51 protein-coding genes (2 of these 51 only partly in view) are annotated in these 56,624 nt (G+C 64.4%); 37 read left to right on the top strand and 14 right to left on the bottom strand.

The genetic code is table 11. The features are described 5' to 3' along the window. The 20 genes from AC56LY_RS12430 to AC56LY_RS12335 form a co-directional block, all read left to right on the top strand. A protein-coding gene (locus AC56LY_RS12430) for an NADH-quinone oxidoreductase subunit D (protein ID WP_183557677.1) crosses the window boundary here: on the top strand, positions 1 to 709 show its 3' portion. It extends 545 nt beyond the left edge of the window; 709 of the gene's 1,254 nt are visible here — the last part of the coding sequence; its start codon lies off the left edge, out of view; the stop codon is at positions 707 to 709. A 20-nt stretch (positions 710 to 729) separates the two neighbouring features. Beyond that, positions 730 to 1,206 (top strand): NADH-quinone oxidoreductase subunit NuoE, encoded by a 477-nt coding sequence (gene nuoE / locus AC56LY_RS12425; protein WP_258834891.1) that lies wholly within the window; start codon positions 730 to 732, stop codon positions 1,204 to 1,206. Beyond that, positions 1,203 to 2,498, top strand: coding sequence for an NADH-quinone oxidoreductase subunit NuoF (nuoF, locus tag AC56LY_RS12420; protein WP_258834890.1), 1,296 nt, complete (start codon positions 1,203 to 1,205; stop codon positions 2,496 to 2,498). Before nuoE ends, nuoF begins: the two co-directional genes overlap by 4 nt. A 21-nt stretch (positions 2,499 to 2,519) precedes the next feature. Next, positions 2,520 to 4,862: an NADH-quinone oxidoreductase subunit NuoG gene (gene nuoG, locus AC56LY_RS12415; protein WP_499579847.1), complete on the top strand. Its 2,343-nt coding sequence runs from the start codon at positions 2,520 to 2,522 to the stop codon at positions 4,860 to 4,862. Continuing rightward, the gene (gene nuoH / locus AC56LY_RS12410; RefSeq protein WP_499579845.1) at positions 4,862 to 5,953 is read left to right on the top strand and encodes an NADH-quinone oxidoreductase subunit NuoH; all 1,092 of its coding nucleotides are present in this window, start codon (positions 4,862 to 4,864) and stop codon (positions 5,951 to 5,953) included. The genes nuoG and nuoH overlap by 1 nt, the downstream gene beginning before the upstream one ends. Before the next feature lie 10 nt (positions 5,954 to 5,963). Beyond that, positions 5,964 to 6,452: an NADH-quinone oxidoreductase subunit NuoI gene (nuoI, locus tag AC56LY_RS12405; RefSeq protein WP_183557692.1), complete on the top strand. Its 489-nt coding sequence runs from the start codon at positions 5,964 to 5,966 to the stop codon at positions 6,450 to 6,452. A 31-nt stretch (positions 6,453 to 6,483) separates the two neighbouring features. Beyond that, positions 6,484 to 7,167: an NADH-quinone oxidoreductase subunit J gene (locus AC56LY_RS12400; protein ID WP_499579842.1), complete on the top strand. Its 684-nt coding sequence runs from the start codon at positions 6,484 to 6,486 to the stop codon at positions 7,165 to 7,167. After that, complete coding sequence (nuoK, locus tag AC56LY_RS12395; protein WP_183557698.1) at positions 7,164 to 7,472, top strand: NADH-quinone oxidoreductase subunit NuoK; 309 nt, start codon at positions 7,164 to 7,166, stop codon at positions 7,470 to 7,472. Before AC56LY_RS12400 ends, nuoK begins: the two co-directional genes overlap by 4 nt. Before the next feature lie 39 nt (positions 7,473 to 7,511). Then, positions 7,512 to 9,626 (top strand): NADH-quinone oxidoreductase subunit L, encoded by a 2,115-nt coding sequence (nuoL, locus tag AC56LY_RS12390; RefSeq protein ID WP_258834887.1) that lies wholly within the window; start codon positions 7,512 to 7,514, stop codon positions 9,624 to 9,626. 22 nt (positions 9,627 to 9,648) lie between these two features. Beyond that, on the top strand, positions 9,649 to 11,148 hold the full coding sequence (locus tag AC56LY_RS12385; RefSeq protein ID WP_499579840.1) for an NADH-quinone oxidoreductase subunit M: 1,500 nt from the start codon (positions 9,649 to 9,651) through the stop codon (positions 11,146 to 11,148). Between the two features lie 9 nt (positions 11,149 to 11,157). Next, positions 11,158 to 12,672, top strand: coding sequence for an NADH-quinone oxidoreductase subunit NuoN (gene nuoN / locus AC56LY_RS12380; RefSeq protein ID WP_499579838.1), 1,515 nt, complete (start codon positions 11,158 to 11,160; stop codon positions 12,670 to 12,672). Positions 12,673 to 12,675: 3 nt separating this feature from the next. Next, a complete protein-coding gene (locus AC56LY_RS12375; protein WP_499579836.1) occupies positions 12,676 to 13,002 on the top strand; it encodes a DUF2818 family protein in 327 nt (108 codons plus the stop codon). A gap of 56 nt (positions 13,003 to 13,058) precedes the next feature. Next, complete coding sequence (locus AC56LY_RS12370) at positions 13,059 to 13,616, top strand: NUDIX domain-containing protein (RefSeq protein WP_332531169.1); 558 nt, start codon at positions 13,059 to 13,061, stop codon at positions 13,614 to 13,616. Between the two features lie 5 nt (positions 13,617 to 13,621). Further along, positions 13,622 to 14,317: a hypothetical protein gene (locus AC56LY_RS12365; protein ID WP_499579834.1), complete on the top strand. Its 696-nt coding sequence runs from the start codon at positions 13,622 to 13,624 to the stop codon at positions 14,315 to 14,317. Further along, positions 14,310 to 15,059, top strand: coding sequence for a 2-C-methyl-D-erythritol 4-phosphate cytidylyltransferase (gene ispD / locus AC56LY_RS12360; RefSeq protein ID WP_499579831.1), 750 nt, complete (start codon positions 14,310 to 14,312; stop codon positions 15,057 to 15,059). The genes AC56LY_RS12365 and ispD overlap by 8 nt, the downstream gene beginning before the upstream one ends. 21 nt (positions 15,060 to 15,080) lie before the next feature. Continuing rightward, entirely contained in the window at positions 15,081 to 15,596 is a 516-nt protein-coding gene (gene ispF / locus AC56LY_RS12355; RefSeq protein ID WP_499579829.1) for a 2-C-methyl-D-erythritol 2,4-cyclodiphosphate synthase, read from the top strand. Between the two features lie 51 nt (positions 15,597 to 15,647). Further along, entirely contained in the window at positions 15,648 to 16,895 is a 1,248-nt protein-coding gene (locus AC56LY_RS12350) for an MFS transporter (protein ID WP_499579827.1), read from the top strand. Between the two features lie 2 nt (positions 16,896 to 16,897). After that, positions 16,898 to 17,203, top strand: coding sequence for a hypothetical protein (locus AC56LY_RS12345; RefSeq protein WP_499579825.1), 306 nt, complete (start codon positions 16,898 to 16,900; stop codon positions 17,201 to 17,203). Positions 17,204 to 17,275: 72 nt separating this feature from the next. Beyond that, positions 17,276 to 17,830 (top strand): NADPH-dependent FMN reductase, encoded by a 555-nt coding sequence (locus AC56LY_RS12340; RefSeq protein WP_499579823.1) that lies wholly within the window; start codon positions 17,276 to 17,278, stop codon positions 17,828 to 17,830. Next, entirely contained in the window at positions 17,827 to 18,726 is a 900-nt protein-coding gene (locus AC56LY_RS12335; RefSeq protein WP_499579821.1) for an ion transporter, read from the top strand. Before AC56LY_RS12340 ends, AC56LY_RS12335 begins: the two co-directional genes overlap by 4 nt. A 10-nt stretch (positions 18,727 to 18,736) precedes the next feature. Here AC56LY_RS12335 and AC56LY_RS12330 read toward each other — a convergent pair whose 3' ends face one another. Beyond that, complete coding sequence (locus tag AC56LY_RS12330) at positions 18,737 to 19,693, bottom strand: Bug family tripartite tricarboxylate transporter substrate binding protein (protein ID WP_499579819.1); 957 nt, start codon at positions 19,691 to 19,693, stop codon at positions 18,737 to 18,739. Between the two features lie 282 nt (positions 19,694 to 19,975). Here AC56LY_RS12330 and leuC point away from each other — a divergent pair, with 282 nt between their 5' ends. The 4 genes from leuC to AC56LY_RS12310 all read left to right on the top strand — a co-directional run bounded on the left by leuC (position 19,976) and on the right by AC56LY_RS12310 (position 23,666). Further along, entirely contained in the window at positions 19,976 to 21,379 is a 1,404-nt protein-coding gene (leuC, locus tag AC56LY_RS12325) for a 3-isopropylmalate dehydratase large subunit (RefSeq protein ID WP_499579817.1), read from the top strand. Then, positions 21,379 to 22,017 carry a 3-isopropylmalate dehydratase small subunit gene (leuD, locus tag AC56LY_RS12320; protein ID WP_499579815.1) on the top strand — a complete coding sequence of 213 codons (639 nt, stop codon included), beginning with the start codon at positions 21,379 to 21,381 and terminating at the stop codon, positions 22,015 to 22,017. The genes leuC and leuD overlap by 1 nt, the downstream gene beginning before the upstream one ends. 77 nt (positions 22,018 to 22,094) lie before the next feature. Next, positions 22,095 to 23,012, top strand: coding sequence for a LysR substrate-binding domain-containing protein (locus tag AC56LY_RS12315; protein WP_499579812.1), 918 nt, complete (start codon positions 22,095 to 22,097; stop codon positions 23,010 to 23,012). 39 nt (positions 23,013 to 23,051) lie between these two features. Continuing rightward, a complete protein-coding gene (locus AC56LY_RS12310) occupies positions 23,052 to 23,666 on the top strand; it encodes a flavin reductase family protein (protein WP_499579808.1) in 615 nt (204 codons plus the stop codon). 51 nt (positions 23,667 to 23,717) lie between these two features. Here the strand turns inward: AC56LY_RS12310 and AC56LY_RS12305 are convergent, their stop codons facing one another. From AC56LY_RS12305 to AC56LY_RS12290, 4 genes are all read right to left on the bottom strand, one after another. Continuing rightward, positions 23,718 to 24,515 (bottom strand): hypothetical protein, encoded by a 798-nt coding sequence (locus AC56LY_RS12305; RefSeq protein WP_499579805.1) that lies wholly within the window; start codon positions 24,513 to 24,515, stop codon positions 23,718 to 23,720. Positions 24,516 to 24,632: 117 nt separating this feature from the next. Beyond that, complete coding sequence (locus AC56LY_RS12300) at positions 24,633 to 25,850, bottom strand: acyltransferase family protein (RefSeq protein ID WP_499579801.1); 1,218 nt, start codon at positions 25,848 to 25,850, stop codon at positions 24,633 to 24,635. A 79-nt stretch (positions 25,851 to 25,929) separates the two neighbouring features. Beyond that, the gene (locus AC56LY_RS12295; RefSeq protein WP_499579799.1) at positions 25,930 to 26,646 is read right to left on the bottom strand and encodes a LytR/AlgR family response regulator transcription factor; all 717 of its coding nucleotides are present in this window, start codon (positions 26,644 to 26,646) and stop codon (positions 25,930 to 25,932) included. Beyond that, on the bottom strand, positions 26,634 to 27,689 hold the full coding sequence (locus AC56LY_RS12290; RefSeq protein ID WP_499579796.1) for a sensor histidine kinase: 1,056 nt from the start codon (positions 27,687 to 27,689) through the stop codon (positions 26,634 to 26,636). The genes AC56LY_RS12295 and AC56LY_RS12290 overlap by 13 nt, the downstream gene beginning before the upstream one ends. Positions 27,690 to 27,837: 148 nt before the next feature. Here AC56LY_RS12290 and AC56LY_RS12285 point away from each other — a divergent pair, with 148 nt between their 5' ends. Then, complete coding sequence (locus AC56LY_RS12285) at positions 27,838 to 29,502, top strand: hybrid sensor histidine kinase/response regulator (protein WP_499579793.1); 1,665 nt, start codon at positions 27,838 to 27,840, stop codon at positions 29,500 to 29,502. Positions 29,503 to 29,520: 18 nt separating this feature from the next. On the opposite strand, the gene AC56LY_RS12280 is transcribed toward AC56LY_RS12285, so the two are convergent. The 3 genes from AC56LY_RS12280 to ribA form a co-directional block, all read right to left on the bottom strand. Next, entirely contained in the window at positions 29,521 to 30,471 is a 951-nt protein-coding gene (locus AC56LY_RS12280; protein WP_499579791.1) for an FHA domain-containing protein, read from the bottom strand. Next, positions 30,468 to 31,934: a S1 family peptidase gene (locus tag AC56LY_RS12275; RefSeq protein ID WP_499579787.1), complete on the bottom strand. Its 1,467-nt coding sequence runs from the start codon at positions 31,932 to 31,934 to the stop codon at positions 30,468 to 30,470. The genes AC56LY_RS12280 and AC56LY_RS12275 overlap by 4 nt, the downstream gene beginning before the upstream one ends. 78 nt (positions 31,935 to 32,012) lie before the next feature. After that, positions 32,013 to 32,696, bottom strand: coding sequence for a GTP cyclohydrolase II (gene ribA, locus AC56LY_RS12270; RefSeq protein WP_499579785.1), 684 nt, complete (start codon positions 32,694 to 32,696; stop codon positions 32,013 to 32,015). Positions 32,697 to 32,960: 264 nt separating this feature from the next. On the opposite strand from ribA, the gene AC56LY_RS12265 reads away from it, so the two are divergent. Continuing rightward, positions 32,961 to 35,243, top strand: a complete 2,283-nt coding sequence (locus AC56LY_RS12265) for an ATP-binding protein (RefSeq protein ID WP_499579784.1) — start codon at positions 32,961 to 32,963, stop codon at positions 35,241 to 35,243. Positions 35,244 to 35,262: 19 nt separating this feature from the next. On the opposite strand, the gene AC56LY_RS12260 is transcribed toward AC56LY_RS12265, so the two are convergent. The 3 genes from AC56LY_RS12260 to AC56LY_RS12250 form a co-directional block, all read right to left on the bottom strand. After that, entirely contained in the window at positions 35,263 to 36,966 is a 1,704-nt protein-coding gene (locus AC56LY_RS12260) for a hypothetical protein (protein ID WP_499579782.1), read from the bottom strand. A 50-nt stretch (positions 36,967 to 37,016) separates the two neighbouring features. Beyond that, the gene (locus tag AC56LY_RS12255) at positions 37,017 to 37,418 is read right to left on the bottom strand and encodes a response regulator transcription factor (RefSeq protein WP_499579779.1); all 402 of its coding nucleotides are present in this window, start codon (positions 37,416 to 37,418) and stop codon (positions 37,017 to 37,019) included. 77 nt (positions 37,419 to 37,495) lie between these two features. Continuing rightward, positions 37,496 to 37,723 carry a DUF3820 family protein gene (locus AC56LY_RS12250; RefSeq protein ID WP_332531170.1) on the bottom strand — a complete coding sequence of 76 codons (228 nt, stop codon included), beginning with the start codon at positions 37,721 to 37,723 and terminating at the stop codon, positions 37,496 to 37,498. A gap of 61 nt (positions 37,724 to 37,784) precedes the next feature. Here AC56LY_RS12250 and AC56LY_RS12245 point away from each other — a divergent pair, with 61 nt between their 5' ends. After that, positions 37,785 to 38,204, top strand: a complete 420-nt coding sequence (locus tag AC56LY_RS12245) for a DUF1810 domain-containing protein (RefSeq protein WP_499579770.1) — start codon at positions 37,785 to 37,787, stop codon at positions 38,202 to 38,204. A gap of 20 nt (positions 38,205 to 38,224) precedes the next feature. Here the strand turns inward: AC56LY_RS12245 and AC56LY_RS12240 are convergent, their stop codons facing one another. Then, positions 38,225 to 38,683, bottom strand: a complete 459-nt coding sequence (locus tag AC56LY_RS12240; RefSeq protein WP_499579767.1) for a DUF7684 family protein — start codon at positions 38,681 to 38,683, stop codon at positions 38,225 to 38,227. Between the two features lie 263 nt (positions 38,684 to 38,946). Between AC56LY_RS12240 and AC56LY_RS12235 the strand changes: the two genes are divergently transcribed. The 3 genes from AC56LY_RS12235 to AC56LY_RS12225 all read left to right on the top strand — a co-directional run bounded on the left by AC56LY_RS12235 (position 38,947) and on the right by AC56LY_RS12225 (position 41,933). Next, on the top strand, positions 38,947 to 39,471 hold the full coding sequence (locus tag AC56LY_RS12235) for a cold-shock protein (RefSeq protein WP_499579764.1): 525 nt from the start codon (positions 38,947 to 38,949) through the stop codon (positions 39,469 to 39,471). After that, positions 39,383 to 39,901 carry a hypothetical protein gene (locus tag AC56LY_RS12230; protein WP_499582076.1) on the top strand — a complete coding sequence of 173 codons (519 nt, stop codon included), beginning with the start codon at positions 39,383 to 39,385 and terminating at the stop codon, positions 39,899 to 39,901. The genes AC56LY_RS12235 and AC56LY_RS12230 overlap by 89 nt, the downstream gene beginning before the upstream one ends. Before the next feature lie 538 nt (positions 39,902 to 40,439). Beyond that, a complete protein-coding gene (locus AC56LY_RS12225; RefSeq protein ID WP_499579762.1) occupies positions 40,440 to 41,933 on the top strand; it encodes an outer membrane protein assembly factor BamB family protein in 1,494 nt (497 codons plus the stop codon). 218 nt (positions 41,934 to 42,151) lie between these two features. Here the strand turns inward: AC56LY_RS12225 and AC56LY_RS12220 are convergent, their stop codons facing one another. Continuing rightward, positions 42,152 to 44,062: a PAS domain-containing hybrid sensor histidine kinase/response regulator gene (locus AC56LY_RS12220; protein WP_499579759.1), complete on the bottom strand. Its 1,911-nt coding sequence runs from the start codon at positions 44,060 to 44,062 to the stop codon at positions 42,152 to 42,154. 131 nt (positions 44,063 to 44,193) lie between these two features. Then, positions 44,194 to 45,204, bottom strand: a complete 1,011-nt coding sequence (gene curA / locus AC56LY_RS12215; RefSeq protein WP_499579757.1) for an NADPH-dependent curcumin/dihydrocurcumin reductase — start codon at positions 45,202 to 45,204, stop codon at positions 44,194 to 44,196. A gap of 177 nt (positions 45,205 to 45,381) precedes the next feature. Here curA and AC56LY_RS12210 point away from each other — a divergent pair, with 177 nt between their 5' ends. From AC56LY_RS12210 to AC56LY_RS12180, 7 genes are all read left to right on the top strand, one after another. Further along, positions 45,382 to 46,992, top strand: coding sequence for an NYN domain-containing protein (locus AC56LY_RS12210; RefSeq protein ID WP_499579755.1), 1,611 nt, complete (start codon positions 45,382 to 45,384; stop codon positions 46,990 to 46,992). A 103-nt stretch (positions 46,993 to 47,095) separates the two neighbouring features. Then, the gene (locus AC56LY_RS12205) at positions 47,096 to 47,527 is read left to right on the top strand and encodes a hypothetical protein (protein ID WP_499579751.1); all 432 of its coding nucleotides are present in this window, start codon (positions 47,096 to 47,098) and stop codon (positions 47,525 to 47,527) included. Positions 47,528 to 47,583: 56 nt separating this feature from the next. Next, a complete protein-coding gene (locus AC56LY_RS12200; protein WP_499579750.1) occupies positions 47,584 to 49,053 on the top strand; it encodes a sodium:solute symporter in 1,470 nt (489 codons plus the stop codon). A 29-nt stretch (positions 49,054 to 49,082) separates the two neighbouring features. Beyond that, positions 49,083 to 50,939: a signal peptide peptidase SppA gene (gene sppA, locus AC56LY_RS12195; RefSeq protein ID WP_499579748.1), complete on the top strand. Its 1,857-nt coding sequence runs from the start codon at positions 49,083 to 49,085 to the stop codon at positions 50,937 to 50,939. A 299-nt stretch (positions 50,940 to 51,238) separates the two neighbouring features. Beyond that, a complete protein-coding gene (locus tag AC56LY_RS12190; RefSeq protein WP_499579746.1) occupies positions 51,239 to 52,558 on the top strand; it encodes an efflux RND transporter periplasmic adaptor subunit in 1,320 nt (439 codons plus the stop codon). Between the two features lie 31 nt (positions 52,559 to 52,589). Continuing rightward, complete coding sequence (locus AC56LY_RS12185) at positions 52,590 to 55,697, top strand: efflux RND transporter permease subunit (RefSeq protein ID WP_499579743.1); 3,108 nt, start codon at positions 52,590 to 52,592, stop codon at positions 55,695 to 55,697. After that, a protein-coding gene (locus AC56LY_RS12180) for an efflux RND transporter permease subunit (protein WP_499579740.1) crosses the window boundary here: on the top strand, positions 55,694 to 56,624 show its start. 2,351 nt of this gene lie beyond the right edge of the window; 931 of the gene's 3,282 nt are visible here — the first part of the coding sequence; the start codon lies at positions 55,694 to 55,696; its stop codon lies beyond the right edge, outside the window. The genes AC56LY_RS12185 and AC56LY_RS12180 overlap by 4 nt, the downstream gene beginning before the upstream one ends.

The raw sequence follows: 56,624 nt of genomic DNA, 5'->3' as shown, positions 1-56,624 counted from the left end.
CGCACTGAACGAACACCGTCAGGGCTCCGTGCTCGACTTCCTCGACGCGTTCACGAAGCGCTTCGATGGTTACGTCGACGAATACGAAACCCTGCTGACCGATAACCGTATCTGGAAACAGCGTACGGTCGGCATCGGTGTCGTGACGCCGGAAGATGCTAAAGCGATGGGCTTCACCGGCGCCATGCTGCGCGGTTCGGGCATCGCCTGGGACCTGCGCAAGACGCAGCCGTATGCAGCGTACGACAAGGTCGAGTTCGATATTCCGGTGGGTACCAACGGCGACTCGTACGACCGCTACCTGGTGCGCGTGGAAGAGATGCGCCAGTCGAACCGCATCATCAAGCAATGCATCACCTGGCTGCGCGCGAATCCGGGCCCGGTCATGATCGACAATAACAAGATTGCGCCGCCGAACCGGATGGACATGAAGTCCAATATGGAATCGCTGATTCACCACTTCAAGCTGTTCACCGAAGGCTTCCACGTCCCAGAGGGCGAGGCGTATGCTGCGGTCGAACATCCGAAGGGCGAGTTCGGCATCTATATCGTCTCCGACGGCGCCAACAAGCCATACCGCCTGAAAATCCGCACGCCGGACTATGTCCACCTGCAGAGCCTCGACGAAATGGCACGCGGACACATGATCGCCGATGCCGTCGCCATCATCGGTACGCAAGACATCGTGTTCGGCAGTATTGATCGCTAGTCCGAAAGGCAGAGAAGAATATGTTATCCCCGCAGTGCTATCAAAAAATCGATCGGGAGCTGGCCAAGTACCCAGCCGATCAACGCCAGTCGGCCGTGATGGCCTCGCTCGCCCACGCCCAGGTCGAACTGGGCTGGCTGTCGCCAGAGACGATGCAGGAAATCGCCGACTACATCGAGATGCCGGCGATTGCCGTGCAAGAGGTGGCGACTTTCTACAATATGTTCAACGTCAAGCCGGTTGGCCAGCACAAGATCACCGTGTGCACCAATCTGCCATGCGCCCTGTCGGGCGGCGAACGCGCGGCCCAGCGCATCAAGGACGCCCTGAACATCGACTTCCGTGACACCACGGCGGACGGCAAGTTCACGCTGATGGAAGGCGAGTGCATGGGCGCGTGCGGCGATGCGCCCGTCATGCTGGTGAACAACCACCGCATGTGTTCGTTCATGAGCGACGCCAAGATCGACGCCCTGCTTGAGGAACTGAACAAATGACCAGCCTGCACGATCGTCACATCAAGCCGCTGATCCTGAAGGATCTGAACGGCACCAACTGGCACCTGTCCGACTACGTCAATCGTGGCGGCTACTCGGCGCTGCGCCGCATCATCGAAGAAAAGATCACGCCTGAGCAGATCATTGCCGACATGAAGGCGTCGGGCCTGCGCGGCCGTGGCGGCGCCGGTTTCCCGACCGGCCTGAAGTGGAGCTTCATGCCGCGCCAGTTCCCGGGCCAGAAATACCTCGTCTGCAATACCGACGAAGGCGAGCCGGGCACGTTCAAGGACCGCGACATCATTCGCTACAACCCGCATGCGCTGATCGAAGGCATGGCCATCGGCGCCTACGCGATGGGCATCACCGTGGGTTACAACTACATCCACGGCGAGATCTTCGAAGACTACCTGCGCTTTGAAGAAGCGCTGGAAGAAGCGCGCGCCGCGGGCTTTTTGGGTGACAACATCCTGGGCAGCACGTTCTCGTTCCAGCTGCACGCGCACCACGGTTACGGCGCCTACATCTGCGGCGAAGAAACCGCGCTGCTCGAGTCGCTCGAAGGCAAGAAGGGCCAGCCGCGCTTCAAGCCGCCGTTCCCAGCCTCGTTCGGCCTGTACGGCAAGCCGACAACGATCAACAACACCGAGACCTTCGCTGCGGTCCCGTTCATCCTGAACATCGGCGCCGAGAACTACATGGCGCTGGGCAAGCCGAACAACGGCGGCACCAAGATCTTCTCGATCTCGGGCGACGTCGAGCGGCCAGGCAACTACGAAGTTCCGCTGGGTACGCCATTTGCGACCCTGATGGAACTGGCCGGTGGCATGCGCGGTGGCAAGAAGATCAAGGCCGTGATTCCTGGCGGTTCGTCGGCGCCAGTCGTGCCGGGCGAGCAGATGATGCAAACCGATCTCGACTACGATTCGATCGCCAAGGCCGGCTCGATGCTGGGTTCGGGCGCCGTGATCGTCATGGACGAGACGCGCTGCATGGTCAAGTCGCTGCTGCGCCTGTCGTACTTCTATTACGAAGAATCGTGCGGCCAGTGCACGCCATGCCGCGAAGGCACGGGCTGGATGTACCGCATGGTTCACCGCATCGAGCATGGCCAGGGCCGACCGGACGACATGGATCTGCTGAACAACATCGCTGACAACATCAAGGGCCGCACGATTTGCGCGCTCGGGGATGCGGCCGCGATGCCAGTGCAGGCCATGATCAAGCACTTCCGCGAAGAATTTGAATATCACATTGAGCACAAGCACTGCCTCGTGCCCTCATACCTTTAAACCAGGTCAGGTAACGATCCCATGGTTGAAATTGAATTAGACGGCAAGAAAGTTGAAGTCCCACCGGGTTCGATGGTGATGGACGCCGCAAACAAGCTCGGAACGTACATTCCGCACTTCTGCTATCACAAGAAATTGTCGATCGCTGCGAACTGCCGCATGTGCCTCGTCGAAGTGGAAAAGGCGCCGAAGCCTTTGCCAGCGTGCGCGACTCCGGTCTCGCCGGGCATGATCGTGCGCAGCCACAGCGACAAGGCCGTGCAGGCCCAGAAGTCGGTGATGGAATTTTTGCTCATTAACCACCCGCTCGACTGCCCGATCTGCGATCAGGGCGGCGAATGCCAGTTGCAGGATCTGGCAGTCGGCTACGGCAAGAGCGGTTCGCGCTACGAAGAAGAAAAGCGCGTGGTGGCCCCGAAAGAAGCAGGTCCGCTGATCTCGATGGAAGAGATGGCGCGTTGCATCCAGTGCACCCGTTGCGTGCGTTTCGGCCAGGAAGTGGCCGGCGTCATGGAATTCGGCATGCTGGGCCGCGGCGAGCATTCCGAGATCACGACGTTCGTCGGCAAGACCGTCGACTCGGAAGTCTCGGGCAACATGATCGACCTGTGCCCGGTCGGCGCGCTCACCAGCAAGCCATTCCGTTATTCGGCACGTCCATGGGAACTGCAGCGCCGCAAGTCGGTCTCGCCGCACGATTCGCTGGGCGCGAACCTGATCGTCCAGGTCAAGGGTGGCCGTGTCATGCGCGTGCTGCCGCTCGAAAACGAAGCGGTCAACGAGTGCTGGCTGTCGGACAAAGAGCGTTTCTCGTACGAAGCGCTGAACAACACCGACCGCCTGACCAAGCCAATGATCAAGCAGGGCGGCATGTGGCAGGAAGCCGAGTGGCAGACCGCCCTCGAATACGTCGCCCACGGCCTGCGCAATATCCGTCACGAACACGGCGCCGATGCGATCGCCGCCGTCGCGACTGCGCACTCGACCGTCGAAGAACTGCACCTGCTGAACAAGGCCATGCGTGGCATGGGTTCGGACAACGTCGAGTTCCGCCTGCGCCAGAGCGACTTTTCGCTCGACGGCCAGGTCACGCCATGGCTCGGCATGCCGATCGCCCAGCTGAGCACGCTCAAGCGCGCACTGGTCATCGGCTCGTTCCTGCGCAAGGATCATCCGCTGGTCGCGACCCGCCTGCGCGCCGCCACCAAGTCGGGCCTGCGCCTGTCGCTGGTGGCTGGCGCGGACGACGAACTCTTGATGAAGGTCGCGCATAAACTGATCGCCGCACCAAGCGACTGGCTGGTCGCGCTGTCGGAAATCGTCGTTGCCATCGCTGCCGACAAGGGCATCGCGGCGCCAGCCGGTTTCGAACAGATCGAAGCGTCGGACATCGCCAAAGCCATTGCCGCCTCGCTGGTCGTCGTCGGCGACGTTGAACTGCCAGGCGCGATCCTGCTGGGCAACGCTGCTGCGCAACATCCGCAAGCGTCGAAAATCCATGCCGCCGCGCAGTGGATCGCCGAGCAGACCGGTTGCTCGTTCGGTTATCTGGTCGAATCGGCCAACACGATCGGCGGCCACCTGGTGGGCGCCACGTCGGGCAAGAACGAAGCACCGTTCGCCACGCCGAAAAAAGCCTATGTGCTGCTGAACGCCGAGCCGCAACTGGACGCTGCCAATCCGCAGCAAGCCACGGCTGCGCTGGCTGCTGCCGAGATGGTCGTCGTCATGTCGGCCTTCAAGCATGGCCTGGACTACGCCGACGTGCTGCTGCCGATCGCACCGTTCTCGGAAACCTCGGGCACGTTCGTCAATTGCGAAGGCCGCGCACAAAGCTTCAACGGCACCGTGCGTCCGCTGGGCGACACCCGTCCAGCCTGGAAAGTGCTGCGCGTGCTGGGTAACCTGCTGGGCCTGCAAGGCTTCGACTACGACACGTCCGAATCGATCCGCGACGAGCTGTTCGGCAAGGGTGTCACCGATCTGTCGGGCAAGCTGAACAACAAAGCCACGCTGGCACCGACCGTCGGCGCCTATGCGCCAGCCGGTCAGCTCGAGCGCGTGACCGACGTGCCGGTGTACTTCACCGATGCGCTGGCACGCCGCGCCGAGCCGCTGCAGCGCACCGCCGACGCGAACGCGCCGCTGGTCACACTGTCGAAAGCGGTGGCTGAATCGATCGGCGTCAAGGCCGGCGACAGCGTCACCGTCACGCAAGGCAGTGGTTCGGCCGTGCTGGTCGCCGATGTCGACGCCACGCTGCCATCGAACGCAGTGCGTGTCGCCGCCGGCCATCCGGCCGTGGCTGGCCTGGGCGCCATGTTCGGTTCCATCCAAGTTGCAAAAGCAGGGGAGAGCAAGTAATGGCCGCGCCCGGTTACATTGATTCATTCAACGCCGGCGGTGCAGACCTGCTCGGCCCGGTCTGGCCGATCGCCTGGACCCTGATCAAGATCATCGCGGTGCTGGCACCGTTGATGATCGCGATCGCCTACGCCACGCTGTGGGAACGCAAGTTCATCGGCTGGATCCAGATCCGCGTCGGTCCGAACCGCGTCGGTCCTGGTGGCCTGCTGCAGCCAATGGCCGACGGCCTGAAGCTCCTGATCAAAGAGATCGTGATCCCGGCCAAGGCCAGCAAGAGCCTGTTCGTGATCGGTCCGGTCATGACGATCATGCCGGCACTGGCTGCCTGGTCGGTCATTCCGTTCGGTCCGCAGTTTGCGCTGGCCAACGTGAACGCCGGCGTGCTGCTGCTGATGGCGATCACCTCGGTCGAGGTGTACGGTATCATCATCGCCGGCTGGGCGTCGAACTCGAAGTACTCGTTCATGGGCGCCATGCGCGCATCGGCCCAGATGATCTCGTACGAAATCCCGATGGGCTTCGTGCTGGTGGTCGTGCTGATGGTGACGGGCAGCCTGAACCTGTCGGACATCGTCGCCGGTCAGCAGATGGGCACGTTCGCCGGCTGGGGCGTGAACTTCCTGTCGTGGAACTGGCTGCCGCTGTTCCCGCTGTTCATCATCTACCTGATTTCGGGTCTGGCCGAGTGCGGCCGTCACCCGTTCGACGTGATCGAAGGTGAATCCGAGATCGTTGCCGGTCACATGGTCGAGTACTCGGGCATGTCGTACGCGATGTTCATGCTGGCCGAGTACGGCAACATGATCCTGATCGCCTGCCTGGCTTCGCTGTTCTTCCTCGGCGGCTGGTCGGCACCATTCAGCTTCCTCGAAGTGGGCGGCACCCTGGGTGGCTTCATCGGCTTCTTCTGGCTGTTCCTGAAAACGTTCTGCCTGGTTACGTTCTTCATCTGGGTGCGCGGTACGTTCCCACGTTACCGTTACGACCAGATCATGCGTCTGGGCTGGAAAGTGTTCATTCCGATCACGCTGATCTGGCTAGTGTTCATCGCCGCCTGGATGCAGACGTCGTGGAATATTTGGAAGTAAGGGGACGCACATGTCACGTATGAAAGAAATCCTCGGCAGCCTGATGCTGACCGAGTTGATCAAGGGCCTGGCCCTGACCGGCCGCTACGCTTTGTCGCGCTCGATCACGGTCCAGTACCCGGAAGAAAAGACCCCGATGTCGAACCGCTTCCGCGGTCTGCATGCGCTGCGTCGCTACCCCAACGGGGAAGAGCGCTGCATCGCCTGCAAACTGTGCGAAGCAGTCTGCCCGGCCATGGCGATCACGATCGAGTCGACCCAGCGCGAAGACGGCACCCGCCGCACCTCGCGCTACGACATCGACCTGACCAAGTGCATCTTCTGCGGCTTCTGCGAAGAATCGTGCCCGGTCGATTCGATCGTCGAGACGCACGTGCTGGAATACCACGGCGAAAAACGCGGCGACCTCTATTACACCAAAGAGATGCTGCTGGCCGTGGGTGACCGCTACGAAACCGAGATTGCCGCTGCCCGCGAGGCGGACGCCAAGTTCCGCTAAGTGTTAATTACAAGAGGCTCCTGGGTTAGTCATGACATTTACTGATATTTTGTTCTACGTGTTCGCGGCCGTGATGGTGCTGGCCGGCCTGCGCGTCATCACCGCCAAGAACCCGGTTCACGCCGCGCTGTTCCTGGTGCTGGCTTTCTTCAATGCCGCCGGTATCTGGCTGCTGCTGAAGGCCGAATTCCTCGCCATCGTGCTGGTGCTGGTCTATGTCGGCGCCGTCATGGTGCTATTCCTGTTCGTCGTCATGATGCTCGATATTAATATCGACCGCATGCGTGAAGGTTTCTGGGGCTTCCTGCCACTGGCAGCCGGCGTCGGCGCCCTGATCGTGCTCGAGATGGGCGCAGTGCTGTGGCACGGGTACAGCAACTTCCAGCAAACGCCGGAAGCGGCTGCCCTGAACATCGGCGGCACAAAGGAATTGGGCATGCAGATCTATACCCGCTACATCTACGGCTTTGAAATTGCCGCCGTGGTGCTGCTGGTGGCCATCATCGCTGCTGTCGCCCTGACGCTGCGCCGCCGCAAGGACAGCAAGGCCATCGATCCGGCCGACGCCGTGCGTGTGAAACGCAACGACCGCCTGAAGATCATCAAGGTCGCCACCGTGAACCAGCCGGCCATCGACGCCGCGAACGTGGCCAAGGCCGCTGCAGCCGCTGCTGCTGCCGCGCCAGCTGCTGCCGAACCGAAGGAAAGCAAATGACCGTCTCCCTCGCACACTATCTGATCCTGGGCGCGATCCTGTTCGCGATCTCGGTGGTCGGTATCTTCCTGAACCGGAAGAACATCATCATCTTGCTGATGGCCATCGAATTGATGCTGCTGGCGGTGAACCTGAACTTCATCGCGTTTTCCCACTACCTGGGCGACGCGGCGGGGCAGATCTTCGTGTTCTTCATTTTGACCGTCGCGGCCGCCGAAAGCGCAATCGGCCTGGCGATCCTGGTGGTCCTGTTCCGCAATCTGGACACGATCAACGTGGAAGACCTCGACAGCCTCAAGGGCTGATCGGTCTCGCTCGATAACTTATAACGAATAAGGTTCAACATGGCGGGGCAAATTTCAACCTCACTCTTACTGGCAGTGCCACTGGCACCGCTCGCAGGCTCGGCAATTGCCGGTCTGCTGGGTACCAAGTTCCTGGGCAATGTCGTCGGCCGCAAGGTGTCGCATACCGCGACCATCCTCGGCGTGGCGATCGCGCTGGTCATCTCGGTCATGACCCTGATGGCCGCGCTCGACGGCTTCACGCTCAATCAGGACCTGTACACCTGGATGACCGTCGGCACGCTCAAGCTGGCCGTCGGCTTCCAGATCGACACCCTGACCGCGATGATGATGTGCGTCGTCACGTCGGTGTCGCTGATGGTCCACATCTACACGATCGGCTACATGGCCGAGGATGACGGCTACAACCGCTTCTTCTCGTACATCTCGCTGTTCACGTTCGCCATGCTGATGCTGGTCATGTCCAACAACTTCCTGCAGCTGTTCTTCGGCTGGGAAGCAGTGGGCCTGGTCTCGTATCTCCTGATCGGCTTCTGGTACACGCGTCCAACGGCGATCTTCGCCAACATGAAGGCGTTCCTGGTCAACCGCGTCGGCGACTTCGGCTTCATCCTCGGTATCGGCCTGATCCTGGCCGCCGCCGGCACGATGAACTACGCTGAAGTCTTCGCACAGGCCGACCAGCTGGCCCTAATGACGGTGCCGGGCACCGACTGGCCGCTGCTGACCGCCGCCTGCATCTGCCTGTTCATCGGCGCGATGGGCAAGTCGGCGCAGTTCCCGCTGCACGTCTGGCTGCCTGACTCGATGGAAGGCCCGACCCCGATCTCGGCACTGATCCACGCCGCAACGATGGTTACCGCCGGTATCTTCATGGTGTCGCGCATGTCGCCGTTGTTCGAGCTGTCCGATGGCGCGCTGTCGTTCATCATCGTCATCGGTTCGATCACCGCGCTGTTCATGGGCTTCCTGGGCATCATTCAAAATGACATCAAGCGCGTGGTCGCGTACTCGACGCTGTCGCAGCTGGGCTACATGACCGTCGCACTGGGTGTGTCGGCCTACTCGGTCGCCGCATTCCACCTGATGACGCACGCGTTCTTCAAGGCACTGCTGTTCCTTGGCGCCGGCTCGGTCATCATGGGCATGCACCACGACCAGGACATGCGCAACATGGGCGGCCTGCGCAAGTACATGCCGATCACCTGGATCACTTCGCTGATCGGTTCGCTGGCCCTGATCGGTACGCCGTTCTTCTCGGGCTTCTACTCGAAGGATTCGATCATCGAGGCAGTGCACGCAAGTAATCTGCCAGGCACCGGCTTTGCCAACTTCGCAGTGCTGGCCGGTGTGTTCGTCACGGCGTTCTACTCGTTCCGCATGTACTTCCTCGTGTTCCACGGCGAAGAGCGTTTCGGCAAAGCCCACGCGCATGATCATCATGACGATCACGCGCATCACAAGGCAGCCGCTAACGATCATTCGGATCCGCACGCACTGCACGATTCGGGTTCGCACCACGAAGAAGACGCGCACGACGACCACGGCCACCACGGCCTGGCCCCGGGCCAGAAGCCGCACGAGTCCCCATGGGTCGTGACGGTGCCGCTGGTCCTGCTGGCGATTCCATCGATGCTGATCGGTTTCTTCACGATCCAGCCAATGCTGCATGGCACGTTCTTCGATGGCGTCATCACCGTGAACCCGAACCACCCGGCCATGGCCGAACTGGGCGAGATGTTCCACGGCGCTGCCGCGATGGCCCTGCACGGTCTGCAGACTGCACCGTTCTGGCTGGCACTGGCTGGCGTTGTTGCTGCCTACTACTGCTACATGATCAACCCACGCGTGCCGGCCTGGTTCTATGCCAAGTTCAAGCCGCTGCACACCCTGCTGGACAACAAGTACTACATGGATGCGTTCAACCAGAAAGTCTTCGCCGGCGGCTCGCTCCTGCTGGGCGGCGGTCTGTGGAAAGTGGGCGATCGCGGCCTGATCGACGGCCTGGTCGTCAACGGCAGCGCCAAGGCAGTCGGCTGGTTCTCGACCATCACCCGTAAAGCACAGACCGGTTACATCTACCACTATGCGTTCGTGATGATCGTTGGCGTGCTGGCGGCCATGCTGTACTTCTTCCCGTTCTGGCGCGGTTAATCACAGGCAGAGATAACGAAAAATGATGCAGTCTACAATTTCAACATTTCCACCGTACCTGAGCCTCGCCATCTGGCTCCCGATCCTGTTCGGCGTGCTGGTCCTGGCCGTCGGCCGCGACAAGAACGCCGGCATGGTACGCATGCTCTCGCTCGTGGGCGCCATCGTCAGCCTGTTGCCGACGATTCCCCTGATCACGAACTTCGACAACGCTGCCCACGGCATGCAGTTCTTTGAAGAAGCGGCCTGGATCGATCGCTTCAACATCTTCTACCGCCTGGGTGTGGATGGCCTGTCGCTGTGGTTCGTGCCGCTGACCGCCTTCATCACGATCATCGTCGTGCTGGCGGCCTGGGAAGTGATCCAGGAACGTGTCGCCCAGTACATGGGTTCGTTCCTGATCCTGTCGGGCCTGATGATCGGCGTGTTCTGCGCGCTGGACGGCCTGCTGTTCTACTTCTTCTTCGAAGCGACGCTGATCCCGATGTTCATCATCATCGGCGTGTTCGGCGGCCCGAATCGCGTGTATGCAGCGTTCAAGTTCTTCCTGTACACGTTCTTTGGTTCGCTGCTGACGCTGGTCGCGATCATCTACCTGTACAACGCGTCGGGCTCGTTCAACATCCTCGACTGGCACCTGCTGCCACTGACGATGAAAGAGCAGATCCTGATCTTCTGCGCGTTCTTCATGGCATTTGCCGTCAAGGTGCCAATGTGGCCGGTGCACACGTGGCTGCCGGATGCCCACGTCGAAGCGCCAACCGGTGGTTCGGTCGTGCTGGCTGCGATCATGCTCAAGCTGGGCGCCTACGGTTTCCTGCGCTTCTCGCTGCCGATCACCCCGGACGCAAGCCAGTACCTGGCGCCGGTCGTCATCGTGCTGTCGCTGATCGCCGTGATCTACATCGGCCTGGTCGCACTGGTCCAGAAGGACATGAAGAAACTGGTGGCGTACTCGTCGATTGCCCACATGGGCTTCGTCACGCTGGGCTTCTTCATGTTCAACGACCTGGGCGTGCAGGGCGGCCTGATGCAGGCAATCTCGCACGGCTTCGTGTCGGGCGCGATGTTCCTGTGTATCGGCGTGCTGTACGACCGTGTCCACTCGCGTGAAATCGCTGCCTACGGCGGTGTCGTCAACACGATGCCGAAGTTCGCTGCCTTCGCCGTGCTGTTCTCGATGGCCAATGCCGGCCTGCCGGCCACGTCGGGCTTCATCGGCGAATTCATGGTCATCCTGGGCGCGGTCGAGTTCAACTTCTGGACGGGCCTTGCTTCGGGTACCGCGCTGATCCTGGGCGCTGCCTATTCGCTGTGGATGGTCAAGCGCGTCATCTTCGGCCCGGTCGCCAACAAGCATGTGGCCGAACTGGTCGACCTGAACGGCCGCGAGTTCGCCATCCTGTCGGTGCTGGCCATTGCCACCCTGGCCATGGGCCTGTACCCGGCGCCGATCGCCGAGACCTTGCAGGTGTCGGTCACCGATCTCCTGCAACATGTCGCAGTCAGCAAAGTGCCTTAATAAAACGCCATGAATGAGATGACCCCAACCCTGTTATCGGCAGCCGACACCAATCTGGTGCCGGTGTATGCCGAGATATTCCTCCTGATCGCGACATCGGCGATCCTGCTGATCGATATGTACCTGAAGGCCGGCAAGCGCAATCTGACGTATGCGCTGTCGCTGCTGGCAATCGCCGGTTGCGCCGTGTTCTCGTTCGTCGATTTCAATGCCGGCACGACCGTCTTCACGTTCAGCAATATGTACGTGTCCGATCCGATGTCGAACCTGCTCAAGCTGTTCACTTACCTGGCCACGGCCATGACCCTGGTCTATTCGCGCCAGTATGTCGGTGCGCGCGACATGATGTCGGGCAACCTGGGCGGCGAGTTCTATGTGCTCGCGCTGTTCTCGATGCTGGGCCAGATGATCATGATCTCCGGTAACAGCATGCTGTCGATCTACCTCGGTCTGGAACTGATGTCGCTGTCGCTGTACGCGCTGGTGGCACTGCGCCGCGATCATGCAATCTCGACCGAAGCGGCGATGAAGTACTTCGTCCTTGGCGCACTGGCATCGGGCTTCCTGCTGTACGGCATGTCGATGATCTATGGCGCGACCGGTTCGATCGACATCGACACCATCGGTCGTGTCACGAGCGCCGGCGAAGCCGACCGCATGATCCTGGTCTTCGGCCTGGTGTTCCTGGTAGCTGGCCTGGCGTTCAAGCTCGGCGTTGTGCCATTCCACATGTGGGTGCCGGACGTGGTGCAGGGCGCCCCGACGGCCGTCACGCTGCTGCTGGGTGGCGCGCCGAAGCTGGCAACGTTCGCGATCGTCATTCGCCTGCTGGTCGAAGCATTGCCATCGATGGCGTTCGACTGGCAGCAGATGCTGATGGTCGTGGCCGTGCTGTCGCTGGCGTTCGGTAACATCACCGCGATCGCGCAGACCAACATCAAGCGCATGCTGGCTTACTCGACCATTGCCCAGATGGGCTTTGTCGTGCTCGCGCTTGTGGTGGGCAATACGGGTAGCAGCCTGACCGATTCGGCCGCCGCCTACAGCGCCGGTATGTACTACACGATCATCTACGTGTTGACGACGGTCGGTACCTTCGGCCTGATCATGATGCTGGCACGCGCCGGCCATGAAGCTGAACTGATCAGCGACTTCAAGGGTCTCGGCAAGCGCAGCCCATGGTTTGCGATTGTCATGACCATCCTGATGTTCTCGCTGGCCGGTGTGCCGCCGATGGTGGGCTTCATCGCCAAGTACGCCGTGCTGCAGGCCGTTGCCAATACCGGCATGGTGTGGCTGGCGGTCGTGGCTGTCATGTTCTCGCTGATCGGTGCGTTCTACTACCTGCGCATCGTCAAGACCATCTGGTTCGATGAAGCCGCCGACACCTCGGCCATTTCGACCCCGCTGGATATGCGCATCGTCATGTCGCTCAACGGCGTGGCAATCGTGGTGATGGGTGTGATCCCGGGCAGCCTGCTGGCTGTCTGCTACACCGCCATGCAGGCCACGCTGGCCAAGTAAGGCGTGGATCTGAATCTGGCCACCTGGCTGGTGGTGCTGCTCGCACTGGCCGCTGCCAACCTGCCGTTCATCAACGAGCGCCTGTTCGGGCTCGTGGTGCTCCCCAGCCGCAAGCCGGCCGGGGAGCGGCGCATCAAGCCGTTCCCGGTACGGCTGCTCGAGCTGATCGTCCTGTACTTCGTGGTGGGCTTCATTGCCCGCCTGCTTGAATCGCGCATCGGGTCGGTGGCCGTGCAGACCTGGGAGTTTCACGCTGTGACCGGGTGCCTGTTCCTGGTGCTGGCATTTCCCGGCTTCGTCATGCGGTATCTGCACAAACCACGCAGGTAGAGATCGAGCGGTTCGCTTATGATGCTCCGTATCGCAGCCTCAACGATAAGGAGCACATAGTGTCGGAACTGAAAGAAACCCGCCTCGACGGCGGCGTCGTCTACGATGGTCACTTCCTGAAGGTCGAACGTGACCGCATCCGCCTGCCGGATGGCAAGGAAAGCCACCGCGAATTCATCCGCCATCCTGGCGCCGTTGTCATCCTGCCGTTGTTGCCCGATGGGCGCATCCTGCTGGAACGCCAGTTCCGCTACCCGAATGGCAAGGTCTTCATCGAATTCCCGGCCGGTAAAATCGACCCGGGCGAAGATCATCTCGACTGCGCCAAGCGCGAGCTGGTCGAGGAAACCGGCTACACGGCGGCCAAATGGCGCTTCGTCTGCACCATCCACAATGCCATCGCCTACTCGGACGAACACCTCGAGATCTTCCTGGCCGAAGACCTGACGCACGGCGAGCAACAGCTCGATGCCGGCGAATTCCTCGAACTGTTCAGTGTCACGCTGCCCGAACTGCTGGAGCTCGTCCGCCGTGGCGAGATCACCGACGTCAAGACGATCATCGGCACGTTCTGGCTCGAGAAGATCCTGGCTGGCGACTGGACGCCTGCCTGATCACGATGCAGCACCTGTTGTTGGCAGCACTGCTGTCGTTAGTGATCTCGGCGGCGTCGGCCCAGACCCGCACGCCGCTGCAGGCGCGCTGCGAAGACACGATCGGCGAAAGCATCTCGGTGCTGTCGACGCGCGAGCAGGGCTACCGCATCGACAACACGCGCTCGTATTACGACCTCACGCGCCTGATGCCCAGTGTGCGGCGCGGCTCGTGGGTGCTGGGCCTGACCCACACCGAAGCACGGGTGCGCATCAATGTCGGCGGCCGCATGCTGGCTGACCCGGCCACCGGCTACGAATGCGTGGCGCCGCGCATCGACGTCAGTCTCGATTACGCGCCCATCGTCGTGTATGTCAGCCGCGAGTTCCCGCCCGCGTCGTGCGCCTACCGCGAAGTGCTGGCCCACGAAATGCGTCACCTGACCACGTACCAGACCTTCATGCCGAAGGCCGAAGCGGCCGTGCGCGCACGGCTGGCGGGGCGCTTTGCCGGCAAGCCGCTGTACGCGCCCATCGGCCAGGCGCAGGCGTTGCTGCAGCGCGAGATCGACCGCAGCTGGATGCCTTATATCAAGGGCGAGATGGCCAGGGTCGAAGGGCTGCAGGCGGCCATCGACACGCCGCAGGAGTACGCCCGCCTGGGCAAGGTTTGTGCAGGTGAGGTACAGTCATTGCTGAGAACTGCACGCCGCAATGGATGACAACCAGCTGTTGATGACAATGAACGAACAACCCGACGCAAGCCGTCGCCACGTAGCCCTGATTCCGGCCGCCGGCGTCGGCGCACGCATGGCTGCCGGCAGCCCCAAGCAGTACCTCGCGATCGGCGCCAAGCCGATGCTGCGCCACACGGTCGACGCCTTTCTGTCCAGTCCGCTGATCGCCCACACCTACGTCGTTGTCAGTGCGGACGACCCGTTCATCGACGCCGTCCTGCCCGACGCCAACGATGACATGAGCCGCGTCACCGTGTTGCGCTGTGGCGGCGCGACGCGCATGGAATCGATCCGCAACGGCCTGCACGCCGTACGCGCCACGCTTGCCGATACCGACCACGTGCTGGTGCATGACGCCGCGCGCCCCGGCCTGAACGCGGCGCTGATCGAACGCCTGATCACCGGGACGGGCGACTATCCGGCCGGCGGCCTGCTGGCCCTGCCGGTGGTCGACACCGTCAAGCGGCGTAGCGATGGCGGCATCGCCACCGTGGACCGCGCCAACCTGTGGCTGGCCCAGACGCCGCAGATGTTCACCTACGCGCTGCTGTGCCGCGCGCTCGACGCGGCGACCGATCCTGCCGCCATCACCGACGACGCCAGCGCGGTCGAAGCCCTCGGCCTGGCTCCCAGGCTGGTGGAAGGGCACCCGCGCAACCTCAAAGTCACGCTGCCATCGGACATCCGCATCGCCGAGATGTACCTGGCCGCCGACGCCTCCATCTGACCAAGACAAGAACCCATCATCATGGCACTCGCATCCTACAATCCCACTCCACCGTTTCGTATCGGCACCGGCTACGACAACCATGCGCTCGTCGAAGGGCGCAAGCTCATCGTCGGCGGCGTGACGATCCCGCACCGCCTTGGTCTGCAAGGCCATTCGGATGCCGACGTGCTGCTGCATGCGATCATCGATTCGCTGCTGGGCGCGGCCGCGCTGGGTGACATCGGCAAGCACTTCCCGGACACCGACCCGATGTTCGCCGGCGCCGACTCGCGCACGCTGCTGCGCGAAGTGGCGAACCGCGTGCTGCACGCCGGCTACACGATCGGCAACATCGACGCGACCATCATCGCGCAGCAGCCGAAGATGGCGCCGCACATCCCGCTGATGGTCACCCGTATTGCCGAAGACCTGGGTGTGTCGCCGCAGCAGGTCAATATCAAGGCCAAGACCAACGAGAAGCTCGGCTACCTCGGGCGCGAAGAGGGCATGGCCGCGCAATCGACCGCATTGCTGATTCGCATGCCAGCCGACTAATCTGTCGACTGATCGTCGCCCAGGGCGGGGCGGCGGCTCTATAATTGCCAAATGACAAACTCCCCCGCCCACCTGTCGCCCCGCGCGGCCTGGACCCTGATCCTGGTTGCGAGCGCCGTCATGATGATCACGACGGGGACGCGCCTGACCAGCGGCCTGTTCCTGTCACCGCTCAACACGGCCACCGGCCTGGGTGTCGCCACGATCAGCTTCGTGATGGCGGTGGCGCAGCTGATGTGGGGCGTGGCGCAGCCGGTCTTTGGCGCTGTGGCCGACAAGTACGGCCCAGGCCGCGTCATCGCCCTGGGCGGCGTGATGCTGGCGGTCGGCACGGCGGCGACGCCGTTCGTCGGCTCCGAATGGGCGCTGTTGCTGACGATGGGCTTCCTGTCAGCGGCCGGGGCAGGGGCGGGCAGCTTCTCGATCCTGATCGGCGCCACGGCGCAGCGCCTGCCGCCCGAGCGCCGCGCGTTCGCGTCCGGTTTCATCAATGCCGGTGGCTCGTTCGGCCAGTTCGCGCTGGCGCCGCTGATGGGCGCGATCATCGCCGGCGCCGGCTGGATCGTCGCTATGCTGACGCTGGCGGGGACTGCTCTGCTTACCATTCCGCTGGCCTGGCCGCTGAGGCGCAAGCGCGCTGCTGTCACACCCGCATTGACGGCGGCCGCACCGGCAGCACCCACCATCGCCCTCGGCCAGCAACTGCGCCAGGCACTGCGCGACCGCAGCTACCTGTGCCTGCATGCGGGCTTCTTTACCTGCGGCTTTCACATCGCCTTTCTCGTCACGCACTTGCCGGGCGAAGTCGCCATGTGCGGTTTGCCGACGACGGTGTCGGCCACGGCGCTCGCGCTGATCGGCCTGTTCAACATCGCGGGCAGCCTGTCGGCCGGGATGCTGGCCTCGCGTTACCGCATGAAGTCGCTGCTGTTCTGGATCTACGCGAGCCGCGTCGTCATCGTCGCCGTGTATCTGCTGGCGCCCAAGACGGCGTGGACCTTTTATATGTTTGCCGGCGCGCTGGGCTTTACCTGGCTGGCGACGGTGCCGCCAACGGCAGGCCTGGTAGGCAAGCTGTTCGGCGTGCGCTACCTGGCCACGCTGTTCGGCATGACCCTGCTGTCGCACCAGATCGGCGGCTTCTTCGGCGCCTGGCTGGGCGGGCTGGCCGTCGTCCACACGGGTGACTACAGCTGGATGTGGTATGCCGACATGGCCCTGGCTGCAGCCGCCGCGCTGATCAATCTGCCGATCCGCGAGGCGCACGTGGTTCGCGCACCCGCGCTGGCGAAGGCGTAACGATGGCGCGCGATGCCTGGGCATACCGCGAGGTTGCGGTGGAATCCAGCCTGGACTGGCGTGGCCGGCCGTGCATTTCGCCCGTCTCGGGGCAGGCATTTTCGACGGGCATGCGCGTGCAGTGTTCGCGTCGCCTGCTCGATCTGGCGCAGTACCCGCTGGGCACGTGCTTTCTGCTGTCGGTGCGCATCAGCGACCGCCAGGGTGGCGCCCCGTTCCTGTATGCGTGGCATGGCGATCCGGTCGTGGTCTTGAGCAAGGCAGGGCGCAAGCGCTTCCTGCAGATGTACCGGCGGCTGCGCCTGTAGCTGCCCAGCATCGGGGTGAAACTGGTTATCATGAGAGATCGATAACGCATCAAGAACACTCAAAGGATCCCCATGACCACCAAGAAAATCGCCGTCCTCGTCGGCAGCCTGCGGAAGGAATCGTTCACCCGCCGCGTTGCCAACAGCCTCATCGACGTGGCACCGGACGGCTTTGAGCTGACGATTGTCGAACTGCGCGACCTGCCGCTGTACAACGAGGACGATGAAACCGCCACGCCACCGCCCGCGTTCACGGTGTTTCGCGAGGCGATTGGCGCTGCCGACGCCATCCTGTTCTGCACGCCCGAATACAATCGCTCGGTACCGGGTTCGCTCAAGAATGCCATCGACGTCGGCTCGCGCCCCTATGGCAAGGCGGCATTCGTCGACAAGCCATGCGCCGTGGTCAGCGTCTCGCCCGGCGTCCTGGGCGGCTTCGGCGCCAACCACCACCTGCGCCAGATGCTGCCGTTCCTGAACATGCCAACGATGCCGGCGCCGGAAGCGTATATCGGAGGCGTCGCTGCCAAATACGAAGGCGACCGGCTGATCGATGACAGCACGCGTGCCTTCTTCGAAAAATTCATGGCCGCCTTTGGCGCCTGGGTCACGCAGCACGCCCGATGAGCCGGGCGACCGACAACCAACCTGTCCCGACTGCGCCGCGCGATATGCCAACCCTGCTGGGGCGCCCGGCGGACGGCTGGCGTGCGCGCATGTTCGATGTCATCTTCGGCACCGACACGCCGGCCGGGCGCCGTTTCGACCTCGCGCTGGTGGCGATCATCCTGCTCAGCATCCTCACCGTGGTGCTCGACAGTGTGCCGGCCATCGGCCGGCGTTATGCGGCGCAGATGTCGGTGCTCGAATGGACGTTCACGATCTTCTTCACGCTCGAGTACATCGCGCGCCTGGTCTGCGTCCAGCGCCCGGTGCGCTATGCACGCAGCTTCTATGGCGTGATCGATCTGGTGTCGGTGCTGCCGACCTGGATTTCGCTGCTGGTGCCGGGCAGCCAGGTGTTTCTCGACGTGCGCATCCTGCGCCTGCTGCGCATCTTCCGCATCCTCAAGCTCACGCGTTATGTCGACGAGTACACGCGCCTCGGTGAGGCGCTGGTGGCCAGCAAGCGCAAGATCATGGTGTTCCTGTCGGTCGTGCTGATGCTGATCCTGATTCTCGGCACCGTGATGTACGTGGTCGAGGGCCCCGAGAGCGGCTTTACCAGCATCCCGATGGCGATGTACTGGGCCACGGTGACGATCACCACGGTCGGCTATGGCGACATCACGCCGCACACACATCTGGGCAAGGCAATCGCGTCGTTCATGATGCTGCTCGGCTGGGGCATCCTGGCGGTGCCGACGGGGATCGTCAGCGCCGAGATGACGTCGCAAAAGCTGGCGCGCCATGCGCCGCGCGGCGAACCACGCAGCTGCAGCAACTGCGGCAGCACGGGCCACGATCCGCGCGCGCAGTTCTGCAAGGATTGCGGCGCCGGCCTGGCCGCAGACCAGGCCTGACGACAGTGCCTCAGTCGAGCGTGATGTTCGCCTTCTTGATGACCTTGTTCCAGTAATCAAGCTCGCCCGTCACGAGGCTGGCGACGGCAGGGGGATTCAGGTAGTGGATCTCGACGCCCTGCGCATCGGCCTGTTTTTTCGCTTCCGGCGTGTCCAGCGCGCCCTTCACGCCATTGGTCAGTTGCGTGACGAGGGCAGGCGGCGTGCCCGCCGGCGCGAACAACCCCACCCAGGCTTCGAGCGTGAAGTCGGGGAAGCCCGCTTCGGCCGTCGTCGGTACCTGCGGCAGCATCGGATGACGCGTCTTGCCGGCGATGGCCAGCGCCTTCAGCTTGCCGGACTGGACATGCTGCATCACCGACGGCGGCGTCGTGATGAACACGTGCACGCGTCCCGACAGCACGTCCGCGACCGCTTGGCCGGAACCCTTGTACGGAACGTGCAGCATATTGGTGCCGGTCTGCTGCTTGAACAGCTCGGTCCCGATATGCGACAGCGAACCGTTGCCCTGCGATGCGTAACTGAATTTGCCGGGATTCTTTTTCAGGTAGGCCACCAGTTCGCCGAGCGTGCCCACCGGCAGGGACGGGTGCACGGCCACGACATTGGTCGCAGTGACCAGCAGCGCGACGGGCGTGAAATCCTTCGGCGCCCACGGCAGCTTTTTCATCAAGGATGGATTGGCTGTGTGATACGCCGAATACGACACCAGCAGCGTGGCGCCGTCCGGTGCCGAACGCGCCACCGTCTGGTAGGCAATATTCCCGCTGCCACCGGGCCGGTTGTCGACGACGACCGTGTGCTTGAGCAACTGCCCGAGCGGTTGCGCGACCACGCGCGCGGCCGTGTCGACGACGCCGCCGGGTGGATTGGGAACGATCAGCGTGATCGGCTTGGATGGCAGCGTCTGGGCAAGGGCTGCAGCTGAGGCAAGCAGCAGCATGCTGCCGGCAAGGGTGCGAAGCATCGTACGTCTCCTGTGAATGTGTATGTCATGACCCGCTCTCTGGGGCGGGCTTTGGGTGCAGCAAGGTACAAGCCAATGTACTGATTTCTCGCGCGCCCGGCATTCGTATTATCGGTCGTGCAGGTTTCGCATTCCGCGAAGCCTTCGCCATCCGCGAAACGGGAATTGCCGATTCAGGGATTCCCCGGTCACGCCTTTTCGGGCCACACTCGGTCCACCGGCAACGCCGCCGCAGAGCGCGCAGTGCCGGCAATCGAACGATCGCGATGGAGACGACAGATCATGGCAGATACGCTATACGATAAGTTGTGGTCACGGCACGAAGTGCACGTCGAGGACGACGGCACGACGCTGCTGTACGTCGACCGCCACTTGCTCAATGAAGTCATGAGCCCGCAGGCCTTCGAAGGCTTGCGCACGCACCGGCGCAAGGTATGGCGCATCGCGTCGAACCTGGCCGTGGCCGACCACAATATTCCCACCACCGACCGCGCGGCCGGCATCGACGATCCCGTCTCGCGCCTGCAGGTGGAAACGCTGACGAAAAATTGCGGCGAGTTCGGAATCGACGAAATCGGCATGACAGACCGGCGGCAAGGCATCGTGCACGTGATCGGTCCGGAGCAGGGCGTGACGTTGCCGGGCCTCTCCGTCGTCTGCGGCGACAGCCACACGAGCACCCACGGCGCGTTTGCCTGCCTGGCATTTGGCATCGGCACGTCCGAGGTCGAACATGTGCTGGCGACCCAGTGCCTGCTCGGCAAAAAGTCGAAGAACCTGTTGGTGCGCTACGACGGCGTGCTGCCGCCTGGCGTGACGGCCAAGGACATGGCGCTGGCGATGATCGGCAAGATCGGCACCGCAGGTGCGACAGGCTATGCGATCGAGTATGCCGGCGCGGCGGTCACCGCCTTGTCGATGGAAGGCCGCATGACCTTGTGCAATATGACCGTGGAGGCCGGCGCGCGCTGCGGCATGATCGCGGTGGACGAAAAAACCATCGCCTATCTGGATGGGCGCCCGGAAGCGCCGCGCGGCGCGCAATGGGAGCGGGCCGTCGCGTACTGGCGCACCCTCGCGAGCGACCCTGGCGCCGTGTTCGACGCGCTGGTGACGATCGACGTGGCCACGATCAAGCCGCAGGTAACGTGGGGCACATCGCCAGAGATGGTCACGACCGTCGACGGCATGGTGCCCGATCCCGCGCACGAGCCGGACCCGACCCGGCGCGCCGGCATTGTGCACGCGTTGTCGTATATGGGCCTGGCGCCCGGCACGCGCATCACCGACATCCATGTCGACGTCGTCTTCATCGGGTCGTGCACCAACTCGCGGATCGAGGATTTGCGCGCCGCAGCCGCCATCGTGCGCGGTCGGCAGGTCGCGCACAACGTGCAACTGGCCATGGTGGTGCCGGGCTCGGGGCTGGTCAAGCAGCAGGCCGAGGCCGAAGGGCTCGACGCGGTCTTCCGGCAAGCGGGCTTCGAATGGCGCGAGCCGGGCTGCTCGATGTGCCTGGGGATGAACGCCGACCAGCTGCGGCCAGGCCAGCGCGCGGCCTCGACCTCGAACCGCAATTTCGAAGGGCGCCAGGGCGCGGGCGGACGCACGCATCTGGTCAGTCCGGAAATGGCAGCGGCCGCTGCCGTCATGGGGCATTTCGTCGATATCCGGGAGTGGTGCTGATGGAGCAATTTACCGTACACGAAGGACTGGTCGTGCCGCTCGATCGCGGCAACGTCGATACCGATGCCATCGTCCCCAAGCAGTTTCTCAAATCGATCCGCCGCGCCGGCTTTGGCGTGAACCTGTTCGATGCCTGGCGCTATCTCGATACCGGCGAACCCGACCAGGACTGCAGCGGCCGGCCGCTGAACCCGGATTTCGTGCTGAACCAGCCGCGCTACCAGGGCGCCAGCATCCTGCTCGCGCGCGACAACTTCGGCTGCGGCAGTTCGCGCGAACATGCGCCGTGGGCGCTGGCCGACTTTGGCATTCGCGTCCTCATCGCGCCATCGTTTGCCGAGATTTTTTATAACAACTGCTTCAAGAACGGATTGCTGCCGATCGTGCTGGCGGACCACGAGGTCGATGCGCTGTTCACGGCATGCGACGCCGCGCCCGGGTTTTCGTTGAAGGTCGATCTGCCGGCGCAGGCCGTTACCTGGCCCGGCGCTGAACGCGTCAGCCGGTTCGAGGTGGACCCGGCCCGCAAGGATCGGCTGCTGCACGGCCTCGACGATATCGCGCTGACGATCGGCCACGCGGACAAGATCCGGGCCTATGAAGCATGGCGCAGGAAGGAAGAAGACTGGGTATTCTGAAGCTGCGCGCAACGCCGCCACGTGCTTGTGGCAAGATGCACGCTGTCTACCCTGTCGCCCATCCGAGGAGAGTGCTGTTGAACTACGCGCGTTTTGATCTGGTCACGCTCAACTTGTTCATCGAGATTGCGCGCACCGGCAGCATCACGCGCGGCGCCCAGCAATCCAATCTCGCCGTCGCTGCGGCGAGCAAGCGCGTATCGGACCTCGAAGCGCATCTGGGCACCCGGCTGCTGTACCGCCACGCCAATGGCGTCACGCTGACCGAGGCGGGCCGCTCGTGTTTCCAGCACGCGCTCGGCATCCTGCAGGATGTCGACAGGATGTCCGGCGACCTGTCCGACTTCGCTGCCGGTGGCCGGGGCCAGGTGCGCATCTGGGCCAACACCTCGGCAGTGACGCAGTTTCTGCCGGACGACCTGACGCGCTTTCGGCGCGAGCATCCGGGCATCCGCGTCAGCCTGGAAGAGCGCAACAGCGGCGACGTCGTGGCGGCGGTGCGCGAGAACCGCGCCGACATTGGCCTGTTTGCCGACCGCACCGCCGTGGGCGACATCGATGTCTTCGATTACCGCCAGGACCGGCTGGTATTGATCGTGTCGCTCGATCATCCGCTGGCCACGCACGACAGCGTGCGGCTGGCCGATGCGCTCGACTATGAATTCGTCAGCCTGTCCGAAGCGACGTCGCTGGCCGAACGCTTGCGCACCGAATGCAGCCGCCTTGAAAAGCCACTGAAGCTCAGTATCCAGGTGCGCAGCTTCGACGCCGTCTGCCGCATGGTGATGGTGGGCCTGGGCATCGGCGTGCTGCCGCGCCTGGCCGCCGAACCGCACGTGCGCTCGATGGGCCTGAAGCTGATCACGCTGACCGACGACTGGGCCGAGCGCACGCTGCTGCTCGCGCTGCGCAGTACGCTGGCGCTGCCGGCCCCGGTCAGGTTGCTGGCCAGTTGCCTGAGCGCCGATGCGGCCCGCGCGATCAACGGGCCCTGAGCGCACACCATTCCAACCCATTCAAGAAAAAACCAATCCATGTCGATCCATTTCTACGAACCCCGTCAAGGCCACGGGCTGCCCCATGATCCCTTCAATGCCATCGTCGGCCCACGGCCCATCGGCTGGATCTCGTCGCTGAGCGCATCCGGCGTGCGCAACCTGGCCCCGTACAGCTTCTTCAACGCCTTCAATTACGTGCCGCCGATCGTCGGGTTTGCCAGCATCGGCGCCAAGGACACGCTGCGCAATGTGCAGGAGACGGGCGAATTCGTGTGGAATCTTGCGACCCGCCCGCTGGCCGAGGCGATGAACGCGTCATGCGCCGCCGTCGGCCCCGAGGTCGACGAATTCGCGCTGGCCGGGCTGACGCCGGTATCGTCGCGCCTGGTGGCGGCGCCGCGCGTGGCCGAAAGCCCGGTGGCGTTCGAATGCAAGGTCACGCAGATCATCCAGCTGCAGCAGGCCAGCGGCGAGACGGTGCCGACCTGGCTCGTATTGGGCGAAGTGGTGGGCGTGCACATCGCCGCAGCGTCGCTCAAGGACGGCGTCTACGACACCGCCAACGCCGGCCATATCCTGCGCGCGGGCGGGCCAGCCGATTACTTTTCGGTCGGGCCCGAACAGCTGTTCCAGATGCACCGGCCGCGCTAGACGATCATCCGGTGCGCACCACGGTGGCGTGCAGCGCACCGGATTGGTGGGTTACGGCATGGCCGCGTGGTGGGCAAAGCGTGGTGCAGCGCGGCCCGGCAATGGTGCAGACGGGCGCGTCAGCGTGACCGCTGGCGGGGCAGCAGCGTCGCGTTCGAGCCAGTAGTTGAACTGGCCGAAGCTCGGCAAACCACCTGCATCCTGGCCCTGGAAGAAGTCGCCCAGCATCTGGCGGTACGCCGCGCGGCGCGAAAAGTCGTCGTGGCTGGCAGCGTAGCGCGCTGCAGCGGCGCGGAAGATCGCGCGCATCCGTTCGTCGGCATTGGTGCCGGTGGCCTCGCCCTTGCGCGGCCGGCCGCGCTTGATGCCGGCAGTGACGGCGCGCGTGCGCCCCGGTGCGCCCGAGTTGCCGTAGTCCGGCAGCAGCGCGTCCGGCGTCTGGCCCCGTTCCCAGTAGCGGCGCAGGTAGCGCAGGATGCTGGACTTCGAGATGCCATGGGTCGCAGCGTAGCCAGCGATCAGGATGGCGCGCTCGCGCGGCTGGTACAGCGCCTGGCGGTCGGTGTGCAGGGTGCGCACGGCCGACCAGGCCTTGGCCTGCAGGGCCAGGTAGCCTTGCGGTACCGGCTCTTGTGGCGGCGCGGCCGCGAACGGATCGACCAGCAGCCGGCGCGCTCCGCCACCGCGCAGCAGGTCCTCGAGGTCGTGCAAGGGTGTCGGCTCGGGCAGGGCCGAAGGGCTTGCCAGCCGGTAGGTCCAGGCCAGCGCCTGGGCGCGGTCGATCCACAGCACGCGGATCATATGGCCATGCATGCCCGTGTATTCGAGCACATCGTTTTGGGTCAACATCGACTTCTCCCGCAGTTCAGTGTGATTATGTATATGCAAGGATCGGGCCAGCGCGGTTGACCGCTGGCGCTCACCAAGGCGTACTCATATGGTGCACCCCGAACGTGCGGATGACGCTTACTGCCGCAACGCTGTGGCAGTCAGGGATTCGGTCGTCCGTGGCATGCGCGCTTGCCACGCCAGACCGAACAACGGCCGCATGAGCGGCACGCGCCGCACCATCTCGTACAGCGCGAAGCTGCCGCAGGCGGTCAGGATCATCAACAGCACCGCTTCGAGACCGGGCGCCAGTTGCAGCGGCTTGAAGGCGTGCGCCATCGTGACGATCAGCGTCTGGTGCGCGATGTAGACGGGGAACACGGCGTCGGTCAGGTAGCGCCGGGCCGGCCCGTCGCAGTTCAGGTGACAGCGGGCGAAACCGCAGGCCGCGATGATGGCGCTCCAGGCGCACAGCGCGTACACGAACCGCATGCCGGTGCGCCAGCGTTCGATGTCGTGCGGCGCCATGGTCTCATGCGACCCCAGCAGCCACAGCACGATTCCCGCCCAGGCCGCCAGGGCAAGACACAGCGCAGGCCAGCGCTGCGCCATCATCGTGGCCCAGATCCGTGGCGTGCGCGCCAGCAGTGCACCGAGCACGAAGACGGGCAGGTAGGTGGCATGGTTGTACCAGTCGTTTGTCAGCGAATGGTCTTGCGGAAAACGGTCGAGCAACAGGATGCGCACCAGGCCCAGAAACACGACCGGCAACACGATCAGGCGCCACCCGTCCAGCAGGGCGCCAACCCGGCGCGCAAGCGCGGCAACGCGCGGTTCGCCCAGCAGCGCCGCGCCGGCGGCAAGCACCATCGTGTAGCACCACAGGTACAGCACGAACCACAGGTGGTTCCAGGTGGGCAGCGACAGGCAATCTTCGCGGCAGAAGCCGTCGTAGCCGGCCAGGTACAGCCGCATGAACGCCAGGTAATCGCCCGTGTAGCCGAGTTTTTCAACCACTTCGAGATAGGGTTGCGGCGGCACGATCACGAGCATCCCGAACAGCATCGGCACCAGAAGGCGCAGGCTGCGCCGGCGCACGAAGATCTGCGGGCCCAGGCGCGCCAGCAGGAAATGCGAGGCAACCCCAGCCACGAAGAACAGCAGCGTCAGGCGCCAGGGCGACGACAGCAGCATGAAGGGTTCGGCCGCTTCGCTGGCGTGCGGACTCTTCACGTGCCAGTCCCAGCTCACGTAATACATACCCACGTGATAGGCGATCAGCACGAAAAACGCCAGGATGCGTACCCAGTCGAGAAAGTACAGGCGCTCGCTGGTGGCAGGAACAGATGGCTGCATGGTGTGTCCTCGGAGTTTGAAGACCCCAGCATCGCGCAGCCTCGCGTGGCGGCGCCAGCGCCATGGGGCGAACCGGACCTCAGGCGGGGCGAAGCGGATCGAGCAGGGCCGCCCGGTATTGCCGGCTGCATGGAACGACGGCGCCGCTATGCAGCACCAGCGTGCAATCGCCCCTGCTGTGCGGGACGATGCGGTTGACAGCGGTCAGCCGCACTGCCGCGCAACGATGGCAGCGCACGAACGCGGGGCCGAGCTGCCGGAGCAGCGTGCCGAGGGACTGGCGCAGCAGCGGCGCGCCGTCGCGGGTGTGCAGCGCGACGTAGTTGTCGGCCGTTTCGAGCCACTCGATATCGGCCACCTGCACGACGCGGGTGGCGCCACGCTCGGTTACCAGCAACTGGCGCGGTGGTGCTCCGGTGCTTGCCGGCGCGCGTGCCACTGTGGTCAGCCGGCTCTGCAGGCGATCCAGTGTGCGCCGCAGCCGCGCGCCATCGAACGGCTTGAGCAGATAATCGACCGCCTCGGCATCGAACGCGCGCAGTGCGTAGTCGTCATACGCCGTCACGAACACGACCAGTGGGGCCGGCGCCGGCAGCGAAGCGGCCACGTCGATGCCCGACAGTTCTGGCATCTCGATATCGAGCAGCAGTGCGTCGGGTGCGTCGCGCGCGACCAGCGTCAGTGCTTCGACGCCATCGGCTGCTTCCATCACCGACGTGACATCTGGTTCATGCGCGAGCATGCGGCGCAGGCGCTCGCGCGCCGGCCGTTCGTCGTCGACGATCAGGAGGCGCATGGCACCCTCAGTTCGGCGCGCACGCCGGCCGGCAGCAGCGCATGCAGGGCCAAGTTCGCGCGCTCGCCGTGCAACGCGGCCAGGCGGGTGCGCAGGTTGATTACCGTGATGCCCGGCGTGCCTGACGGTGCCAGCACGCCGCCATCGTCTTCGATGCACAAGCGCAGCGCGCCGTCCACAAGCCTGGCTTCGACCCGGATCGCCGTCGGTGCGCGCCGGTGCGCCACCGTGTGCTTGAACACGTTCTCGAGCAGTGGCTGCAGGCTGATCGCGGGCAGCAGCACTGGCAGGGCTGCCGGCTCGATGTCCCAGGCCAGCGTCACGCGCCCGTCGAAACGTTCCTGCATCACGGCGGCGTAGCCCTGGGCCAGACGCAATTCGTCACCCAGACTCGCCTGCGGTTTTTCACCCAGCGCCAGCGTCGCACGCAGTACGTCGGCCAGCCGCACCAGGGTCGCATCGGCGCGTGCCACATCGGTGTGCATCAGCGAGGAAATCGTATTGAGCGCATTGAACAGGAAGTGCGGCTGCATCTGGCGCGTCAGGCGCTCGAGCTGGGCTTCGCGCAGCAGGGCGCCGGCCTGCTCGGCGCGCACGCGCTCCTTCATCATTTCACGGTACGACAGCAGGCCGAAGCCGATCGTCGTGAACAGGCCGAAGAACAGCGAAATCTTGAGCGCCTCGTAGACGAACACCCCGGCCCAGGCCTCGTGTTCGTAACGCGTGCCGGCCAATGCATAGACGGCGTGGCGCAGCGCGAACACGACCGGCGTGAAGCCGAACCAGTACAGCGGCAGCCAGCGTGCCTGCTGGCCGAACCAGCGCCGGGGCGTGGCAACCAGCACGTCGTGCTGCGCGCTGAAGCGGCGCTGGATCACGAACAGACAGGTGGCCACCAGTGCCGATGACGTTTCCCACAAAACTGGCTGCCAGAGCGCGGCGCCCCCGTCGCGCCGGTAGTCTTCGACGGCGACGAGCACCATCAGCGTCCAGAACAGGAGCCAGGCGATACCGGCGACGAGCAGGGTGCGGCGTGAGGGCATGGGGCAGGCTGGAAGGAAGACGGTCGATCTTCCAGCATTCCCGGGCGCGTGTCAAAGCGGCATGCATGGTGACTGCCGCTGCGACGACATCGCATCACCCGAGGGCCAATTGCCGACCGTCAATTGGAGTTCATGCGACAATTCGGCCATGAGCGATCCAGTCCGACCTTCTTCCATTTCCTCCGACGATGGCGGCATGCGCGCGCTGGTGCGCCACCACGATTGGGCAGCCACCGCACTGGGTGACGTGGCCAGTTGGCCACCCGAATTGCGGGTCGCCGTCGACCTGATGCTCGACGCGCGGCACCTGGCGCTGGTCGGTTGGGGCACATCTGCATCGCCCGCCATGCCGGTGCTGTTCAATGATGCCTATGCCAGGCTGCTGGGGGCAGAGTACCGACAAGCGTTGGGCCAGCCGCTGTCCGGTATGCTCCCCGCGGCCTGGCCGCGCCTGGCGCCGCTGGTCGACAGTGCGCTTGCCGGCGCGCCGGCCTGGCTCGACGACGTGCTGCTGCTGCCCGCATCGACGCACACCCCTGGCACGCGCCACTTCAGCGCCGCCTTCTCGCCACTGCGCGAGGCCGCCGGCACCGTGCACGGTTTCTTCCATACGGCCTTCGAGATCGACGCTGGCGAGCACCACCGTGTCGAGGCGGCGCTGCAACGCCAGGCGCACGAGTCGGCCGAGGCCACCCGCCACCGCAGCGAATTCCTGGCCGTGCTGGCGCATGAGCTGCGCAACCCGATGGCGCCGATCCGCACTGGCCTGGAAATCATGCGCCTGCGCGCCGACAGTCCCGAAACGATCGAGCGCGTACGCGAAATGCTCGAGCGTCAGACGCGCCAGATGACGCACCTGATCGACGACCTGCTCGACGTCGCCCGCGTCACCAGCGGCAAGATCGATATCCGCAAGCAGCTGGTCGACCTGAACCGCGTGGTGGCAAGCGCGGTCGAGACCAGCACCCCGATGATCCAGGGCGCGCGGCACGTGCTCGATGTCGCCATGTGGGGCGAGCCGCTGCTGCTCGACATCGACCCGACCCGCGTCGCGCAGGTGATCAACAACCTGTTGACCAACGCGGCCAAGTACACGCCGCCCGGCGGCAGCATCCGCCTCACGGTGCACAAGGAACGCAGCGACGGCAGCCGCGGCGGGCAGGCCGTGGTATCGGTGACCGACAGCGGCGTGGGCATCCCGCCCGAGCACCAGGACACGATCTTCGAGATGTTCAACCAGGTCGGCCGCAACATGGGCCTGGCGCAGGGCGGGCTGGGCATTGGCCTGTCGCTGGTGCGCCAGCTGGTGGCGCTGCATGGCGGCAGCGTCAGCGCCGAGAGTCCCGGCGCCGGCCTTGGCAGCACGTTCACCGTGCGCCTGCCACTGGGCGCGCGCATGGCGGTGCCGGGCGAGGACACCGCGCGCCAGGACCGCCGCACGGCGCAGCGCCGCACTTACCGCATCCTGGTGGTGGACGACAATATCGACGCGGCCGAAAGCCTGTCGCTGCTGCTGCAACTGAACTCGCACGAGATCCGCACCGCGACCAACGGGCGCGATGCGTTGACCCTGGCCCGGGAGTTCGTGCCGGACGTCGCGTTCCTGGATATCGGCATGCCCGGCATGACGGGCTTCGAGCTGGCCACGCGCCTGCGGGCCATGCCAGAACTGGCACGGATGACCATCGTCGCCGTGACCGGCTGGGGTTCGGAAGAAGACCAGGCACGCTCGCGCGAGGCCGGGTTCGACCAGCACTTCACCAAGCCGATCGCGGCCGAGACGGTGAGCCGCCTGCTGGCGGCGCTGGACTGAGCGTCCTGAGCGCCCGCCTTATTCGGCGCCGTTGCCGCGGCGCTCGGCGTCGATCTCGCGCTTCATCGCGCCCACGCTGCCCATGTACTCGGCCACCGGCACATCGGGACTGGCGCGCAGCTCGGGCGGCAGCAGCACCGGCATGTACAGCTCGTCGGCGGTGCGGCCATTGCGCTGCATGTTCCCGGCCAGGATCAGCAGCGACACCAGGACCGCGATCCCGGCGCACGAAATGCGCAGACGCCGCCGGAACTGCGGCGTGACGGTGGCCAGGTGGAAGTAGATCATCAATGCCACCGTCACCACGACCGCGTGCGAGCCGTAGCCGGTCAGCCATTCGAGCGACCACGCATAGGCCACCACGCTGGCCAGCAGGCGCACGCCGACCAGCGCGGCCAGCCCGAAGCCGACAATGAACAGGTGCCGCCCGAGGCGCGCGCGGCGACCGAACAAGCGGTTGGAAAACGCCCACATGCCGCTCCAGGCCAGGCCCGCGCCCACGGCCAGCGCCGGGTACAGCGCGTAGCGTTCGGGGTCGGCGCCGGCGTCGAGCAGCCAGGCGACCAGCAGCGCAGTCAGCACGCACAGCACGATGCCGGCGCCGCCCGGCAGCATGCCTTCCCAGCCGTGCATCGTGCGGTCGACCAGTTCGGGCGGCACCGGGTGCGCGGCCGGGCGGATGCGCAGCGACGTGTGCCCCATGCGCACGACGGTGTCGCCGCCCAGCGTCAGTTCCTTGACGCGCCGGCCCTTGTGGTTGATGCCGTTCCTCGTATCGAGGTCGCGCATCAGCAATCCGTCGTCGGGACCCAACTCGACCAGCGCGTGGTGCGCCGCGGCGTAGTCGTCGTCGACGATGAAGTCGTTGTCATAGGCGCGGCCAAGGCGGATCGGCAGCGTGGTCACGCGGTGCCGGTGCAGCACCTCGCCATTGCGCGCCAGCGTCTCGATGGTCCAGGGGCCGCTCATTTGCGCACCGTGCGTCCGAATGCGCCGAGATAGGCGCGCGTGACGCGCATGCCGTTTTCGTACGACACACCCGAGACATCGAGCCGGCTTTGCAGGCTGGCCTGCGAGGCGTCGGTACTGGCCGTGAGCAGCGTGAAGTTGTACAGCCCTTCGAACTTGCGGTAGGCGCGCACGCAGGTCACGGCGCGCAGCGGCAGCGTGCGGGTGTGCACGAAGCGCTCGGTGCAGAATGGCTTGGTCAGGCGCGGATCGCCCGTGCTGCCCAGGTTATCGACCTGGAAGATATCGCTGGCCAGCGCGGCAAAGCGCATCGGGTCCATCGTCCCCGAACGGATGTAGCGGTGCGTCATCGACACGTTGCCGGTCTGCTGGACGTCCGAGACGAATACCGCCGACTGCATCACGCAGCTCATGGCGTCGACCGCGTACGCGGCGCCGCGCGAATTGGAGCGGCCCCAGCAACGTACCTGGCCGGACTCGCGCACCGGCACCAGATACGGTCCCATGCCCTTGAGCGTCAACGGTTCTTCAAGCAGGCGGTCGACCATGCCGCCCTGGTGCGCCAGCAGCTGCTTGCCGATGAGCGGATTGAAGTCGGGCGGCGGCGCGGCCTGCTCGGCCACCTTGCGCAGCAGCTCCTGCGCGTACATCACGGGCACCAGGAAGCTGACCGATTCGCCGTCGCGCCGGCGCGAGACGTTGATGCCGGCCACGGTGCCGCTGGCGGTCACGCTCGGGCCGCCGCTCATGCCCGAGTTGATCGGGCCGCTGAAGATCAGGCGGTCATAGAAGCTGCGCTTGAGCACGCCGTTGTAGGCGCCCTCGGAAATCGCGAACCCCAGGTCGAGCGGATTGCCCAGCGAGTACAGCGGCTGGCCCTGGCGCAGCTTCACTTTTTGCTCGGGCACCTTGAAGAAGCCGCTGCCATTGCGGTTGATGCGCACCACCGCCAGATCGTGCAGCACGTCCACCGCCAGCAGTTCGACCGGGCCGGTATTGCCATCGGTGTCGATGTATTCTGCCGTGTAGATGGCCGGGTCGAGCGCCATCTGCGAGACCACATGGTAATTGGTCAGCGCCAGATTGCTGGTGCCGACCAAAAAGCCCGAACCCACGGTGGACTGGGTGCGCCCGTTCTTGAGCAGCATGCGGATCTGCAGCAGGTCGCTGCGCGCCGATTCGTACAGGTCCTGCGCCGCCGACGATGGCTGGGGCAGGGCATCCTGCGTATCGACTTCGCCGGGAATCAGCTCGGTGGGCGTGGCGGCCGGCGGCGTGTCGACCGCGATCTGCGGGACTGGCGCGGCGACATGCGCGGCTGCCGGTGCAGCCAGTGAGGCGCGCGCGACGGCGCCGGCACCCGTCTGTGCAACCGCCGGCGGCGTGAAGATGGCGGGCGCTGCGACCAGCGCCAGGCCGGTCAGCAGGAGTGCGAACGAACGTGCAAGGGTGACCCGGTTCATGCGGTTGCCAGGGAACAGGTAGAAACCGCTATCTTGCCATCGCAGCGGCCGGACTTGCGCGCGTTAGCGCGCCATTGGCTAGGCAAACGGCGTGACCGCTGCCGGGGCTACCGGCTCGCCCTGCTCGACGGACGTCAGGGGCGCCATCATGTGGCCCAGCTTGGCCTCTTTGGTATTGAGGTAGCTGTTGTTGTGGGCGTTGCGGTTGACCAGCAGCGGCACGCGCTCGGTGACCGTGATCCCCAGGCGGGTGAGGGCGTCGATCTTGCGCGGGTTGTTGGTCATCAGGCGCACCGCCTTGATGCCGAACTGCGCCAGCATCGGCCGGCACAGTTCATAGTTGCGGGCGTCGGCGTGAAAGCCCAGTTGAAGATTGGCTTCGACGGTGTCGGCACCGGCTTCCTGCAGGCGGTAGGCGCGGATCTTGTTGAGCAGGCCAATGCCGCGGCCTTCCTGGCGCAGGTACAGCACGACGCCGCGGCCTTCTTCGGCGATGCGGCGCAGCGCCCCTTCGAGCTGGGCGCCGCAGTCGCAGCGCTGCGAGAACATCACGTCGCCGGTGAGGCATTCGGAATGCACGCGCGTCAGCACCGGTTCGCCGTTGCCCAGGTCGCCAAGTGCCATCGCCAGGTGCTCCTTGCCGGTGGCTGCCTCGACCCAGGCATGCAGCGTGAACTCGGCCCACGGCGTCGGCAGCGCGCACGAGGTCGCGTAGTCGAGCAGGGCTGGCGGAAGGTTGGCGGGAATGGCGGCGGCTTGCATGACGGTATTTCCAATCGATGACGATAGACTTGTAGGGCGCAAGTTTATCGGAAATCCGGCGTGGCCGTGCGGAATCACCCCGATGGCTGCTGCAACGCCACGACCTGCAGGGTTGTTCTGACAAGGCGCTCTCGCAACACATTTAAGCAACTTGGGTAAATCTCCCGGCTTTTCCTGTAATTATCGGTCGATTACCAAGTGTAGTATTGCCCTGAGCCATCATCTGCATGCTACGCTGGAACCATCGACACTCTGATGTTTTCCATGCCGAATTCCCCATCGTTCTGGCAGCGCCTGATCCCTCGCGGACTGGGCGCACGGCTTGCTCTCGCGTTTACGCTGATGAGCGGCGTTCTCACGCTGTTGCTGGTCGAAGTGGTCGAACGCTCGGCGACGGCGCAGGTCAAGAGCAGCATCGGCGGGGGGCTGGGCGAGATGGCGATGCAGACCGCCGACAAGCTCGATCGCGGCATGTATGAACGGTTCCGCGAAGTGCGCCTGATGGCGCGCCGCAACGATCTGATCTCGCCGGCGACCAGCCAGGCCGAGCGGCGCCGCATCCTGGCCGACATGCAGTCGACCTATGGCTATTACGAATGGATTGGCCTGGCTGACCTCGACGGCACCGTGCTGGTGGAGGCGCGCGGCCTGCTCGAAGGCAAGAACGTGTCCAAGCGGCCCTGGTTCAGCAACGCGCTGGCAGGCAAGTATGTCGGCGACGTGCACGAGGCGGTCCTGCTGGCCAAGCTGCTGCCGGTGCAGGAAGGCGAGCCGCGCCGTTTCGTCGACGTTGCTTTTCCTTACCTGGGCGCCGACGGCCAGCCGGCTGGCGTGATGGGCACGCACCTGTCATGGGAGTGGGCGCGTGAGGTCGAACGCTCGATCATCGCGCCGGTCCAGACCCGCAACAAGGTGCAGGCGCTGATCGTCAGTGCCGAAGGGGTCGTGCTGCTCGGGCCGCAGGACCTGCTCGACACCAACATCAAACTCGGCAGCCTGAGCGCGGCGCGCGAAGGCCATACCGGGTACGCGGTCGAGCACTGGCCGGATGGGCGCGACTACCTGGTCGGCTATGCGTCGACCAAGGCCGTGGGCGACTACACTGGCCTGGGCTGGCACGTGCTGGTACGTCAGGATCTCGACGATGCCTATGCGCCGGTGCGGCAGTTGCGCGCACGCGCCCTGTGGAGCGGTGGCGTGCTGGCGCTGCTGTTCTCGCTGGGTGGCTGGCTGCTGGCACGCCGCATCACGCGCCCGCTCGCGGCGCTGGCCAGTTCGGCCGACGGCCTGCGCCGCGGCGACACGCATGAACTGGTGCCGACCGGGAGCAGCTATACCGAAGTGCATCAGCTGTCGGGCGCGCTCAATGCGCTGGTGACGGCGCTGGTACAGCGCCGCGCCGACCTGCAGACCCTGAACGACACGCTGGAACAGCGGGTCGATCGCCGCACCCAGGAGCTGGAACGTGCGCTGGTTGCAGTGCGCGCCAGCGAGGGCCGCATCATCGCCATCGTCGAAGCGGCGCAGGATGCGTTCATCGCGGTCGACCTGCGCGGCATGATCGTGGACTGGAACCCGGCCGCCGAGCGCATGTTCGGCTGGACCCGCCACGAGGCCGTCAGTTGGCCGCTGGCGGAAATGATCCTGCCCGAACGCTACCGTGACAGCATCGGCAAGGCCTTGCAGTCGTTCCGCCACAACGGCCAGTTCATGCTCGCCCGCCGTATGGAGCGCACCGTGATCAACCGCCAGGGCTTCGAGTTCACGGTCGAGAGCACGGTGACGCTGGCCGGCGAGGGCGAAGACGCGTTCTTCTCGATCTTCCTGCACGATATTTCCGAGCGCAAGAAGGTCGAGCGCATGAAGAACGAATTCGTCTCGACCGTCTCGCACGAGCTGCGCACGCCGCTCACGTCGATCCACGCGTCGTTGTCGATGCTCGACGGTGGCATGGCGGGCAACCTGCCGCCAGACGTCGCCAGGCTGATTGCGATTGCCAGCCAGAGCTGCGATCGCCTGATGCGGATGGTGAACGACCTGCTCGACATCCAGAAGATCGAAGCGGGTCACATGGAATACCAGCGCACCGCCCAGTTGCTCGCGCCGCTGATCCGGCATGTGGCCGATGCGATGGAGGGGCAGGCGCGTCAGGCGGACGTCACGCTGCGCCTCGATATGCCGCAGGGCGCCGAGTGGGTCCAGTCCGAGATCGACCATGACCGCATGGTGCAGGTGCTGACCAACCTGGTGTCGAACGCAATCAAGTTTACGCCAGCCGGCAAGGCCATCACGCTGGGCCTGGCGCAGCGCCCGGGTTGGGCGCGCCTGAGCGTGACCGATGAAGGGCCCGGCATCCCGCCGCAATTCCAGAGCCGCGTGTTCGAACGGTTCGCGCAGGCCGACGCGGCCGACTCGCGCCAGCGCAGCGGCTCGGGCCTGGGCCTCTCCATCAGCAAGGCGATCGTCGAAGAGCACGGCGGCTCGATCGGGTTCGAGACCCGGGCCGGCGCAGGGACGCGGTTTACGGTGGAGTTGCCGTTGGCGTGACCCTGGTCAGCGCAAGTGGTCAGCGCAGGTCGTGCAGCGCCATCCCGCCGAAGCTTTCCCAGGCCCCGAACGTGCTTTCGAGCTGCGGCAGCACGCGCATGAGTGCGTCCTTGTCGGCATGGAAGCTGGCGTCGGCGGCATCGATCTCCTGGCTGGCGGCCAGCGCGTAGGCCTGCGCCTTGTCGTGCGCTGCCGGCACCTGCTGCAGCAGCAGGATCTTCTGGCCACCCAGTGTGAACACGAGCAGGTCGCCGCGCGCACCGGGTGGACGGCGCTCGTAGCGGCGCTGCACGCCGGCGCCGATCGGGCCAGCGTCGAGCGCTACGCGCACCGTCTTGCCATGCTCGACGCCCCAGTCCAGGAACGGCACGGCCAGGCGGTAGATCTGCGCCGGATCGGTGCGCGGACTCTTGACCGTCAGGATGTCGGCGTGTTTCGCCATGCCGCTCAGCAGCGCGTTCTTGTCGGCCCACCAGTGCGGCACCACGAAGTCCAGCGTCAGCGGGCCGGCCGCCTGGCGCAGCCTGGCCGCCAGTTCAAGATAACGCCGGTCGCGCTGTGCCTGCGGCAGCACATGGGCCGGCAGCAGATACGGTTCGATGTGGTACTGCACACCCTTCAGGCGCGCTCCGTCGGCGGCGGCCGCATTGTAGGCGGCGTAGGCGCGCAGGCGTGCGATGGCCGCGCCTTGCGCAGCAGGCAGGACCATCTCGGGCGTGCCTTCCATGGCGCTGACCGAGATGCCCCGGCTGCCGGCCTGGCGCACGAACGCACCCAGTTGCGCCGCGTCGTCGACACTGCCATCCTTGATCGGGACCGTGATGAAGACCGCACCGATCTTTTGTTGAAACGCCCAGTCCAGCAGCGCTGCGCCGCGTTCGCGCCATTCGTTGGGGCTCCAGGTCCAGGTCGCGCGGGAGGCAGCGGCCGGATCGGCCTCAGCGGCGCCCTGAAGCGTCAGTGCGTCGAGCCGCAAGGTTGCCGCGCCTTGCGGACAGGCCACCGACAGCTCGCGCCAATGCGCACGGTCGAGCTTTTCGGGCAGGTCGAAGCGCGCCGTCTGCACGCGCTGCTCGCCGCTCAATGTGCCGAGATCGAACGACTGCTCGGGCTTGCCCGATGCGCCGCTTGTGACTTGCAGCGCAAAGCGGCCTTCGCCTGCGAACGCCGCCTGCATGACGGCGCGTGCGCGCGGCAGGAACCACGGACCAAGCAACGTGACGCCGGCCGGTTTGGCGCCGGCGCGGCAGGTCAGGTACAGGCGCCCGTCCTTGATGTCGGCACCCACGCGCGTCGTATCGCCATGAGTGCGCGCCTGCATCGCGCCCAGCAGGCTGGCGCCGAACGGCATCGGGGCCTGGGGCCGTGGCGCTGGCTGGTCGCTGACCAGCGTGTGTTCGCTGACGCTGAACGACTTGCCCTTGTCGGCCTCGATCCCGCGCAGCAGGATGGTCTTGCCAGGACTGGCGTCCGGCGGCAGAAAGTGCAGCGCCTGCACACCCATCACTGCCGTCGGCAACGGCAGCACGCTGCAATTGGCCTGCTGTTTGCCGGGTTCTTCCGTGACGATGGCATGCAGGATCGTGCCATCGCGCGCGGTGGTCTGCGCGGTGATGGCGCCGGGGGACACGACCAGCGGACCCGGACACAGCTGCAGACTGGCAGCAAGCGCGGGTGTGGTCGACAGCGAAAGAACAAACAGGAGTGGAAGAGAGCGTGACATGACTTGATTTTAAGTCAAGAGCCCGAATCGGCGCGTACGGTTCGGCCCCGTCAGGCGCTCTGGGTCTGGATCAGGCGCCGCACACGCGCCAGCAATGCGTTGGGCTCGAACGGCTTGCTGACGAAATCGTTGGCACCGGCATCGAGCGCGCGCACCGTATCGCGTTCGGTATTTTTTGCCGTGAGCATCAGGATGGGTACCGCGTGCCAGTCAGGCCGTGCACGCACCAGCGCAACCAGTTCGAAGCCGTCGAGGTAGGGCAGCATGACGTCCATCAGGATCAGGGCCGGCATGTCGGCGGCGGCGGCGATATGCGCGCTCGCGGCGCGGCCGTCGGCCAGATGGGTGACACGGTAGCCCTGGCGCTCGAGCATGAAGCGCAGTACCTGTGCGATGTGATCGTCGTCTTCGACAACCAGGACCAGTGGCGATGATGCTTGTTCGTTCGGCATGATGAACTCGTCAATGAATGTCCGATTATACCGATGCGCATCGCCGGTATGTGGCTTTAATTGCCAGAAAGTATCAATTACCGGCGCCGGCCTGGCGGGCCGCGCAGTGGATCGAGCAAGCCGCGCAGATCGTTGTGATCGAGCTCGTACATCAGGGCCAGCAACTGGCCCAGCTCGCCGCGTGGAAAGCCCTCGCGCGCAAGCCAGCCGAGATAGTGGCCGGGCATATCGGCAATCTTGCGGCCCTTGTATTTGCCGTAGGGCATTTCTCGAACCAGCAGGAGGGCTAAATGGTCAGCATTCATTGTGCGGCACTTTAGCAAACAACGGCGACGTTGTAGGATTCCGGAGACAAGGGAGGCCACCATGGACAATCAATTCGATCTCGACCGCTTCGTGCAGGCACAGGACCCGGTGTACGCCGCCGTGTTGACCGAGCTGCGCGCCGGCCACAAGCGCACGCACTGGATGTGGTTCGTGTTTCCGCAGATCGCCGGCCTGGGCACCAGCGCCATGGCGCAGCGGTACGCGATTGCGTCCGGCGACGAGGCGGCCGCGTATCTGGCGCATCCGGTGCTGGGAACACGTCTGCGCGAGTGCGCCGGCATTGTCGCCGCGCTCGATGCCGGGTCGGCCGGCGCCATCTTCAGCCATCCGGACGAGCTGAAATTTCACTCGTCGATGACGCTGTTTGCCGACGTCGCGCCCGATGAAGCCGTGTTCCAGGCCTGCATCGACAAATACTTCGACGGTCAGGCCGACCCGGAGACGCTGGCCCGGCTCTGATGGTGGTACTGCAAATGCGCTCAGGCCTCGGCCAGCTGCGCCAGCAGTTCGTCCGGCCGCCCGCGCACAGCCACGTGCAGGATGACCGCCGTACTCAGGCGCAGTGCCGGATGGCTGGCGCGGTGGCGCGCGAACCAGAACACCTCGTCGAGGTCTTCGTCGGCATGCTGCGACACCGTCACGATCTGTTCGGGCGGAATGTCGTCGTAGTCGAACGCTTCGAGCGCAGCGTCTTCGACGGCGTCGTGCCAGCTTTCGCACTCCTTGCCCCACGCCAGCATGCTGCGGCAGCCGGACGCGACCAGCCAGCGCGCCACGTCCCAGCGCCACATCTCGTCGCTGTCGTCGTCGATGACGACGATGGCCATGAACGGCGCCAGGTGGGTCAGGTCGGGCAGGGCGTCGTGTGGGCGTAGTTGCAGGTAATGGGCTTTGGCTTGCATGGTGTCGGTGCCGGATCGGTGGTTCAAAGGCGTCATTATCGCAGGCTCCAGGCCGCAACATGCGGCAGCCTTCAGCTGATGCGGACAAACAATAAAGTCGGACACAAAACGATCGAGTTCGACACTGGATGATAATGTTTGACACAAGAGGCCGAGACGGACATGCTCCGGGGAACTTGTGCATTTAAGCAAGAGCAGCCGTCTGGATCTGGTGGAGTAACGCGCGAGGTCGATCCGGATCTGTTACTGGGACCACCGAGATCGGGATGGCCCTGTTTATTCAATCTGGCTCATAAAATATGCGACTTCAAGGAAGAATCATCGAGTGGAATGATGAACGCGGCTTTGGTTTCGTAGTCCAGAACGGGGCAAGCGCGCGGATGTTCCTGCACGTATCTGCATTTCGCAAGGGGGGAAGTCGTCCACTTTTGGGGAGCTTGATCACCTATGAAATTCGGCGAGATGAGAAAGGTCGATTCCGGGCCGCAAGTGCTGAGCTCGTCGGCACCAGGTTATCCACGCAAAGTTCTGCCGAAGCATTTTTATCTGCAATAGCTGGCCTGGCACTTCTGCTTATGCTTGGTTATGTAGGCTATGTTCGACTCTCTCATCCGAATAGCACAATCTCCGCGAGCGTATACAAGATCGTTTCGGCGAGGGATGCACTCAAGTCGCAACCGGAGTTTCAGTGCAAGCCAGAGAAGAACTCGTGTTCGAAAATGGCATCTTGTACCGATGCGCTATTTCACCAGGAAAAATGCAACGTTCCTGATATGGACGGTGATCGCGATGGAATTCCGTGCGAGCAGCAATGGTGCAACTGAGCTTCAAACGGCAACGTTCATATCGACCATTTATCTGCCCGTAAGCCAGCTCCGGGGGCGACATCGGCATCTCAAGACAGCCGGTGACTTTTCAGCTCGACAAGTTGCCAAGCTGAAGCCAACGGCCGCGTTCGGCCAAGAGCGGTCGTTCGTGCGAACAGCGGACCCGAGGAGGTTAGGGCCTATTGGCCCGCTGGGGTTCCCAGTAAAGGTGTGCATTAGTTCAGAGGTAAAGATGGAAAATGAAAAACTCCGGGAATATCAAGTGATCTGGTGGACAGAGGATTGTGCGCGCCCTCGTGAGCGTCGTGAGCGTCTTACAGTCCAGGCCTGCAGCCTTGACGATGCTAGCAAGCAGATCAAGGAAATGTACGGATCGAATATCAAAACAAATATTTGGAATGAAGAGGACGCTGCAAAGCCCCGCTGACTGTCGCCATTTCAATGCCGACCACAGCTGCATGAACGGCTGCAATGGGTCGGAAACAGCCGGTCCCGACCCCTGCCTCTGTGGGTGGCGTTACGACGTTGTCAGGTCAGGGACGAAGTGTGTCGCAGCTATTTCGATATCCCTACAGGTCAGTCGCAGTTATTCAGCGAAAATTCGTCGCAGCTATTGGCAAAATCTGTTGGACGCAGCCCTGTGCCGCAATACCTTTCGTCACATCTATTCTAGAAAGTCACAGAACGCGCTGAAAAAAACCACAACGTACATATCGAACGGCATTATTACTTGTAGTTATGATCGCCTCCTCCGTATAATTTTCTTTTTAACAACGGTGGAGCACGGGATGAAGAGGAATAATTTGCCGAGCCTGCTGCTCGTTGCCATGGCGATGGCTGGATGCGGGGGTGGTGGCAGTGATGGCGGTGGCGCCAGTACGACGCAGCCGGCGCCTGTCGCTGTGCCGTCCCCGGTTCCCACGCCCTTACCGACCCCTGTCCCGGAACCCATTCCTGTCGCCACAATGACCGTGCAGTCAGGCGCCATTGCCCGGGTAATTGCCAGGGACACCGGCATTCAGATCGACGTGACGGCGCAAGCTGCGAACTTTACGCCAGCCGGCACGCTGTTTGCGAGCGCCAGCGACAGCGCCGGCCTGGTGCAGCCTGCCGTCACGGTGACAGCCAACGGCGCCGGCAGCTACACCTTTACGCTCACGACCCTCGCATCCCAACCGGCCAGCCGTTACACCGGCAATGTGACCATCAAACTGTGCAGCGACGCGCCTTGTACCGTTGCGCAGGCTGTTCCATCGATCACCGTCCCTTACGATGTGACCGTGCAGTCGAACCTCAGCGCCTGGCCTGGCGACAAGCTCACTGCCTTGTCCGCATTGAGCGGCGTGGCCGACTGGGCGACGTTTCAGGGGAACAATGCCCACACTGGCTATGTGCCAATCGAAGTCAACGCCGACAAGATGGTGCTGCGCTGGAAGCGCGGCGCAGTCAATAACAGCGGAAGCAACTACAGCGCCATCTCCCCACTGGTGACGTCAAATGGACGCTTCTTTGCCAGCGGGGATAAAAAACTCACGGCCTACCAGGAAAGCGATGGCGCGCCGCTCTGGAGTTACGATACCACCGGCTTGACGTACGCCTCGGTCAATCCGCCAGCGGTCAATGGTGGCGTGGTCTACATGGCAGCCGGCCAGCAACAATCGACCTACATGATGGCGTTCGATGCCGCCGACGGCAGCTTGCGCATGAAGTCGGCGATGACCTCGCAGTGGGAGAACTACCTGTCGCCAATCGTGCAGAACGGCGCGGTGTATACCAACGCCGGGACGTATGGCGGCATCTACGGCTTCGCCACGGCCGGCGAGCAATTGTTCTTTAGCAGATTGTCCCAAACTGCGGGGTGGTCGCCAGCGGGGGATGCACGCGCCATCTATGCCTATACTGGCGATGCACTGACATTGTTTGAACCGAAAACGGGTACCGTGCTGTCCTCGATCAAGGACACCGGTTTTTCCAACTACGTCTATGAGGTCGGCGGTTCCGCCGTCATCGGCGCCAACGGCGGCGTGTATGCGGCTGCCTATGCCAACGGCTACCTTAACGGCGGCAACATCGGCAATGCACTGACCCGCTTCGATACGCTCAAGGGTTTCGTGGACTGGCGCGTGCCTGGCGTGTACCGGGTCACGCCGGCCTACGCTGACGGCGTGCTGTATGCGCCCAACGCCAATCCGTACCGCATCGAAGCGCGCGCCGAGGCCACTGGTGCGCTGCTGTGGTCGTGGATTCCACCGCTGAGCGGCGAGACATCGTTTTTTGCGTCGCCTGTCGTGACAAAAAACCTGCTGATCACCAGCACCAACCTGAACACCTATGCGATCGACCTGAAAAGCCATAAAGTCGTCTGGAGCTACCCGGCGCCCGGCTACCTGGCCATCAGCCAGAACGGCATCCTGTACATTCAAAGTACCGATGGGCTGGTTGCGGTCAACCTGAAATAATCAGCAGCATGCAAATAAAAACCCCGCAGCGTTGACGCGCTGCGGGGGTTTTTATTTGTGCAAATTGTAAATATGACTGGTTTACCTCTGCTGAGCTTAGCTTTGGGGGGCACTTTCCGAAATAGATGCGACATTTTTGAAATTACGGTCACGGCAGGGTGTGAAGTAGCGAAGTCCACCGCTTCTTGCTCAGCTAGACAGCCGATCGCGGCAGTGCGCTAGCCGGCGCCGTCCAGCAGCGTGTACAGCTGCGCGATATCGATCGGTTTGACCAGGTGATGGTCAAACCCGGCCTGCAGGATTTGCTGGCGGTCGCTGTCCTGGCCGTAGCCGGTGATGGCGATCAGCAGCGCGTTCGCGGTGCCGGGGCGGGCGCGCAGGCGGCGTGCCAGTTCCAGGCCGTCGATCCCGGGCAGGCCGATATCGAGCAGGCATACCTGCGGCGGCGTGTCCAGCGTGGCGGCGAGTGCCACAAGCGGATCGTGTTCGACCTGCACCTCGTGGCCGTTCGCTTCCAGCAGCATCGCCAGCGTGACGGCCGCGTCCACATTGTCATCGACGACCAGCACGCGCAGCGACGCCGCACCGGCGTGCGGCTGCTCCTGCGCATCCGGCATCGGCGCAGCCGCCGCAGGCAGCAGCGGCAGGCAGACCGAGAAGCGGCTGCCCTGGCCTGGCCCCGCGCTGTCGCAGGCGACCTCGCCGCCGTGCAGCTCGATCAGGCTTTTCACCAGCGACAGGCCCAGTCCGAGGCCGCCCGATGACCGGTCCGAACTGCGCTCGGCCTGCGTGAACAGGTCGAAGGCGCGCGCCACCAGCTCGTGCGCCATGCCGATCCCGTTGTCGAGGACATCGATGCACAGCCTGCCGTCGCGCTCGAAGGCGCTCACGGCGAGGCGACCGCCTTCGGGTGTGTACTTGGCGGCGTTGCCCAGCAGGTTCGCCACCACCTGGACCAGGCGCTTGCGGTCGCCCAGCACTTGCGTGCCGGGCGGGGGCAGCGTCAGCGTCAGCACATGGCCGCGCGACGCGATCAGCGGCGTGACCTGTTCGACTGCTTCGTGCAGCACGGCGCCCACGTCCAGCACGGTCTGGTCCAGCTCCACCAGGCCGCGCGTGACGCGCGAGACGTCGAGCAGGTCGTCGATCAGCGCCGTCATGTGTTTGACCTGGCGCCCGATGATCTGGCTGGTGCGCTTGAGCATGCCATCGTCGAGCTTCGCGCGCTGCAGCAGTTCGGCCGCGGCGCCGATCGGCGCCAGCGGGTTGCGCAGCTCGTGCGAGAGCATCGCGAGAAATTCATCCTTGCGGCGGTCGGCTTCGCGCAGCTTGTCTTCCCACGCTTTGCGCTCGCTGATATCGCTGGCCGCGCCGATCCATTCATACAGCTTGCCGACCGCGTCGAACATCGGCACGGCGCGCGACAGCGTCCAGCCGCAACTGCCGTCGCTGCGCCAGACCCGGTGCTCCAGTTCGAGCACCGCGCTGTCCTGCATCGCGCGCGCGATCCCGGCCCGGACCAGCGCATGGTCGCCCGGCGGAATGTAGTCGTCGAGCCAGTTGCCGGTGGGGGAGTCCGTGTCCTTCATGAAACCGCGTCCTTCGAGGCGGCGCATCTCGGACCAGTCGGCGCTCATGCGGTAGATGACGTCGGCCGTTGCATTGGTCAGCGCCCGGAAGCGCTTTTCGCTTTCGCGTACGGCGGCTTCGGAGTTGATCTGGTCGGTGACGTCGATATTGCTGTGCGAGATGCACAAGAGTTGACCATCGGTGCCGAAGATCGGCGTGCTGGTCGCGGTCCAGAAGCGTTCTTCGAACCCCGTCTCGCCATTGGGCAACACGACCGGAATCGGATAGCGGATGGCGGGCAGGGTGTCGGGGCGGCTGCTGGCGCGCACCCGCGCCAGCGAGTCGCGCAGAAGCACCTCGCCGGAATCGTTGGGGTCGGCCGGATTGCCGGGAAATGCCGTGAACAGACTAAGGCCCACCAATTCTGTTCGCGTACGCGCCGACGCTTTCAGGAACGCATCGTTGACGGCAAGGATGGTTGCTTCCGGGGTCGGCGACAGCAGGTAATGCCCAAAGGGCGATCGGTTGAAGACAGACTCGAACAGGTTGTTGGGCAGCATCGATGTTCGACTAACGGTTGCAAAGGTTAAATAATTATAGGCCACATTTGACGGATGACGGGTGAACACCGGACGGCGCAGTCTTGTTGGACGTCCACTGCGCCTTGCCAAAAGTCACTTGTGGCGTGTAATTATTTTGCGACGCGCACCACCAGCTTGCCGAAATTCTTACCGTCGAGCAGGCCGATGAAGGCTTCCGGCGCTTTATCCAGTCCCTCGACGATGTCTTCGCGGTAGCGCAGCGACCCATCCTTGATCCAGCCTGCGGCTTCTTTCAGGAAGGTTGGCTCGAGCCGCTCGACAAATTCGTTCTGCAGGAAGCCGCGCACGGTCAGGCTCTTGAACAGCGTGAGGCTCAGGTCGATCGCGGCGCCTGCGCCGGCATCGTTGTAATGCGAGACCAGGCCGCACACGGGAATGCGCGCGAAGTTGTTGAGCAGTGGCTTGACCGCTTCGAGTACCTGGCCGCCGACGTTCTCGAAATACACGTCGATGCCATCCGGGCACGCCTTGGCCAGTTGCTCGGCAAAGTCCGGTGCGCGGTGGTCAACCACGGCGTCGAATTTCAGCTCATCCCTGATGAACGCGCATTTCTCCGGCCCGCCAGCGATGCCAACGGCGCGCGCACCCTTGATACGGGCGATCTGGCCGACGACCGAGCCGACGGCGCCACTGGCTGCGGCCACGACGACGGTTTCGCCTGCCTTCGGCTGGCCGATTTCCAGCAGGCCGGCATACGCGGTGAAGCCCGGCATGCCGAGCACGCCGACGGCGGTGGACACGGGCGCGCTGTCCGGATCGACGCGGCGCAGGTTGCTGCCGTCCGAGATGGCAAACGATTGCCAGCCGGAGTAGGCCACGACGACGTCGCCTTCTTTCCAGTCCGGGTGGTTCGATTGCTTGACGCGCGCGACGGTGCCGCCCACCATCACCTCGCCCAGTTCCAGCGCGGCGGCGTAGGTGGCGGTGCCGTTCATGCGCGTGCGCATGTACGGGTCGAGCGACAGGAACAGCGTTTCGAGCAGCAGTTCGCCATCGCCCGGGGTAGGGATCGGCGCATCCTCGATGCGGAAGTTCTCTTCGGTTGGCTTGCCCTTAGGGTGCGAGGCCAGGAGGATGCGGCGGTTGGTTGTTGCAGTCATGTTTGGAGCTCCATGAAGTGGATCGGATGTGACAGCATAAAGAGTGTTCGCCGATGGTGCCCACGCGCCACAGACAATCGTCGAAACTGGCTTTATGGCAATGTCATACGGCGCGAATCGAAATGGCGTGCGTATAATCGCCATACGTTTGCCCTATCACTACAGAAAAAACAACTCATGGCCTCTTCTTCCGACAACATCAGCATGGCGGTGTTCTGCGACTTTGAAAACGTCGCACTGGGCGTTCGCGACGCCAATTACGAAAAATTCGACATCAAGCCAGTGCTGGAACGCCTGCTGCTCAAGGGCAGCATCGTGGTCAAGAAGTCGTATTGCGACTGGGACCGCTACAAGGGCTTCAAGGCAGCGATGCATGAAGCGAACTTCGAGCTGATCGAGATCCCGCACGTGCGCCAGTCGGGCAAGAATTCGGCCGACATCCGCCTCGTCGTCGATGCACTCGATCTGTGCTACACGAAGTCGCATGTCAACACCTTCGTCATCATCAGCGGCGACTCCGACTTCTCGCCGCTGGTCTCGAAGCTGCGTGAAAATAACAAGCAGGTGATCGGCGTCGGCGTCAAGCAGTCGACCTCCGACCTGCTGGTGGCGAACTGCGACGAATTCATCTTTTACGATGACCTGGTGCGCGAACAGCGCCGCACCGCGGCCAAGCGCGACGAGCGCAAGGCCGCGCCGCAAACGCGCCGCTCGAACGCCAGCAACAACACCAACACCAATGTCGGCGACGACAAGCGTAAGGAAGAACTCGAAGCGCGCAAGGTGCAGGCGCTCGACATGGTGGTCGAGACGTTCGATGCGCTCACGTCCGAGCGCGGCGACACCGGCAAAATTTGGGCTTCATTGCTCAAGGACACGCTCAAGCGCCGCCGTCCCGATTTCTCGGAAACCTACTACGGCTTCCGCACCTTCGGCAACCTGCTCGAAGAAGCGCAGACGCGCGGCCTGTTCGAATTCGGTCGTGACGAAAAATCCGGCACCTATGTATTCCGCAGCGCGCATGCAGGCAACGTAGCCGCGGGCCAGGAAGCCCAGCAGGACGGCACGCAGGCGCCGGACGCCGTGGTGCAGGACATGCTCGATGCAGCAGCGCCGGTCGAGGGCAATGACGAGCCGGGCAAGAACGATGGCCGTCGCGGCCGTGGCCGCGGCGGCCGCAAGGGCGGTAACCGCAACGACTCGCCGAACGTACAAGCGCTGCCGGAGCCGGTGGCGGTCGAGGCGGAACCGCAGGAAGAACTGTTCGAAGAGCCGGCAGCACAACCGGAATCGCAACTGGAATCGCAACCGGCCCGGACCGATGGCCGTCGTGGCCGTGGCCAAGGCGGGCGCAAGGGCGGCAACCGCAACGACGCGTCCAACGTGCCGGCGCTGCTGGAGCCGGTCGCTTTCGAGCCAGAAGCACAGGACGAGACCTTCGACGAACCGGCATCGCAGCCGACGCTGGTCGTGAGCGATGCCGAGCCGGTGGAGGTCGAGGAGGCGCCGGCGCCGGTCGGGAAGGAACGTCGCCGCGCGCCACGCAAGCCATCGGCCAAGAAGCTGGCGGAGCAGGCTGCGGCCGAAGCTGCTGCTGCCGCTGAAGCCGAAGCACAGGCTGCTGCGGCGCAGGAAGAGGTCGCGCCTGAGCCAGAGGTGGAAGCAGAAGCAGAAGCAGAAGCTGAAGACACCAAACCGGCACGCACCAAGGGCGCCCGTCCGGCGCGCAAGGCCGCGCCGCGCAGCCGTCGCCCGGCCAAGCCAAAGGCCGGTTCCGACAACGGCTAATCACAGACTGCCGCGCGCCGCGCGCCGCGCGCCGCTGCGCGATGCCATAATCACCACGCCTGTCCGGTTTTCGGGCAGGCGTTGTCGTTTGATGGAGCCTCGCATGCGCGCACGTGCCGTCCTGTTGCTGCTGTCCTGTCTGGGCGCGCCCGCGCTGGCCGCCGCGCCGGCGGGTGTCGCCACCGGTCATCCGATCCTCGGCATCTGGCGACTGACGGTGCCGGGCACCGAATGCGCCGAGACCTACCGCTTTCGCGCCGACGGCACCACGTTCGTCACCAGCGCTGCCGAGGTCTCCGAAAGCGTGTATACCGTTTCCGCCCAGCCCGACAAGCAGGGCTTTTACCGCCTGCAGGACCGCATCGTCAAAGACAACGGCAAGCCCGATTGTTCGGGCAACGTCATGAAGCCGGGCGCGCAGGTCATCAACTTCATCCAGTTCCACCCGTCACGCACAATTTTTCTGATGTGCGCCGACCAGACCATGCAAACCTGTATCGGGCCATTCCGGCGCGTGCGCAGCGAAGAGGTTTGAACGCCGGTTGCCCGGCAGTGTATATTGCTGGGCAAAACGATCATCCCCGGCTTTTCATGTCCCCGTTACTCCTGTTTTGCATCCTCATCGGCTACTTCGCCTTGTTGCTGGCCGTCGCCTGGGCCACCTCGCGCGGCGCCAACAACGACAGCTTCTTCATCGGTAACAAGAGCAGCAACTGGGTGCTGGTCGCCTTCGGCATGGTCGGCACCACGCTCTCGGGCGTGACCTTCGTCAGCGTGCCGGGCGCGGTTGGCGTCGATGGCTTTGGCTATGCGCAGATCCTGATCGGCTACGTGATCGGCTACCTCGTCGTCACCTGGCTCCTGCTCCCGCTGTACTACCGGCTGCAGCTGACCTCCATCTACCATTACCTCGATGTGCGCCTCGGCCGGCGCGCCTATCAGAGCGGGGCCGGGTTCTTCATCATCTCGCGCCTGCTGGGCGCCACCGCGCGCCTGTACCTGGTGGTCAACATCCTGCAGGCGGTCATCCTCGACAGCCTGGGCGTGCCGTTCTGGCTCAGCACCCTCGTCGTGCTGGGGATGATCCTGCTGTACACCTACCAGGGTGGCGTCAAGACCATTGTCTGGACCGACACGCTGCAAACGACCGGCATGCTGTTCGGCCTGTTCGCGTGCGCCTGGTTCCTGCTGGGCGAACTGAACCTGTCGGTGCCGGACAGCCTGGAGCAGATGCGCTCGAGCGGCCTGGCCAGTGTCTTCACGCATGACGTGAACAGCCCGAATTTCTGGCTCAAGCAGATCGTGGCCGGCGCGCTGATCACCATCACCATGACGGGGATGGACCAGGAAATGATGCAGAAGACCATCTCGGTCAAGACGCTGGCCGACTCGCAAAAGAACCTGCTGGCGCTGACCGCCGTGCTGGTGGTCGTGCTGCTGTCGTTCCTGTTCCTGGGCGGCCTGCTGTACCTGTACGCGCCGACCGTGGGCGTGACGGCCACCGGCGACAAGATCTTCCCGGCTGTGGTCATGGGCCACCTGCCGCCCGCGCTGCAGATCGTCTTTTTGATCGCGCTGATCTCGGCGCTGTTTCCCAGTGCCGATGGCGCGATCACGGCGCTGACCTCGTCCACCTGCATCGACCTGCTGGGCATCAAGCGCAGGAAGGATTTGACCCAAATGCAGGCTGAGGGCCTGCGTCGCCGCGTGCACCTGGGCTACGCGTTCCTGTTCCTGCTGCTCGTGATGGGCTTCAAGGCCGCCGACAATCCCAGCATGATCGGCGTGATCCTCAAGCTCGCGGCGTACACCTATGGCCCGCTGCTTGGCCTGTTCGCGTTCGGCATGTTCACGGCGCGCATGCCACGCAATCGCCTTGTCCCGCTGGTCACGATCGGCGCGCCGGTCCTGTGCGCGATCCTTGAGTACAATCAGGCATATTTGCTCGGCTCGTACCGGCTCGGGCTGGAACTCTTGATGATCAACGGCATGCTGGTGTTCGCGGGGCTGTACGCGATCTCGCTGCGCACCGGCAGCCGTCCTTCCATGCAGTCCGCTTAACCTTTGCATCAATCTTTTATGGAGTTTCGATGGCCTTCAAGCCCCTGAGCGCCCTGCGGCGCGGGTTCGTCATGCTGTGGACCGCGCTCGACGTGACCCGCCGCACCTTCGTCAATCTGCTGTTCCTGCTGATCGTGATCCTCGTGGTCTCGCTGTTCTTCAGCGGCGGCGTCAAGCCGATCGCGAACAAGACGGCGCTGGTGCTCGAGATCCGGGGCGACCTGGTCGAGCAGTATGAAACCACGCTGCGCGACACGGTGCTCGACAATGTCGGTGGCGATTCCAAGCGTACCGTGCGCCTGCGCGACGTGATCGTCGTGCTCGATGCGGCTGCGCGCGATCCGAACATCTCGAGCGTCGTGCTGCTGCTCGACGAGATGCAGGGCGGCGGCATGGCCATGCTGCGCGAGATCGGCGCTGCGGTCGATCGCGTCAAGAAGAGCGGCAAGACGGTCGTGGCCTGGAGCGGCAGCTACGACCAGAAGCGCTACCTGGTTGCATCGCATGCCAGCGAAGTCTATGTCCATCCGATGGGCATGGTCATGATCGAAGGCTTCGGCGGGCGCCGCAACTATTACCGCGATGCGCTCGACAAGGTCGGCGTCACGGTCAACCTGATCAAGGTCGGCACCTACAAGAGCGCTGCCGAGCCGTATATCGCCAACGGCCCGTCCGACGCCGCGCGCGAAGCCGACGCGTATCTGTACAACGCGCTGTGGTCCGGCTACACGGGCCTGGTCGAAAAAAACCGCAAGCTGCCCGATGGTGCGATTGCGGGCATGATCGAATCGCTCCCCGAGCGCATGGAAAATGCCGGCGGCAGCGCTGCGAAAGTGGCGCTGCAGGCAAAACTGGTCGATGGCCTGAAAACCCGCGACGAACTGCGCGACCTGATGATCAAGCGCGGCGCGCCGGATGACGACAACAAATCGTTCCGCCAGATCGGTTTCTATGATTACTTGTCGCGCAACCCGCAGAAGCAGTTCGGCGATGCGGTCGGCGTGGTGGTGGCATCCGGCTCGATCACCGATGGCGACGGCGGCCCCGGCGTGATCGGCGGGCGCAGCATGGCCAACCTGATTCGTCAGGCGCGCGAGGACGACAACATCAAGGCGCTGGTGCTGCGTGTCGATTCGCCCGGCGGCAGCGCTTACGGGTCTGAACTGATCCGCCGTGAGCTCGAACTGACGCGCGCCGCCGGCAAGCCGGTGGTCGTGTCGATGGGCAGCGTGGCGGCGTCCGGCGGCTACTGGATCTCGATGGCGTCCGATGAAGTGATTGCCGACCCGGCCACCATCACCGGGTCGATCGGCGTGTTCGCACTGCTGCCGACGGCCGACAAGGTTGCCGCCAAGCTGGGCATCCACACCGATGGCGTGACCACGACCTGGCTGGCCGATGCCTACAATCCGCTGCGTCCACTCGATCCGCGCTTCCAGCAGCTGGTCCAGTCGAGCATCAACAACGTCTACAGCGACTTCACCACCAAAGCCGCGGCGGCGCGCAAGACCACGCCGGCCAAGATCGATGAAGTCGGGCAGGGCCGTGTCTGGACCGGTGTCCAGGCCAAGGAGCGCGGCCTGGTCGATCGCCTGGGCGGCTACAACGATGCGCTGGCCTCGGCTGCCGGCCGCGCCAAGCTGGGCAAGGATTACCGCGTTGTGTATGTCGAGCGGCCAGTCACGCGCGTCGAGCGTTTCCTGCAAATGGCGGGCGCCTCGGCGGTCCAGGCGATGACCATTCAGGTCAAGCTGGGCCTGATCGAGAACGCGATTCCTGCCGGACCGGTAAACCAGGTTGCCGCCGACATGGCGTTCCTGTCGGAGCTGACCACCGAGCGCAAGCCGTTTGCTGCCGTCACGCACTGCTTCTGCGGCAACTGGTGAAGTACGCAAGCGCGTACACGCTTCACATGTAGCGACTTTGTAACTGATTGAGACAAAGGCGGGACGGGCGCAACACCTTGGTGTCGCGCCCGTTTGCCGTTTACTGCCGTCATCCAGGGGCTAACCGTGTAAATCGGTGTAAATCGGTGTCAAGCGGGGGTAACCGGGCGGCGTTTCAAGGCCGGTTCGCCCGGTATTCTATGTACGTTACGAAACATTCCATGTGAAACTCGCATGCTACAGTCGTCGTGAGTAGTAGTGCGTAGCGCGCATTGACAAAAAAATCGACAAGGACAAGCATGGACCAGCATTCTCCGATCCCTCCCGCCACCAGCCGCCCGCCGCGTAAAAAGCGCACCCGTGTCATCGGCGGCACCATCGCCGTGCTGTCGATGGCCGCCCTGGGTTACCTGGCCTGGACGCTGATCAATCCGGCGCCTGCTAGCGGCCCGGGCGGACCGGGCATGTCGGCAGGCGGGCCTGGTGGGGGCGGTGGCGGTGGTCGTGGCCCTGGCGGCGGACGGGGCGGCCCGGCGACGACGGTCGGTGTCGCGACCGCAACGCTGGCCAACATTCCCGTCACGCTCGAAGCGCTGGGTACCGTGGTGCCGGCTGCCATCGTGACCGTGCGCCCGCAGGTCTCGGGCGTGGTCCAGAAGATCCACTTTACCGAGGGCGAGCTGGTCAAGCCGGGCCAGGTGCTGGCGACGATCGACCCGCGCCCGTTCCAGATGGCGCTGCTGCAGGCACGTGGACAGCGTCAGCGCGACGAAGCGCAGCTCGACAGCGCGCGCGTCACGCTCAAACGCTTCCAGACCCTGCTCGAACAGGATTCGATCGCGCGCCAGGAAGTCGATACCCAGGCCGCGCTGGTCAAACAGCTCGAAGGCACGGCGACGATCGACCGCGCCGCCGAAGGCACGGCCCAGCTCAATCTCGATTACGCCACGGTGCGCGCACCGATTGGCGGACGCGTCGGCCTGCGCACGGTCGACGTGGGCAACCTGGTGGGCAGTGGCGACACTGCCGGCATCGCCGTGATCACGCAGCTGGCGCCGATCGACGTCGAATTCGCGGTGCCGCAGGACGGCTTGCCGGTGCTTCAGCAGCGCATCACGCAAGGCGCGAAGCTGCCGGCCACGGCGCTGGACCGCACCCGCACCGATGCGCTGGCCACGGGCAGCTTCATCGCGCTGGACAACCAGGTCGACACGTCGACCGGCACCGTGCGCGCCAAGGCCCGCTTTACCAACACGGATGGCAAGCTGTTCCCGAGCCAGTTCGTCAACCTGCGTCTGACGGTCAACACGATCCAGAATGCGGTGCAGGTGCCGGTCACGGCGCTGCGCCACGGTACCGACGGCGACTTCGTCTACGTCCTCGACGCTGCCAAGCGCACCGTGTCGCTGCGCACCGTCACGCGCGGCCAGGCGACGGTGGACAAGGTGCAGATCGCCAGCGGCCTGAAAGCCGGTGAGCAGGTGATTACGGAAGGCGCCGACCGTCTGCGCGATGGCGCGAGCGTGGTGCTGCCGGGCGATAAACCGGGCGGCGCGCGTGGCGCGGGGCAGGGCGCACGCCAGGGCGCAGGCCGGCCGGCGCAGGGAGCGCAGCGATGATGGTGCGGCATTGCGCGCACGGGAGCAACGCGTGAGCCCCTCCACCCCCTTTATCCAGCGTCCGGTCGCCACCGCATTACTGATGCTGGCGATCGTGCTCTCGGGCCTGGTCGGCTACCGCTTCCTGCCGCTGGCGGCGCTGCCGCAGGTCGACTTCCCGACCATCCAGGTGCAGACGCTGTACCCGGGCGCCAGTCCCGAAGTCATGGCGCGTACCGTCACCGCACCCCTCGAACGCCAGTTTGGCCAGATGGCCGGTTTGACCCGCATGAGTTCCACCAGCGCTGCCGGCGTGTCGATGGTCACGCTGCAGTTCGCGCTGGGCGAGACGCTCGACGTGGCCGAGCAGGAAGTGCAGGCCGCGATCAATGCCGGTGGCTCGCTGCTGCCGACCGACCTGCCGGCGCCGCCCGTCTACGCCAAGGTCAATCCGGCCGACGCGCCGGTGCTCACGCTCGCGATCACGTCCGACACGCTGCCGCTGACTGAAGTCCAGAACCTCGTCAACACGCGCCTGGCCCTGAAGATCAGCCAGGTGTCCGGCGTGGGCCAGGTGTCGCTGTCCGGCGGCCAGCGCCCGGCCGTACGCATCCAGGCCGATACTGCCGCCCTCGCATCGTATGGCCTGGGCCTCGACACGCTGCGCACCGCGATCACCGCCGCCAACGCCAATAGCGCCAAGGGTAGCTTCGACGGCCCGACGCGTTCGTACGCGATCAATGCCAACGACCAGCTGGTCACGGTGCCCGACTACCAGAACCTGATCGTCGCCTACCGCAACGGCGCGCCGGTCAAGCTGCTCGAAGTGGCCAAGGTCGTCGACAGCGCCGAGAACGTGCGCCTGGGCGCCTGGGCCAATATGAAGCCTGCGATCATCCTGAACGTGCAGCGCCAGCCGGGTGCGAACGTCATCGCCACCGTTGACGCAATCAAGGCGCGCCTGCCCGAACTGCAGGCCGGTTTGCCAAGCGCGCTGCGCATGGATGTGCTGAGCGACCGCACCACAGGCATTCGCGCCTCGGTCAAGCACGTGCAGATCGAGCTGGTGCTGGCCGTGATCATGGTGGTGCTGGTGATCTTCGCGTTCCTGCACGACCTGCGCGCAACCGTGATTGCCAGCCTGGCCGTGCCGATCTCGCTGATCGGCAGCTTCGGTGTCATGTACCTGCTTGGCTACAGCCTGAACAACCTGTCGCTGATGGCGCTGACGATTGCCACCGGCTTTGTCGTCGACGATGCGATCGTGATGATCGAGAACATCGCGCGCTATATCGAAAAAGGCGAAGCGCCGATGGCCGCCGCAATCAAGGGCGCCACGCAGATTGGCTTTACGATCATTTCGCTGACCGTCTCGCTGATCGCCGTGCTGATCCCGCTGCTGTTCATGGGCGACGTGGTCGGCCGCCTGTTCCGCGAATTTGCCGTCACGCTGGCCATCACGATCCTGATCTCGGGCGTGGTGTCGCTCACGCTCGTGCCGATGATGGCCGGGCGCTGGCTGCGCAGCCATGAGAACGAAAAGCCAAGCCGCTTCGCCGTCAAGTTCCAGGCCTTCTTCGACCGCGTGATCGCGCGCTACGACGTGATGCTGGGCTGGGTGCTGAAGCGCCAGGGCCTGACGCTGCTCGTCGCCCTGGCCACCGTGGTGCTGACTGCCGTGATGTGGACAATCATTCCGAAAGGCCTGTTCCCGACCCAGGACACCGGCCAGCTGCAGGCGCGCGTGCAGGCACGCCAGTCGATCTCGTACCTTGATATGGCCAAGCTGCAGCAGGAAGCGGCGCGCCGCATCATGCAGGATGCGGCGGTCGAATCGGTCGCGTCGTACGTCGGCGTCGACGCGGCCAACAACACGATGCTCCATACCGGCACCATGCTGATCAACCTGAAGGCCGATCGTGGCGACCAGGCCGAAACGATGGTGCGTCTGCGCGAGCGCGTGGCGGGTGTGGCAGGTCTGCAGCTGTTCCTGCAGCCGACCCAGGACCTGACGATCGACGCCGAAAGCGGCCCGACCCAGTACCGCTTCTCGGTCGAAGGCGCCGACACTGACCTGGTCAACGAGTGGGCACGCAAGCTGACGACCAGAATCGGCACCTTGCCCGAGCTGCGCACGGCCGTCACCGATGCCGGCGCGACCGGCGCTGCCGCCTTCATCGACATTGACCGCGACACGGCCTCGCGCCTGTCGATCACGGCCGCGTCGATTGACGATGCGCTCTATAGCGCCTATGGCCAGCGGATCGTCTCGACGATTTTCACCGAGACCAACCAGTACCGCGTGATTCTCGAGGCGCAGCAGGACAAGGCGATGTCGATTGCCGCGCTGGGCCGGCTGCAACTGCGCACCGGCTCGGGCCAGTCGACCCCGCTGTCGGCGGTGGCCACGATCAGCGAGCGCCAGGCGCCGCTGCAGGTGATCCACGTGGCGCAGTACCCGGCGGCCACAGTCGGTTTCGATACCGCGGCCGGCGCGTCGCTGGGCGATGCGGTGGCCGCGATTCGCGCCGCTGCCGTCGACCTTGGCATGCCGGCCTCGGTCAGCATGACGTTCCTGGGCGCATCCGGTGCCTACGAGTCGTCGCTGTCAAACCAGCTGTGGCTGATCATGGCGGCCGTCGTCTGCGTCTACATCGTGCTGGGCGTGCTGTATGAAAGTTATATCCACCCGCTGACCATCCTGTCGACGCTGCCGTCGGCCGGCGTGGGCGCGCTGCTGGCCTTGTGGGTCAGTGGCCAGGGGCTGGGCGTGATCGGCATCATCGGTATGATCCTGTTGATCGGCATCGTCAAAAAGAACGCGATCATGATGATCGACTTTGCGATCGAGGCCGAGCGCGAAGAAGGCAAGTCGCCGCTCGACGCGATCCGCCAGGCGGCCTTGCTGCGTTTCCGTCCGATCCTGATGACGACGCTGGCGGCGCTGTTTGCGGCCGTGCCGCTGATGCTGGGCACGGGCGAGGGCGCCGAGCTGCGCCGCCCACTGGGCCTGGCGATGTTCGGTGGCCTGGTCCTGAGCCAGCTGCTGACGTTGTTTACGACGCCGGTGATCTACCTGGCGTTCGACCGTACCGCACGGCGCCTGACGGGTAAAGCCCAAGGTGACGCTGAAAGCAAAACCGAGGGGGCGGGCGCATGAACCTGTCGCGCCCCTTCGTCGAGCGGCCGATCGCCACGGTGCTGCTGACCATCGGCCTCGCGCTGGCCGGCATCGCCGCCTACTTCGTGCTGCCGGTGGCGCCGCTGCCGCAGGTCGACTACCCGACCATTTCGGTGTCGGCGTCGCTGCCGGGCGCCAGTCCGGAAACGATGGCGTCGAGCGTGGCCACGCCGCTCGAGCGGCGCCTTGGCGCGATTGCCGGCGTCAATGAAATGACATCCAGCAGCGGCACCGGATCGAGCCGGATCAACCTGCAATTCGAACTGAATCGCCAGATCGATTCCGCCGCGCGCGAAGTGCAGGCGGCGATCAGCGCCTCGCGCGCCGACCTGCCGGCCACGCTGCGCAGCAATCCGACCTACCGTAAAGCCAACCCTTCAGATGCGCCGGTGCTGATCCTGGCGCTGACGTCCAAGACCAAAGAGCCGGCCGAGATTTTCGAGTCGGTCTCGAACCTCGTGCAGCAGCGCCTGGCGCAGGTCAAGGGCGTCGGCGAAGTCGAAATCGGCGGCGGCTCGCTGCCGGCCGTACGCGTCGAGCTGGTGCCGTATTCGCTGAACCGCTATGGCGTCTCGGCCGAAGACGTGCGCGCCGCGATCCAGGCCACCAACCCGAACCGCCCCAAGGGCGAGATCGAAGGCAACGGCAACCGCCTGCAGATCTATTCGCAGCCGGCCGGCGGCGATGGACGCAGCGCCGCCGATTACAAGGACCTCGTGGTCGCGTGGCGCAATGGCGCCGCCGTGCGCCTGTCCGACGTGGCCACCGTGTTCGATGGCCCAGAAAACATCTACACGCTGGGCCTGTTCAACGGGCGGCCCGCCGTCATCGTGCTGGTCACGCGCCAGCCCGACGCGAACGTCATCGAGACCGTCGACGGCATCCGCGACCTGCTGCCGTCGCTGC

The organism is Telluria sp. ZT3P25, from assembly GCF_059685895.1.
The sequence above is the reverse complement of the archived record's forward strand: the minus strand, read 5'-3'. Positions and strand labels throughout refer to the sequence as shown.

What these genes read in the sequence shown, in the direction of transcription:
- nuoE (WP_258834891.1), top strand. Translation starts at nt 730, where the DNA reads ATGTTATCCCCGCAGTGCTATCAAAAAATCGATCGGGAGCTGGCCAAG.
- nuoF (WP_258834890.1), top strand. Translation starts at nt 1,203, where the DNA reads ATGACCAGCCTGCACGATCGTCACATCAAGCCGCTGATCCTGAAGGAT.
- nuoG (WP_499579847.1), top strand. Translation starts at nt 2,520, where the DNA reads ATGGTTGAAATTGAATTAGACGGCAAGAAAGTTGAAGTCCCACCGGGT.
- nuoH (WP_499579845.1), top strand. Translation starts at nt 4,862, where the DNA reads ATGGCCGCGCCCGGTTACATTGATTCATTCAACGCCGGCGGTGCAGAC.
- nuoI (WP_183557692.1), top strand. Translation starts at nt 5,964, where the DNA reads ATGTCACGTATGAAAGAAATCCTCGGCAGCCTGATGCTGACCGAGTTG.
- AC56LY_RS12400 (WP_499579842.1), top strand. Translation starts at nt 6,484, where the DNA reads ATGACATTTACTGATATTTTGTTCTACGTGTTCGCGGCCGTGATGGTG.
- nuoK (WP_183557698.1), top strand. Translation starts at nt 7,164, where the DNA reads ATGACCGTCTCCCTCGCACACTATCTGATCCTGGGCGCGATCCTGTTC.
- nuoL (WP_258834887.1), top strand. Translation starts at nt 7,512, where the DNA reads ATGGCGGGGCAAATTTCAACCTCACTCTTACTGGCAGTGCCACTGGCA.
- AC56LY_RS12385 (WP_499579840.1), top strand. Translation starts at nt 9,649, where the DNA reads ATGATGCAGTCTACAATTTCAACATTTCCACCGTACCTGAGCCTCGCC.
- nuoN (WP_499579838.1), top strand. Translation starts at nt 11,158, where the DNA reads ATGAATGAGATGACCCCAACCCTGTTATCGGCAGCCGACACCAATCTG.
- AC56LY_RS12365 (WP_499579834.1), top strand. Translation starts at nt 13,622, where the DNA reads ATGCAGCACCTGTTGTTGGCAGCACTGCTGTCGTTAGTGATCTCGGCG.
- ispD (WP_499579831.1), top strand. Translation starts at nt 14,310, where the DNA reads ATGGATGACAACCAGCTGTTGATGACAATGAACGAACAACCCGACGCA.
- ispF (WP_499579829.1), top strand. Translation starts at nt 15,081, where the DNA reads ATGGCACTCGCATCCTACAATCCCACTCCACCGTTTCGTATCGGCACC.
- AC56LY_RS12350 (WP_499579827.1), top strand. Translation starts at nt 15,648, where the DNA reads ATGACAAACTCCCCCGCCCACCTGTCGCCCCGCGCGGCCTGGACCCTG.
- AC56LY_RS12345 (WP_499579825.1), top strand. Translation starts at nt 16,898, where the DNA reads ATGGCGCGCGATGCCTGGGCATACCGCGAGGTTGCGGTGGAATCCAGC.
- AC56LY_RS12340 (WP_499579823.1), top strand. Translation starts at nt 17,276, where the DNA reads ATGACCACCAAGAAAATCGCCGTCCTCGTCGGCAGCCTGCGGAAGGAA.
- AC56LY_RS12335 (WP_499579821.1), top strand. Translation starts at nt 17,827, where the DNA reads ATGAGCCGGGCGACCGACAACCAACCTGTCCCGACTGCGCCGCGCGAT.
- AC56LY_RS12330 (WP_499579819.1), bottom strand. Translation starts at nt 19,693, where the DNA reads ATGCTTCGCACCCTTGCCGGCAGCATGCTGCTGCTTGCCTCAGCTGCA.
- leuC (WP_499579817.1), top strand. Translation starts at nt 19,976, where the DNA reads ATGGCAGATACGCTATACGATAAGTTGTGGTCACGGCACGAAGTGCAC.
- leuD (WP_499579815.1), top strand. Translation starts at nt 21,379, where the DNA reads ATGGAGCAATTTACCGTACACGAAGGACTGGTCGTGCCGCTCGATCGC.
- AC56LY_RS12310 (WP_499579808.1), top strand. Translation starts at nt 23,052, where the DNA reads ATGTCGATCCATTTCTACGAACCCCGTCAAGGCCACGGGCTGCCCCAT.
- AC56LY_RS12305 (WP_499579805.1), bottom strand. Translation starts at nt 24,515, where the DNA reads ATGTTGACCCAAAACGATGTGCTCGAATACACGGGCATGCATGGCCAT.
- AC56LY_RS12300 (WP_499579801.1), bottom strand. Translation starts at nt 25,850, where the DNA reads ATGCAGCCATCTGTTCCTGCCACCAGCGAGCGCCTGTACTTTCTCGAC.
- AC56LY_RS12295 (WP_499579799.1), bottom strand. Translation starts at nt 26,646, where the DNA reads ATGCGCCTCCTGATCGTCGACGACGAACGGCCGGCGCGCGAGCGCCTG.
- AC56LY_RS12290 (WP_499579796.1), bottom strand. Translation starts at nt 27,689, where the DNA reads ATGCCCTCACGCCGCACCCTGCTCGTCGCCGGTATCGCCTGGCTCCTG.
- AC56LY_RS12285 (WP_499579793.1), top strand. Translation starts at nt 27,838, where the DNA reads ATGAGCGATCCAGTCCGACCTTCTTCCATTTCCTCCGACGATGGCGGC.
- AC56LY_RS12280 (WP_499579791.1), bottom strand. Translation starts at nt 30,471, where the DNA reads ATGAGCGGCCCCTGGACCATCGAGACGCTGGCGCGCAATGGCGAGGTG.
- AC56LY_RS12275 (WP_499579787.1), bottom strand. Translation starts at nt 31,934, where the DNA reads ATGAACCGGGTCACCCTTGCACGTTCGTTCGCACTCCTGCTGACCGGC.
- ribA (WP_499579785.1), bottom strand. Translation starts at nt 32,696, where the DNA reads ATGCAAGCCGCCGCCATTCCCGCCAACCTTCCGCCAGCCCTGCTCGAC.
- AC56LY_RS12265 (WP_499579784.1), top strand. Translation starts at nt 32,961, where the DNA reads ATGCCGAATTCCCCATCGTTCTGGCAGCGCCTGATCCCTCGCGGACTG.
- AC56LY_RS12260 (WP_499579782.1), bottom strand. Translation starts at nt 36,966, where the DNA reads ATGTCACGCTCTCTTCCACTCCTGTTTGTTCTTTCGCTGTCGACCACA.
- AC56LY_RS12255 (WP_499579779.1), bottom strand. Translation starts at nt 37,418, where the DNA reads ATGCCGAACGAACAAGCATCATCGCCACTGGTCCTGGTTGTCGAAGAC.
- AC56LY_RS12250 (WP_332531170.1), bottom strand. Translation starts at nt 37,723, where the DNA reads ATGAATGCTGACCATTTAGCCCTCCTGCTGGTTCGAGAAATGCCCTAC.
- AC56LY_RS12245 (WP_499579770.1), top strand. Translation starts at nt 37,785, where the DNA reads ATGGACAATCAATTCGATCTCGACCGCTTCGTGCAGGCACAGGACCCG.
- AC56LY_RS12240 (WP_499579767.1), bottom strand. Translation starts at nt 38,683, where the DNA reads ATGACGCCTTTGAACCACCGATCCGGCACCGACACCATGCAAGCCAAA.
- AC56LY_RS12235 (WP_499579764.1), top strand. Translation starts at nt 38,947, where the DNA reads ATGCGACTTCAAGGAAGAATCATCGAGTGGAATGATGAACGCGGCTTT.
- AC56LY_RS12230 (WP_499582076.1), top strand. Translation starts at nt 39,383, where the DNA reads ATGCGCTATTTCACCAGGAAAAATGCAACGTTCCTGATATGGACGGTG.
- AC56LY_RS12225 (WP_499579762.1), top strand. Translation starts at nt 40,440, where the DNA reads ATGACCGTGCAGTCAGGCGCCATTGCCCGGGTAATTGCCAGGGACACC.
- AC56LY_RS12220 (WP_499579759.1), bottom strand. Translation starts at nt 44,062, where the DNA reads ATGCTGCCCAACAACCTGTTCGAGTCTGTCTTCAACCGATCGCCCTTT.
- curA (WP_499579757.1), bottom strand. Translation starts at nt 45,204, where the DNA reads ATGACTGCAACAACCAACCGCCGCATCCTCCTGGCCTCGCACCCTAAG.
- AC56LY_RS12210 (WP_499579755.1), top strand. Translation starts at nt 45,382, where the DNA reads ATGGCCTCTTCTTCCGACAACATCAGCATGGCGGTGTTCTGCGACTTT.
- AC56LY_RS12205 (WP_499579751.1), top strand. Translation starts at nt 47,096, where the DNA reads ATGCGCGCACGTGCCGTCCTGTTGCTGCTGTCCTGTCTGGGCGCGCCC.
- AC56LY_RS12200 (WP_499579750.1), top strand. Translation starts at nt 47,584, where the DNA reads ATGTCCCCGTTACTCCTGTTTTGCATCCTCATCGGCTACTTCGCCTTG.
- sppA (WP_499579748.1), top strand. Translation starts at nt 49,083, where the DNA reads ATGGCCTTCAAGCCCCTGAGCGCCCTGCGGCGCGGGTTCGTCATGCTG.
- AC56LY_RS12190 (WP_499579746.1), top strand. Translation starts at nt 51,239, where the DNA reads ATGGACCAGCATTCTCCGATCCCTCCCGCCACCAGCCGCCCGCCGCGT.